At 68.1% G+C, this 57,671-nt stretch carries 41 protein-coding genes and 11 pseudogenes; 31 read left to right on the forward strand and 21 right to left on the reverse strand.

The window, feature by feature from the left end; all coding sequences use genetic code 11:
* Nucleotides 1-747 precede the first annotated feature (747 nt).
* Both AB0E02_RS13460 and AB0E02_RS13465 read right to left on the reverse strand, forming a co-directional pair.
* Nucleotides 748-1,023: a hypothetical protein gene (locus AB0E02_RS13460; RefSeq protein WP_362138473.1), complete on the reverse strand. Its 276-nt coding sequence runs from the start codon at nt 1,021-1,023 to the stop codon at nt 748-750.
* 828 nt (nt 1,024-1,851) lie between these two features.
* On the reverse strand, nt 1,852-3,762 hold the full coding sequence (locus tag AB0E02_RS13465) for a hypothetical protein (RefSeq protein ID WP_362138475.1): 1,911 nt from the start codon (nt 3,760-3,762) through the stop codon (nt 1,852-1,854).
* Nucleotides 3,763-3,996: 234 nt separating this feature from the next.
* On the opposite strand from AB0E02_RS13465, the gene AB0E02_RS13470 reads away from it, so the two are divergent.
* Together AB0E02_RS13470 and AB0E02_RS13475 are read left to right on the forward strand one after the other, a co-directional pair.
* Nucleotides 3,997-4,176 carry a hypothetical protein gene (locus AB0E02_RS13470; RefSeq protein WP_362138477.1) on the forward strand — a complete coding sequence of 60 codons (180 nt, stop codon included), beginning with the start codon at nt 3,997-3,999 and terminating at the stop codon, nt 4,174-4,176.
* Nucleotides 4,177-4,202: 26 nt separating this feature from the next.
* The gene (locus AB0E02_RS13475; protein ID WP_362138479.1) at nt 4,203-4,532 is read left to right on the forward strand and encodes a hypothetical protein; all 330 of its coding nucleotides are present in this window, start codon (nt 4,203-4,205) and stop codon (nt 4,530-4,532) included.
* An 83-nt stretch (nt 4,533-4,615) separates the two neighbouring features.
* On the opposite strand, the gene AB0E02_RS13480 is transcribed toward AB0E02_RS13475, so the two are convergent.
* On the reverse strand, nt 4,616-5,881 hold the full coding sequence (locus tag AB0E02_RS13480) for a PLP-dependent transferase (RefSeq protein ID WP_362138481.1): 1,266 nt from the start codon (nt 5,879-5,881) through the stop codon (nt 4,616-4,618).
* Between the two features lie 60 nt (nt 5,882-5,941).
* Between AB0E02_RS13480 and AB0E02_RS13485 the strand changes: the two genes are divergently transcribed.
* Both AB0E02_RS13485 and AB0E02_RS13490 read left to right on the forward strand, forming a co-directional pair.
* Nucleotides 5,942-6,454: an Lrp/AsnC family transcriptional regulator gene (locus tag AB0E02_RS13485; RefSeq protein ID WP_362138484.1), complete on the forward strand. Its 513-nt coding sequence runs from the start codon at nt 5,942-5,944 to the stop codon at nt 6,452-6,454.
* Nucleotides 6,455-6,800: 346 nt separating this feature from the next.
* A complete protein-coding gene (locus AB0E02_RS13490) occupies nt 6,801-7,274 on the forward strand; it encodes a VOC family protein (protein WP_362138486.1) in 474 nt (157 codons plus the stop codon).
* Here AB0E02_RS13490 and AB0E02_RS13495 read toward each other — a convergent pair.
* A pseudogene (locus AB0E02_RS13495) lies at nt 7,202-7,534 on the reverse strand (DUF5996 family protein); the annotation flags it as partial. The gene AB0E02_RS13490 and the pseudogene AB0E02_RS13495 overlap by 73 nt on opposite strands.
* A gap of 394 nt (nt 7,535-7,928) precedes the next feature.
* On the opposite strand from AB0E02_RS13495, the gene AB0E02_RS13500 reads away from it, so the two are divergent.
* From AB0E02_RS13500 to AB0E02_RS13525, 6 genes and pseudogenes are all read left to right on the forward strand, one after another.
* Nucleotides 7,929-8,498 (forward strand): RNA polymerase sigma factor, encoded by a 570-nt coding sequence (locus AB0E02_RS13500; RefSeq protein ID WP_362138488.1) that lies wholly within the window; start codon nt 7,929-7,931, stop codon nt 8,496-8,498.
* A gap of 71 nt (nt 8,499-8,569) precedes the next feature.
* Nucleotides 8,570-9,487 (forward strand): zf-HC2 domain-containing protein, encoded by a 918-nt coding sequence (locus AB0E02_RS13505; protein WP_362138490.1) that lies wholly within the window; start codon nt 8,570-8,572, stop codon nt 9,485-9,487.
* On the forward strand, nt 9,484-10,287 hold the full coding sequence (locus tag AB0E02_RS13510) for an ABC transporter ATP-binding protein (protein ID WP_362138492.1): 804 nt from the start codon (nt 9,484-9,486) through the stop codon (nt 10,285-10,287). Before AB0E02_RS13505 ends, AB0E02_RS13510 begins: the two co-directional genes overlap by 4 nt.
* Nucleotides 10,284-11,639, forward strand: a complete 1,356-nt coding sequence (locus AB0E02_RS13515) for a hypothetical protein (protein WP_362138494.1) — start codon at nt 10,284-10,286, stop codon at nt 11,637-11,639. Before AB0E02_RS13510 ends, AB0E02_RS13515 begins: the two co-directional genes overlap by 4 nt.
* Complete coding sequence (locus AB0E02_RS13520) at nt 11,636-12,268, forward strand: hypothetical protein (RefSeq protein WP_362138496.1); 633 nt, start codon at nt 11,636-11,638, stop codon at nt 12,266-12,268. Before AB0E02_RS13515 ends, AB0E02_RS13520 begins: the two co-directional genes overlap by 4 nt.
* Before the next feature lie 214 nt (nt 12,269-12,482).
* A pseudogene (locus tag AB0E02_RS13525) lies at nt 12,483-12,860 on the forward strand (transposase); the annotation flags it as partial.
* Between the two features lie 79 nt (nt 12,861-12,939).
* On the opposite strand, the gene AB0E02_RS13530 reads toward AB0E02_RS13525, so the two are convergent.
* The gene (locus tag AB0E02_RS13530; protein ID WP_362138498.1) at nt 12,940-13,290 is read right to left on the reverse strand and encodes a CrcB family protein; all 351 of its coding nucleotides are present in this window, start codon (nt 13,288-13,290) and stop codon (nt 12,940-12,942) included.
* 447 nt (nt 13,291-13,737) lie between these two features.
* On the opposite strand from AB0E02_RS13530, the gene AB0E02_RS13535 reads away from it, so the two are divergent.
* Nucleotides 13,738-14,589, forward strand: a complete 852-nt coding sequence (locus tag AB0E02_RS13535; protein ID WP_362138501.1) for an MIP/aquaporin family protein — start codon at nt 13,738-13,740, stop codon at nt 14,587-14,589.
* 76 nt (nt 14,590-14,665) lie between these two features.
* Here AB0E02_RS13535 and AB0E02_RS13540 read toward each other — a convergent pair whose 3' ends face one another.
* Nucleotides 14,666-15,106, reverse strand: coding sequence for a VOC family protein (locus AB0E02_RS13540; protein WP_362138503.1), 441 nt, complete (start codon nt 15,104-15,106; stop codon nt 14,666-14,668).
* A gap of 63 nt (nt 15,107-15,169) precedes the next feature.
* Between AB0E02_RS13540 and AB0E02_RS13545 the strand changes: the two genes are divergently transcribed.
* Nucleotides 15,170-15,532 (forward strand): hypothetical protein, encoded by a 363-nt coding sequence (locus tag AB0E02_RS13545; protein ID WP_362138506.1) that lies wholly within the window; start codon nt 15,170-15,172, stop codon nt 15,530-15,532.
* A 345-nt stretch (nt 15,533-15,877) separates the two neighbouring features.
* Here AB0E02_RS13545 and AB0E02_RS13550 read toward each other — a convergent pair whose 3' ends face one another.
* Both AB0E02_RS13550 and AB0E02_RS13555 read right to left on the reverse strand, forming a co-directional pair.
* Complete coding sequence (locus AB0E02_RS13550) at nt 15,878-16,303, reverse strand: MscL family protein (RefSeq protein ID WP_362138509.1); 426 nt, start codon at nt 16,301-16,303, stop codon at nt 15,878-15,880.
* Between the two features lie 529 nt (nt 16,304-16,832).
* Nucleotides 16,833-17,084 (reverse strand): annotated as a pseudogene (locus AB0E02_RS13555) (amidohydrolase); the annotation flags it as partial.
* A 470-nt stretch (nt 17,085-17,554) separates the two neighbouring features.
* On the opposite strand from AB0E02_RS13555, the gene AB0E02_RS13560 reads away from it, so the two are divergent.
* Together AB0E02_RS13560 and AB0E02_RS13565 are read left to right on the forward strand one after the other, a co-directional pair.
* Complete coding sequence (locus AB0E02_RS13560) at nt 17,555-18,817, forward strand: alpha/beta hydrolase (RefSeq protein ID WP_362138511.1); 1,263 nt, start codon at nt 17,555-17,557, stop codon at nt 18,815-18,817.
* Nucleotides 18,818-18,839: 22 nt separating this feature from the next.
* Nucleotides 18,840-19,673 carry a MerR family transcriptional regulator gene (locus AB0E02_RS13565; protein ID WP_362138513.1) on the forward strand — a complete coding sequence of 278 codons (834 nt, stop codon included), beginning with the start codon at nt 18,840-18,842 and terminating at the stop codon, nt 19,671-19,673.
* 372 nt (nt 19,674-20,045) lie between these two features.
* On the opposite strand, the gene AB0E02_RS13570 is transcribed toward AB0E02_RS13565, so the two are convergent.
* Nucleotides 20,046-20,255 (reverse strand): hypothetical protein, encoded by a 210-nt coding sequence (locus tag AB0E02_RS13570; RefSeq protein ID WP_362138516.1) that lies wholly within the window; start codon nt 20,253-20,255, stop codon nt 20,046-20,048.
* 145 nt (nt 20,256-20,400) lie between these two features.
* Between AB0E02_RS13570 and AB0E02_RS13575 the strand changes: the two genes are divergently transcribed.
* The 4 genes and pseudogenes from AB0E02_RS13575 (at nt 20,401) to AB0E02_RS13590 (ending at nt 25,925) form a co-directional block, all read left to right on the forward strand.
* Entirely contained in the window at nt 20,401-21,432 is a 1,032-nt protein-coding gene (locus AB0E02_RS13575) for a hypothetical protein (RefSeq protein ID WP_362138518.1), read from the forward strand.
* A gap of 347 nt (nt 21,433-21,779) precedes the next feature.
* Nucleotides 21,780-22,151, forward strand: a pseudogene (locus AB0E02_RS13580) (ATP-binding protein); the annotation flags it as partial.
* A gap of 2,480 nt (nt 22,152-24,631) precedes the next feature.
* Complete coding sequence (locus tag AB0E02_RS13585) at nt 24,632-24,946, forward strand: hypothetical protein (RefSeq protein WP_362138520.1); 315 nt, start codon at nt 24,632-24,634, stop codon at nt 24,944-24,946.
* Between the two features lie 103 nt (nt 24,947-25,049).
* Complete coding sequence (locus tag AB0E02_RS13590; RefSeq protein ID WP_362138522.1) at nt 25,050-25,925, forward strand: hypothetical protein; 876 nt, start codon at nt 25,050-25,052, stop codon at nt 25,923-25,925.
* A 13-nt stretch (nt 25,926-25,938) separates the two neighbouring features.
* Here AB0E02_RS13590 and AB0E02_RS13595 read toward each other — a convergent pair whose 3' ends face one another.
* Nucleotides 25,939-26,145 (reverse strand): DUF6338 family protein, encoded by a 207-nt coding sequence (locus AB0E02_RS13595; RefSeq protein ID WP_362138524.1) that lies wholly within the window; start codon nt 26,143-26,145, stop codon nt 25,939-25,941.
* 223 nt (nt 26,146-26,368) lie between these two features.
* Between AB0E02_RS13595 and AB0E02_RS13600 the strand changes: the two are divergent.
* From AB0E02_RS13600 to AB0E02_RS13615, 4 genes and pseudogenes are all read left to right on the forward strand, one after another.
* Nucleotides 26,369-27,186 (forward strand): annotated as a pseudogene (locus AB0E02_RS13600) (IS5 family transposase).
* 118 nt (nt 27,187-27,304) lie between these two features.
* On the forward strand, nt 27,305-28,048 hold the full coding sequence (locus AB0E02_RS13605) for a hypothetical protein (RefSeq protein WP_362138526.1): 744 nt from the start codon (nt 27,305-27,307) through the stop codon (nt 28,046-28,048).
* Nucleotides 28,049-28,393: 345 nt separating this feature from the next.
* Entirely contained in the window at nt 28,394-29,662 is a 1,269-nt protein-coding gene (locus tag AB0E02_RS13610; RefSeq protein ID WP_362138528.1) for a hypothetical protein, read from the forward strand.
* A gap of 502 nt (nt 29,663-30,164) precedes the next feature.
* Nucleotides 30,165-30,371: pseudogene (locus tag AB0E02_RS13615) on the forward strand (DUF3099 domain-containing protein); the annotation flags it as partial.
* A 38-nt stretch (nt 30,372-30,409) separates the two neighbouring features.
* Here the strand turns inward: AB0E02_RS13615 and AB0E02_RS13620 are convergent.
* Complete coding sequence (locus tag AB0E02_RS13620) at nt 30,410-31,006, reverse strand: hypothetical protein (protein WP_362138763.1); 597 nt, start codon at nt 31,004-31,006, stop codon at nt 30,410-30,412.
* A 113-nt stretch (nt 31,007-31,119) separates the two neighbouring features.
* On the opposite strand from AB0E02_RS13620, the gene AB0E02_RS13625 reads away from it, so the two are divergent.
* A complete protein-coding gene (locus AB0E02_RS13625) occupies nt 31,120-31,515 on the forward strand; it encodes a hypothetical protein (protein WP_362138530.1) in 396 nt (131 codons plus the stop codon).
* 178 nt (nt 31,516-31,693) lie between these two features.
* Here the strand turns inward: AB0E02_RS13625 and AB0E02_RS13630 are convergent, their stop codons facing one another.
* Nucleotides 31,694-41,830: an Ig-like domain repeat protein gene (locus tag AB0E02_RS13630; RefSeq protein WP_362138532.1), complete on the reverse strand. Its 10,137-nt coding sequence runs from the start codon at nt 41,828-41,830 to the stop codon at nt 31,694-31,696.
* A 652-nt stretch (nt 41,831-42,482) separates the two neighbouring features.
* Here AB0E02_RS13630 and AB0E02_RS13635 point away from each other — a divergent pair.
* Nucleotides 42,483-42,812, forward strand: coding sequence for a hypothetical protein (locus AB0E02_RS13635; RefSeq protein ID WP_362138534.1), 330 nt, complete (start codon nt 42,483-42,485; stop codon nt 42,810-42,812).
* Between the two features lie 142 nt (nt 42,813-42,954).
* Here the strand turns inward: AB0E02_RS13635 and AB0E02_RS13640 are convergent.
* Nucleotides 42,955-43,371, reverse strand: a pseudogene (locus AB0E02_RS13640) (NADP-dependent oxidoreductase); the annotation flags it as partial.
* Here AB0E02_RS13640 and AB0E02_RS13645 point away from each other — a divergent pair.
* Nucleotides 43,369-43,638, forward strand: a pseudogene (locus AB0E02_RS13645) (AraC family transcriptional regulator); the annotation flags it as partial. The pseudogenes AB0E02_RS13640 and AB0E02_RS13645 overlap by 3 nt on opposite strands.
* Before the next feature lie 60 nt (nt 43,639-43,698).
* On the opposite strand, the gene AB0E02_RS13650 reads toward AB0E02_RS13645, so the two are convergent.
* Entirely contained in the window at nt 43,699-44,235 is a 537-nt protein-coding gene (locus AB0E02_RS13650; RefSeq protein WP_362138536.1) for a hypothetical protein, read from the reverse strand.
* A 715-nt stretch (nt 44,236-44,950) separates the two neighbouring features.
* Between AB0E02_RS13650 and AB0E02_RS13655 the strand changes: the two genes are divergently transcribed.
* On the forward strand, nt 44,951-45,517 hold the full coding sequence (locus AB0E02_RS13655; RefSeq protein WP_362138538.1) for a hypothetical protein: 567 nt from the start codon (nt 44,951-44,953) through the stop codon (nt 45,515-45,517).
* A gap of 513 nt (nt 45,518-46,030) precedes the next feature.
* Here the strand turns inward: AB0E02_RS13655 and AB0E02_RS13660 are convergent.
* Together AB0E02_RS13660 and AB0E02_RS13665 are read right to left on the reverse strand one after the other, a co-directional pair.
* Nucleotides 46,031-46,813, reverse strand: a complete 783-nt coding sequence (locus AB0E02_RS13660; RefSeq protein WP_362138540.1) for a hypothetical protein — start codon at nt 46,811-46,813, stop codon at nt 46,031-46,033.
* Nucleotides 46,814-46,869: 56 nt separating this feature from the next.
* Nucleotides 46,870-47,859 carry a zinc metalloprotease gene (locus AB0E02_RS13665; RefSeq protein WP_362138542.1) on the reverse strand — a complete coding sequence of 330 codons (990 nt, stop codon included), beginning with the start codon at nt 47,857-47,859 and terminating at the stop codon, nt 46,870-46,872.
* A 209-nt stretch (nt 47,860-48,068) separates the two neighbouring features.
* Here AB0E02_RS13665 and AB0E02_RS13670 point away from each other — a divergent pair, with 209 nt between their 5' ends.
* A complete protein-coding gene (locus AB0E02_RS13670) occupies nt 48,069-48,392 on the forward strand; it encodes a hypothetical protein (protein WP_362138544.1) in 324 nt (107 codons plus the stop codon).
* 164 nt (nt 48,393-48,556) lie between these two features.
* Here AB0E02_RS13670 and AB0E02_RS13675 read toward each other — a convergent pair.
* Nucleotides 48,557-49,086: pseudogene (locus AB0E02_RS13675) on the reverse strand (transposase); the annotation flags it as partial.
* Nucleotides 49,087-49,124: 38 nt separating this feature from the next.
* The gene (locus AB0E02_RS13680; RefSeq protein ID WP_362138546.1) at nt 49,125-51,761 is read right to left on the reverse strand and encodes an NACHT domain-containing protein; all 2,637 of its coding nucleotides are present in this window, start codon (nt 51,759-51,761) and stop codon (nt 49,125-49,127) included.
* A 216-nt stretch (nt 51,762-51,977) separates the two neighbouring features.
* Between AB0E02_RS13680 and AB0E02_RS13685 the strand changes: the two are divergent.
* From AB0E02_RS13685 to AB0E02_RS13695, 3 genes and pseudogenes are all read left to right on the forward strand, one after another.
* Nucleotides 51,978-52,317: pseudogene (locus AB0E02_RS13685) on the forward strand (GNAT family N-acetyltransferase); the annotation flags it as partial.
* Between the two features lie 226 nt (nt 52,318-52,543).
* A complete protein-coding gene (locus tag AB0E02_RS13690) occupies nt 52,544-52,687 on the forward strand; it encodes a DUF6233 domain-containing protein (protein WP_362138743.1) in 144 nt (47 codons plus the stop codon).
* A gap of 279 nt (nt 52,688-52,966) precedes the next feature.
* The gene (locus tag AB0E02_RS13695) at nt 52,967-54,613 is read left to right on the forward strand and encodes a pentapeptide repeat-containing protein (RefSeq protein WP_362138549.1); all 1,647 of its coding nucleotides are present in this window, start codon (nt 52,967-52,969) and stop codon (nt 54,611-54,613) included.
* A gap of 79 nt (nt 54,614-54,692) precedes the next feature.
* Here AB0E02_RS13695 and AB0E02_RS13700 read toward each other — a convergent pair whose 3' ends face one another.
* The 3 genes from AB0E02_RS13700 to AB0E02_RS13710 all read right to left on the reverse strand — a co-directional run bounded on the left by AB0E02_RS13700 (nt 54,693) and on the right by AB0E02_RS13710 (nt 56,768).
* Nucleotides 54,693-54,980 (reverse strand): antibiotic biosynthesis monooxygenase, encoded by a 288-nt coding sequence (locus AB0E02_RS13700; RefSeq protein WP_362138551.1) that lies wholly within the window; start codon nt 54,978-54,980, stop codon nt 54,693-54,695.
* Nucleotides 54,981-55,010: 30 nt separating this feature from the next.
* Nucleotides 55,011-56,069: an aldo/keto reductase gene (locus tag AB0E02_RS13705; protein WP_362138553.1), complete on the reverse strand. Its 1,059-nt coding sequence runs from the start codon at nt 56,067-56,069 to the stop codon at nt 55,011-55,013.
* Nucleotides 56,070-56,447: 378 nt separating this feature from the next.
* Complete coding sequence (locus AB0E02_RS13710; protein WP_362138555.1) at nt 56,448-56,768, reverse strand: hypothetical protein; 321 nt, start codon at nt 56,766-56,768, stop codon at nt 56,448-56,450.
* 264 nt (nt 56,769-57,032) lie between these two features.
* On the opposite strand from AB0E02_RS13710, the pseudogene AB0E02_RS13715 reads away from it, so the two are divergent.
* A pseudogene (locus AB0E02_RS13715) lies at nt 57,033-57,462 on the forward strand (VOC family protein); the annotation flags it as partial.
* Nucleotides 57,463-57,671: the final 209 nt, after the last annotated feature.

A 57,671-nucleotide genomic window follows, 5' to 3' on the forward strand; every position in this document is an offset into this window, starting at 1 on the left:
CCACTCGCTACGACAAGACCACCGAGTCCTACCAGGCCGCCGTCACCCTCGCCTCGCTCCTGATGTGGGCGTGACATTTGAAGACATCTCCTAGGCCGGGCTGCCCGGGAGGTCACCTGCCTCACCTGCCACTCCGCCCAGTCACCGGGATATGCACCGCCCACAAAGGTGCATGTGGGAAATACCGCCAACGGGCGACTGAGGTAGGACGCCGTCGGCGGCCACGGAAGCCCAACTGGTGTCGTGAGAGAGGCTCATGTCGTTCCGCCTGAAGGCTCGGGCGTACCTTGTAGCAGCGGATGGCGGCGACGAGTCCCCATCGCTCGTTGTACTCACGCCTTGCGTGCGAGGCGGACACATGCTGGATGTAGCCGACGCGCAGCCGGCCCAACGGCTGAAGGGACAGGTGGGGAAGCTAGCTTGCCGGAATTGCGGCGGACACGTGACCGATCAACACTCTAACTGGCCGGCACTGTGGGTCGACGTCCGCAAGTACGCGGCCCAGCGCTGGGGTTGGTTCGATGCGCGTCGACGATGCAGGGAATGCAGGGAACGAAGTACGACCTGCTCGACTGGCTTTACCTGCACGTTCCTGTCGATTCCAATAGCCCAGCTGCTCAATTTGCTCTTGAGCCGGTCGGTGCGTGGGGTTGCGTCACCAGCGCGCGACTGTTGCGTTCTCGCGCCGCTGGTTGGGTGGTAGCGCGGTCCGCGTATGGCGCGCGGATCGTTGGGTGGTCTATTCAGTCAACAGCGAGGCATGACGGACAGATGGAAGAGCGCCAGCACCGCCGTCACCGCGATCAGCAGGTACTGCGGGCTGGGCACCGGCAGGTACGGCACCCTGTCGATCCGGTCGTTCAGCAGCCAGCCGACTTCTGCCAGCTGCAGTGCGGTCCAGCCGAGTCCGGCGCGGACCGCCCAGAACAGCGGGGCGCGGTGGCTGGCCGTTTCCCTGGGCATTCGCAGGCGTACTGCGGGGCGCCCGGCGGAGAGGTCCGTCCCGTCCCTGGATGTCTTCATCACCACTCCACACTGGCCGAACCGGCGCCCTCTCCCAGAGGTTCGTGTCCTGACTTCTCCGGGACAGGTGTCCCGGGGCGGCCGGGAAATGCCGTCACACGCAGGGCGTCAGGCCTTGGCGACGAACTCCCGCACCCCTACGCCCGCAGCCCGCTTTCCGGGCCGACCGGCAGGCTCGACCCACGGTGTCCCGGCTCGGGCCACGCCGTTGACAGCGAACCGAACCCGAACGACCGCCACGTCCTCCCCGGTCGTGCATCGCCCGTGCCGCTGACCACCCGGCCCGGCTCAGCCTCTGTTCCCCCGGACACGACTCGTCCCTGCCAGGAGAGTGACCATCGATCCTCAAGCGGTCAAGGAGTGTGTGGCGCCACTGAGGTGGCGGTAGCAGTCACCCCAATGTCTCGACGCCCAGCGAACAGCCTCGACACGCCACTCCGCCGCTTCCCACACTCCCGCGGCGAGCGCCACCCACCACGCAGCCGAGACCCATTGATTCACAGGCACGACTGCGCCCTGGCGTCTAAGAAACCAAGGACCAACGGGGTGACTTGCCGAAGACTGGCAGGCGAGAAGGCATCAGGACGGCGACTGCACACGAAGGGGATCAACAGGTGGGAGCGACAGACCTAGCAAGTCGGAACGCCCAACATGCCCTACGCGCCGTCCGGCTTCTGAGGCGAAAGCCCCTCGCCGGACCGCCCTGCCACAAAGCGGCTGCGCGGGCGAGGTCAAGGACTGGCCGCCATACGCCCGATCGGACCGCGTCCACGGCGTCCTCGTTGGCGGGTGGCCTGGTGGCCTGGTGGGCCGGAGCCCGTAGCCGACCTATCTCTTGGCCAACCTGGACTCGATGATGCCGATGGTGTTCCGGGCGCGTGCGCCCACTTCGTCATCAGACCTGGCGTGGTCGCGGAGTGCGGGCAGCGCGGGGTGGGCGGCTACGCCCATGAAGCCCAGATTGTTCAGCGCCCCTTGCGGATCGTGCGGGATCTGCTCGATCAATGCGGGCCAGGCGCTGTCCGCGTCGCCGGTGATTCGCCACAGCGCGTAGGCCGCGGCCACCCGCGCTTCGGCCGGCTCTGCCGCGCCGTCGCGCACACTGCGCAGGGCCGTGGCGGCGAGCTGCGCCCGCGGGCCCAGCTGACCCAGCTGATGACAGGCGTTGGCTTCGAAGCGCAGGCCGCGGCGGCTCTCGGTACGGATGGTGTGGCGTCGGCGCGCGAGGACGTCCAGCAGCAGATGCACCACTTCGTCATCCACTGACGCACCCAGTCCGCTCAGCGCCCCGATGGCGGACAGCCGGATCTCCGGGTCCGTTCCGGCGGCTGCCCTCCGCAGGGCCGACCGCGCCTGCTCGTTGGACAGCCCGTACCGGCGCAGGAACAGGCAGGCCTGATGCGCCGCTTCCAGGTCGTCGGAGTCGGGGCGGTCGGTGGCTGCAATGCGTCGCCTCAGCCGCTCCAGCGTGCCGATGACCTGGGGGACGGCCTGGCCGCCGCCGCACCATCCGTAGGTTTCGGTCAGCAACAAGCAGACCTCGGCGGACGGGATGTCCACGGCGAGCCGCTCCTGGAGGTGTGGCCACACCTGGTCCGTCAGGCCTTTGGCCGACCGCAACAGGCCTGGGGGGAGGGTGCCCTGACGGATCCGTTGCCGCATCAGGGGCAGGCATCGGGGGTCGCCTTGCCCCGTGAGAATCGCCAGAGCCTTCTCGAATACGGCGGGATCCGGGACTGGGGAACACAGAACCTTGGCCAAGGCGTCGCGATAGCCGTCGTGACAGCGCAGGCGGGGCGTATTGAGGGCAGCATCTCGCACTACGGGATCGGGATGGTCGAGCAGCTCCGCGACCGCCGATGCATGCGCCACACATCCCTCGCGGTCCTTGGAGAACAGCCGGTCAGCGGCCTCGACGAGTACGGGGGCCGTGGCGGCATCCAGACGGCCGTCCCACAGGCCGGGGAGCATGCGAGTCAGCCAGCGGGCACGTAGTGCGGGGGTGGGGTAGAGCCAGTGGTCGACCGTGGCCACGGGGCCGCGCGGCGCCGGGCCGCTCCATTCCGGGTCGCACCACGCCAGCTCCGCCAGCGCCGTCCCGGCCTCACCGCCGCACCGTGCGAGCGCTTTGACGGCTTCGTCGATCACCGCGTCCTCGGTCTCCGCGACAGGAGGAAGCAGCAGGCCCAGTGCCGCCCCCAACGCCTCGGCCGGTTCGTCTGCCATGCGATGGCACAGATAGTCGCGCACCTGTGGGACATCCGCGTACCGTCCCAGGGCCAGCAGCAGTCCGAGCCTGACCGGGGCATCGAGATCGCGCTCGCTGTGCACGCGCAGCTCGGGGACGATGTCGTCGGGGAGAGCATCCGTGTAGGCCAACACCACGGCAAGGATGCGACGCACCGCGGGGTCCGGGTGGGACAACTGCCCCAGGAGTGCGGGCAGCCCCGCGCTGACGGCCAGCGACAACTGCTCCGCCCATTCACCAGCAAGGAAGAAGCCCTCGGCGTCAGGCGCCGTTCCCAGCTCCGCGTTCAGCGCTTCCAGCGCCGCACCGCTGCGACTGCCCGGCTCGTCGAGTTCGACATCGAAGTCCCGGTGGATGACGGACTGCCAGTCGAACGCGACGGTGTCGGTACCCGATCCGTCACCGGTCCCAGGCCGGTCGGCGGTGTCAGGAGACCAGGGCCCGGTCGTGTCGGATGCCCCGGCGCCCGGCCCGTCGGCTGAAGAGTTCATGACTGGACCCTAACGAGGCCCCCCATGAACGCCGCCGAGTAATCCGGTAATTCGGTCGCTTCGAGCTGCGGGCTCGTCGCCTGCTCAGTCGACCTGCAGCTCGCGGTCCGGCCGGCACATGGAGCACGGCTCGCCCCCGACGGCCAGGGGCCCGGGGTTCATCCCATCCGACCGTCGCCCATCCGACCATGCGCGAGGCTGCGCAAGCCCCTGGGGATCAACCAGGCCGCGCTGGTGATCCAGATCAACCGCCTCGAACAGGACCTCGGCCACCCCATGCTTGAGCGCGCAGAACGTGGCAGAGCAATGAAACCGACTCCCTTCCGCACACGCGTGGCCGCCGCCATCCGGAAGTCGGTCCCCGTAGTCGAGTGTGAGCAAAATGCCCGGCAGTCGACATCCCCAGGGCGCTAACCTCCGACTGGAGCCGAGGAGGCGCAGTGGCACTGGGGAAGAAGGGGAGCCGGCGCATCGTCGTGGACGGGGTGACCTACCGGTGGCGACACCGTCGGCGGCCGACCTACAGCCAGGCACTGTGTTGGTCGCCTTGCACCTACGCCGCCGAGCGCGCTGAGCAACACGGGGCAATCCTGGTGGTCACCACTGATCGACCACACACCGGCAACTGGCTCAGCAGACAAGCCGCCCCGGTCCGACCTGCTGACGTGGCGAACCACATCCGCATCGCACTGGTCCGAGGATGGCGACCGACGCACCCCGGTTCACCCTTCGAGCTGGACCTCTCCGCCGGCTTCATATCCAGTCCTTGAGCCGTGGCAAGGCCGGTCCAGCGCGTCGTCGACCGCGACGACCGGCCTGGTCGTATCGGCCGGGCCGGTCGTCGTGTGCGCTTCTACCTGTTCGCGACCGCCGCCTCCCGGAGGGCCCTGCCCGGCTCCGGCTCCGTCCCCAACGCCCGGTCGAGGTCGGCCCACAGGTCCTCCACGTCCTCCAACCCCACCGAGAGCCGCAGCAGCCGGTCGCTGACCCCCGCGCCGCGGCGGTCGTTGGCGTCCACGATGCGGTGGCTGATGGACGCGGGGTGCTGGATGAGGGTGTCGACGCTGCCCAGGCTCACGGCCGGGGTGATCAGTCGGACGCCCGCGATGACGTCGTGGGGGTCGCCGGCTACCTCGAAGGCGACCATGGCGCCTCCGATGCGCGGGTAATGGACGCGGGTGACGCGCGGGTCTGCGGCGAGCCGATCGGCCAACTCCGCCGCGTTCGAGGACGCGGCTCGGACCCGTACTGGCAGGGTCGACAGGCCACGGAGCAGCAGATAGCCCGCGAGCGGATGCAGCACTCCGCCCGTGGCGAACCGCACCTGGCGCAGCCGCCCGGCGAAGTCCTCGTCGCAGGCCACCACACCGCCCATGACGTCGCCGTGGCCGCCCAGGTACTTGGTGGCACTGTGCAGGACGAGACGGGCTCCCTGCTCGACGGGCCGTTGCAGCACGGGGGTGGCGAAGGTGTTGTCGGCGAGCAGCGGGACGGAACCGCAGGCGTGCGCGACGGCGCTCAGATCGAGTTCGGCGAGGGTCGGGTTGGCCGGGCTTTCGACCATCACCAGGCCGGTGTCGGGGCGCAGCGCGTCCGCGATGCCCGCCGGGTCGACCCAGGTCACCTCGGAGCCCAGCAGCCCTGCGGTGAGCAGGTGATCACTGCATCCGTACAGCGGTCGTACGGCGACGACATGGCGCAGGCCCATCGCGTTGCGTACGAGCAGCACGGCGCTCAGCGCGGCCATCCCGGTGGCGAACGCGACCGCGCTCTCGGTGCCCTCAAGACGCGCGAGGGCGGTCTCGAAGCGGGCGACGGTCGGGTTGCCGAGGCGACCGTAGACGGGCGGGCCCTCCGGTTCGGCACCGTCGGCCGCGAAGGCGTCTATCCGGGCGGCCTCGCCCCGGCTGTCGTGCGAGGGGTAGGTGGTGGACAGGTCGATCGGCGGGGCGTGCACCCCCTGTCGCGCGAGGTCGTCCCGCCCGGCGTGCACCGCCTCGGTGGTGAGTGCCCGGGGTGCGGGCACGCCCGGGAAACGACGACCGGCGCCGTCTGGAGCATGGCCGGTTCCCTGCGGGTCGGCCGGTACGTCGTATGCGTCAAAGCTTCCGGAGTCCATGCTCGGGAGTCTGAACACAGAGCGGGGTCGGAGCGCTGGACCCCGTGTTACGTTCGGCATATGACGGACTCTGTCGTACTGGATCCGGTGGACCTCCATCTGCTACGGCTGCTGCAGAACGACGCACGGATGACGTACCGCGATCTCGCCGCGCAGGTCGGTGTCGCGCCTTCGACCTGCCTGGACCGGGTAGCCAGGCTGCGCCGCTCAGGAGTGATTCTCGGCCATCAGCTGCGGCTGGATCCGGCGAAGCTGGGCCGGGGCCTGGAGGCACTGCTGTCCGTGCAGGTCAGGCCACATCGGCGGGAGTTGGTGGGGCCGTTCGTGGAGCGGATCCGGGCACTGCCGGAGTCCATTTCGGTCTTCCATCTGACCGGGCCCGACGACTATCTTGTCCATGTCGCGGTCGCGGACATGGCGGATCTTCAGCGGCTGGTCCTTGACGGGTTCACCTCACGGCCCGAAGTGGCGCGTGTCGAGACCCGGTTGATCTTCCAGCAGTGGGACTGCGGCCCGCTGCTGCCGCCCCAGTCCGACGGCGCTCCCGCCCCCATGACAACATGTGTGGAGTAGAACCCGCTCACCTGCGAGGTTGTGGTCAGCTCGGCCCATGTGCGATCAGCCGGCATTGGCGGTGCGATGGGGTCATGATGCAGAGCATCGCGAAGCGGACCGTCACCTGGGGGCTGGGCCGTCACAGGGGGGCTGGTGAGCATCTGCGAGCGCGAGGGCATCGGCGGTGCGTTGACCACACTGGTTCTGTATCTGTGCAGGTCAGAGGTATTTGGCTAGCTTCCCGCCATGGTGGGAAGCAGTAGGTTGGCGACGCTCGGCGGCCGGCCGTGCCGGCGGGGGCTGGGCCCGGCGGGCTCTGCCGGATGGGAATGCCGGGCATAGGCTTCCGCCCTACGCTCGTCATATGTCCGACTTCCTCGCCGCCGGCGCCTCAGCCGACGACCTTCCCGCACCGGCCAAGGGTCTGCTGCTCACGCACTTTCTCACGGTCAGCGACGTCCCCCGCTCGCGGGCGTTCTATGCCGATGTGCTGGGCGGGCAGGTGGTGCTGGAGGAGAACCCCTGCATCATCAAGGTCGCCAACAGCTGGATCATCATGAACCCCGGCGGCGGGCCTACCGATGACAAACCCGACGTCGTCCTGCGCCCGCCGGAGGACCGCCACACCGTCTCCAGTTTCCTGAACGTACGGGTGGCGGACATCCACGGCTTCTACGCGGCAGCCCGCGCCAAGGGCGCCGAGTTCCTCACCCCGCCCATCGACCGGCTCGCCGAGCTGCGCTGCTACATGCGCGACCCGGATGGCTACCTCATCGAGGTCGGCCAGTCCACGGGCCTGCTCAAGGGCATCCTGGCGCGCACCGATACCGAAGCCTGACCACTGCACTGCTGACCGAATTCATCAGATGCGACGGACCGGGTTCGTGATTCCGCCGGGGCACCCCAGCGCCGCGATGTCCCATTCGGCGCGTCCGGCCCGGCCTGGTAGGCGCTTTCGTAGAAGGCGAGCACGGCGGCACGCGGATCGGCCTCGGCGTGGGCCGCGTCGTAGCGCAGCACGGTCAGGTGGCTGTCGGCGCCCGCGACCCACTGCGCGGACGCCGGGCTGAGCTGCGCTTCGGCAAGGCCGGCGGGCTCGGGGGCGGTGTACGAGTAGAACGCGGGCTCGGCGAAGGTGTCGTCGCCGAACCAGAAGCCCTTGGTCGGTCCGGGTACCGGTGGCGTTCAGCGCGTGGATGCCTGCCTCGCAGCACGCGGGCCGACCGGAGGTGCCCCCCTTCCACGAGCCCAGGATTTCCTCCGGCCGCACGGCCTCCCATATCGCCCACAGCCGGTCCAACTCGTCCGCGGTCACGCGTGAGCCGGCGGCTCGAATGGCGGCAATATGTGCGCGGGCCTGCTCGATGTCCATCCGGACTCCTCTCGAGAGACGCCGATACGCCCCGACAGTAACGCGCCGCTGCCGGTGCGCCCGGCGTGAACCAAGGGCGGCCCGTCGAGCGATAGAGAGGGCGTGAGACTGTTCCGCCCCATGGGGGCCGACCGAGATGACGACGATGAGGCACTGCTGCGTGCCGTGGCCCGGGGTGACCAGACCGCCTTGGCCACGCTCTACGACCGGCACGCCGGCTGGCTGCACGCGCGGCTGACGCGGCGCTGCGCGGATCCGGAGACGGTGCGCGAGGTCCTTCAGGACACATTCGTCACGGTGTGGCGCTCCTCCGGAACGTACCGGGGTGGTGAGCCCGGCGGCTGGCTGTGGGTGATCGCGGCGCGTCGGCTGGTGGACGCGCAGCGGGCGCACGCGCGGGCCGACCGCGTCGCGTACGAGCCGCCGGCGGCCGCACCGTCCACCGAGGACCGGGTGCTGACCGGGCTCGAATACGGGGATGTGGGCACCGCCCTCGACCGGATCTCGCCGGAGCTGCGTGCGGTGCTGCGCGCCACCGTTGTGGACGGCCTGACCACACGCGAAGCGGCGCTGCTGCTCGGGGTACCGGAGGGCACGGTCAAGACCCGGGCCATGCGGGCGCGCCGCGAACTGCGCCGCGTCCTGTCCCAGTTGTCCGATGGTGGCGCACCGTTGGGAGATCTCGCATGACGTGGAAAGAGGAACGAGCGGGAGACCGTGGGCGGGACCACGCCCGCCAGGCATGGCACGTGGACGCGGCGATGAGCGCACGCTACGCGGACGGTTCCCTCCCCGAGCCCGATGCGTGGTCCCTGGAGAAGCACGTGGAGGCATGCGTCCGGTGCGCGGCCGCGGTCTCGGAGGCGGTCTGTACGACGCAGGGCCCGGCGGCGGTACTGGCAGAGGTACGGGCCTCGGTGCTCCGAGCGATCGTGGAGACGGAACCGGCCGGCGCGGCCGGACAGCCCCAAGACCCGTCCGCCACGCTGCCCCGACGCCTCACCCGCGCCCTGTGGGCCGCCGGGCCGGCGCTGCGCGGACCGTGGGTGATCGCGCTGCTGCTGGTGTGCGCCGCGGCCGTGGGGCTGGCGTACGGAGCCGGATTCAACGGCGCCCGTCCTGTGCTGCTGCTGCTCGCCCCCGTGCTGCCGCTCACCGGCGTGGCGCTCTCCTACGGGCCGCATGCCGACCCGCTGTACGAGATCAGCGCCTCGACGCCGTCCGGCGGTCTCCGGCTACTGCTGACCCGGACCGCCGCCGTCCTCGGGGTGAGCCTGCCGCTGCTCACCACCGTCGGTGCCGTCCTGCCGGGCCCCGCGGGCGTGCCCGGTGCCGGGGCCTGGCTGCTGCCGGGCCTGGCCCACACGCTGGGCGCGCTCGCGCTCAGCTCGTACCTCGGGTGCCGGACCGCCACAGGGATCGTCGCCGCGGGCTGGACGTTCGCGGTCCTCCTGCCGGTACTCGCTTCGCGCGGCGCGGGCGGGGACGGCAGCGGGATCCTGCCCATGACCGCGCTCGCCGAGCAACTGGCGCAGTACCTGTCCGGCGCGCCCGCGCAAGGCGGTTGGGCCCTGGCCGGTGCGCTCTGCGCGGGCCTGCTCGCCCTGCGCCGCCATTCCTTCGACATCAGCCCGGGCACCGGCCGGGGCTCGCGTCTCGACCCTCGGGAGAACCTGTGATCAGCACGGACACCACCAGCGCCGTCAGAGTCGCCGGACTGACCGTCCGGCATCGCAGAACGGTCGCCCTGGACGGCGTCGATCTCGACTTCCGCCCCGGAGTGCACGGTCTACTCGGCCCGAATGGCGCCGGCAAGACCTCCCTGATCCGGGTCCTGGCCACGGTCGCCCGCGCCGATGGCGGACGCGTCGAGCTCCTGGGCCACGACCTGTCCGGCCACCGGGAGCTGGCGGCGGCCCGCCGCCGGCTCGGCTACCTGCCGCAGGACTTCGGGTACTACCCGGGTTTCACCGTGCGGGAGTTCGTCGCGTATGTGGCCTGGCTGAAGGAGATGCCGGGTGCGCGGGCCGGCGCGGCGGTTGAGCGGGCCGTCGCACGTGTCGGGCTCGCGGACCGTATCGACGCCAAGGTGAAGACGCTGTCCGGCGGCATGGTGCGACGGGTCGGTATCGCGCAAGCCATCGTCAATGATCCGGCCGTGCTGCTGCTCGACGAGCCGACTGCCGGTCTCGATCCCGAGCAGCGGGTCGAGTTCCGTTCGCTGCTGCGGGAGTTGGGCTCGCAAGCCACCGTGATCGTCTCCACCCACCTGGTGGAGGACGTGGCTGCCGCGTGCACCGAGGTGACCCTCATCGAGTCCGGACGGGTGGCCTACCGAGGTACACCGGCCTCGCTCGCCGAGATCGGTGCGCAGGCGGACGGCGCGGGAATCGGGGGCAACTCCATCGAACGCGGCTATACGATCGCGCTGCGCGCCCACCGCGCCGGCACCGCCTCCACCGCGGGGGTAGACCGATGACCGCGCCGCCCCTCGTCCGGCCGGCCACCGCGCGCACGCCGCGACGCCTCCGGCACGCTCCCCACCCGCTGTACGCCGAGCTGTGCAGCGGCCCGGCCCGCTGGGCCGCTCTCGCCACGTTCCTCACCCTCCTCCTGCCACTGGCGGCGAAATCTGCCCTGTGGCAAGGGAGTTGGGGCCACACACAACTACAGGTCCACACCATGACCACCCTGCTCGCCGGGCCCCTGGCCGCGGCCGCGGGGTGCTGGCAGGGCGGCCGGGAACACCGGTCGCGCACGGCGGAGCTGCGGTTCTCCGGCGCCAGGGGGCCGCTCGCACAGTTCCTGGTGTCGGCCTGGCCGGTGGTGCTCGGAGTCCTCGCCGGCTACACGGCCGCCGTGGCCGGAGCGCTGCTGGCCAGCTGGCCGTACGTCTCGGCAGGCCGGCCGCTGCTCCTGCCGCCGTTGGCGGACGCGGTGTTCCTGACCGCGATGACGACGGCCGGGATGGTCGTCGGACGACTGGTGCGGTGGCGGCTCGCCGCGCCTGCGCTCGCGGTCTGCGCGTATGTAGTGCTCGGCTTCCCTACCTACCGCAGTGCGGCCGTCCGCTTCCTCAGCCCGGCGGCGGCTCCCGCCCTCCCCGCCCTGCCGGTCTGGTGGCAGCCGTTCGCGATGGCCGCCTGGACGGGCGGCCTGGCCGCGGCCGCCGTCGTCGTCCACACCGCTCGCCGCCGCAGGTACGCCGCCCTGCTGCCGTTGGCCGTCGCGGTCGCCGCCGCCGTACCCGTCGTGCGGACCGGCGCGGGCATGTGGCACCCGGACCCGCTCCGGAAGGCGCAGGTGTGCGACGACTCGTCCCCGCGCGTGTGCGTCAACGCCCTGGACCGCGGCCTGTTGCCGGAGGTCTCCCGTGCCCTGTCGGGGGTCACCGGCCGGCTCGCGGGGGTCGCGAACGCCCCCGTTCGCTTCGAGGACCTGCACCGCGCTCCGCACCACGACGAGGCGCAGCTGCCCCAGCTCTACCTCGGCCAGAGCGTGGTACGCGGTGAACTGGCCGATCCCGAGCGGTTCGCCTGGGAGGCCGCGGCCGGGCTGGTGTCGCGTGAGTGCGACGCCACCCGTGCCGACCCCACCGATGCCGCCGTGCGGGACTGGCTGGTCTCCAACAGCCTCAGCCGGCGCCGACGGGAGGCCGAGGCGGCGCGTGCCCGGCAGTGGGGAGACCAGGCGGCGGTCGCCAGGGCCGAGGCCGACGCCCGGGCGCTGACCCGTCTCGCGGCCATGCCCGACGCCCGCCGGCGCGCCTGGCTCGGCCGCTACTTCGCGACCGCCGGCAGCTGCGACGCGAACGGGGGGCCCGTACTGTGAGCCGCCGCATTCCCGTATACGCACCCACCTACGGATACGCCCTCTTCGCCCGCTCACGCGCCCTGCCCCTGACCGTTGCCACCCTCCTCGGCACCGCGCTCCTGGCCGCCGTGTGCGCCCACCACCTGAACGCCTACCTCGACCCGGACCAGCGGGTGCCGTTCGTGGCCCTCGCGCCGATGCTCGCCGCCTCGGCCATCGGCACCAGCCTGCACCAGCACTCACCGGAGCTGGACCGGACCGCGGTGCGGCCCGCGTGGCCCCGGCGACTGGCCCACCTGCTGGCACTGACCCTGCTCGCGGCCGTCACTCTGGCGCTCGCCGTGCCGGGGCATGTGGAGACGTTCGGCGCCCTTGCGATGGTCCGCAACCTTCTGGGCGCGGTGGGGATCGCCGCGGCGTCCGCCGTCGTTATCGGCGCCCGGCTCAGCTGGCTGCCGACGGTCACCTATCTCAGCGCGGTCTACCTGGCAGGCGGCGCCGCTTCCGGCCGGGCCGCCATGGTATGGGCCTGGGCCGTGCAGCCGGGAACGGAAGCCGCCGCATGGGCACCGGCGGCCGGCGTCTTCGTCACGGGCGCGGTGCTCCATGCGGTCCATGGAGCACGGGCGGAGAACCAACGGGCCTGACGGTCTAACAGTTCTGACGGCCTGTCGTAGGCGGTGGCTTTGTATCTCAGTGCGGGAGTTCGAGGAGACTATGGGAGTCACCTTCTGACCGAGTTTGCGATGTCGATTCTTTTTTGGGTTCTGGCACAGATCTTGGGGAGCAATCACGGAGGGTGTCGGTGTCGTTCGATTGAAAGGGCGGTTGTGAACCCCGGCTGCCCGGCTCGAACGCTCGCTGGGCATCGGTGTATCCGCTGCCAACGTCCACGACAGCGAAGGACTGAAGCCGATGGGCGAGGGTCACCAAACGAGACACGACCCTCGCCCCGGCCGGCATTTCACACCCCAACGTCTCCATGCAGACAAGGCATACGACACCCCTCACCTGCGGAATATGGATCCGAGGGAAGCGCATGGGCGTCCGCATCGCACGCAAGGGCGTCGAGATCAGCCATCGATTGGGACGGCGCCGTTGGGTGATGGAACGCACCAACTGTCCGGCTATCGCAGACTCAGCCCTCGCGACGAACGCGACCCCCGCAACTATCTGGCCTTTCTCGGACTCGCCGCCGCCCTCTGCTGCTACCAACGTCTGATCAGCCTGACCACATAGGACACGTTCTTAGCCGGGCAGCCGGAGCCCATGGCCGACCCCGGCCCCAACAAGTCCGGTGGTACCGCCGGATGCGGCGTCAGCTGAGGCTGAGGAAGACACCCATGGCTGCGGCGGTCAGCCCGATGAACCAGCCGGTCAAGGAGTTGAGCAGCGCGACCCCGTGTCGACCACTTACCAGCAACTGACCGGCCTCATGGCCGCAGGCGCTGAATGCGGTGACAATGCCGCCCAGCAGAATCGTGCCGCTGGTCATCCGGTGCAGATAGGCCCATCCCGCCAGCGCGCCGAACAGGAAGCACCCGACGAAATTGAGGACGAACGGGACCCAGTGCGTAGGATTCCGGAAACGCGACCGAAGGTGCCGCTCCGTCCCGTAGCGCAGCGCCGCGCCGCTCAATCCACCCAGTAGCATCAGTAGTAGAGACACGGGAAAGCTCCCTCTTGCGAACGCGCGACAACGGAGTCATGATCGCGCTGCCGCCTCCTATCCGCGATACATATCGCGGATAGGAGGCGAATCACCGGCAGAAAACGGGGCCTGTCTCTTCCACCTGTAGTCGACCGTCCCCGAAGGGTACGGCAGGTGGATAACAGTGCCACTGCCCAGTCGGCACGTCGCGGTTTCGGCGAACCGTTCCGCCCTGACTCTGCACAATAACCCTTGGCTCCCGGCAGGAATCCCACCGCGCGCGGGCAGAATCACCGAATGCCACACGGCAACTCTGACGGAGCAACCGCATCGCCCCGTCAGAGTGATTACGCCTTGTCAGTCGGACTTCGGGTGGCGTGAGTGTCCGCAGTCCCATGATGATCAGGCCTATAGCCCCGACGCCGGCACACTGAGCTCTGACTCGCCGAGGAGACGCCGATAACCATGAGCGAACCGGTGCGAAAGCCACAGCTGTACCGTGAACTCTCTGCAGAATTCGTGGGCACGATGGTCCTTATCCTCTTCGGGTGCGGCGTTGTGGCTCAGGTGGTAGCTGGAGGCGCCCTCACCGATCCGAAGGGTGGACTGGGCAATCACGACAGCATCGCCTGGGCCTGGGGGCTGGGCGTCACTCTCGGCGTGTACGTCGCGGCCCGCCTCAGCGGCGCCCACCTCAACCCGGCCGTGACACTCTCCCTGGCCACCTTCAAAGGCTTCCCGTGGGCCAAGGTCGCGCCCTACGCTGTCGCCCAGACAGCTGGCGCCTTCGTGGCCGCACTGCTGGTGCGCTGGAACTACACCGAAGTATTGGCCAGGGCTGATCCGACGCACAGCATCAAGACGCAGTTCGTCTTTTCCACGCTCCCGGGGAACGGTTCGACCACCGCCGGAATTCACGAATGGGGCGCGTTCCGTGATCAAGTGATCGGCACCGCCCTGCTGGTACTCCTCATCTTCGCGATCACTGACCTTCTGAACACGCCGCCCGGTGCCAATCTGGCCCCATTGATTATCGGCTTGGTCGTGGTCGCGATCGGCATGGCCTTCGGCACCGACGCCGGCTACGCGATCAACCCGGCACGCGACCTCGGCCCCAGACTTGCCAGCTTCATCACGGGCTATGGAGGCGCCTGGCGAGACCAGTGGGGCAATTTGTATTTCTGGGTGCCCATCGTCGGACCGCTGATCGGCGGCGTCATCGGCGCCGGCTTCTACAAGTTCCTCATCGGCAACTTCCTGCCCACAGCCGAACCCGAGCCCACCGGCCGAGTCCCCGCCCCGGGCGGGCAGTCATGAACCATGGCCGGCCGCGGCGTCGCACAGGCCCGGCTCAAGATGCTCTCGTTCGGCTGCATGGTTCGGTTCCTCCTTCTCAGCGCAGTTGCTCGGCCAGCCCGACGATGATGCCCTCCGGGCCGCGGATGTAGCAGAGCAGATAGCTGTCCTCGAACCGGGCGATCTCGCCGACGAGTTCGGCACCGTAAGGGCGCAGGCGGGCAACGGTGTCCTCGATGTCGTCGACGGCGAACATGACGCGGTGCGTGCCCACAATGTTGTGCGGCCGGTTGCGCGGCCCGGCGCTGATCACCGCGGGGCTGTGGTATTTCGCCAGCTCGATCCGGCTGTGACCGTCCGGGGTCCGGACCATCGCGATGTCACAGCGGACGCCGTCGAGTCCGGTGCACTGGTCGGCGAAGAGGCCCTCGACCTCGGCCCTGCCCTCCAGTTCCATACCGAGTTCCACGAAGAACGCGATGGCAGCATCCATGTCCTCGACGACGATGCCGACGTTGTCCATACGCTGAATCGCCATGCTGGTTTCTCCTTCTTCTTCGTGCGGCCGGTGGTGGCCGCTGATGTCCCGGGGACGGAGCCGATGGCGCATTCTCGACATCCGCAGACCGCCGAACTCCAAAAAATCTGGATCGGGCCTCAGCACCGCTACAGCATTTCCTCGTGGGAGTGGTTTCGACCAGTCAACGGGCCGCTGCCGGTGATCTTCCGGTTGTCTCTTGGCCAGCAGGCATGGCACGCACCGGCAGACCATGCGCCGACACGCGCGGAGCAGAGGGGCCACTATGACCGACGGGACGGTTTGGTGGTCGCGGTAGTGGGTGATGAGGCCGTTCTTGACGGTACCCACGGCGATGCAGACATGTTGAAGGGGCCTTCCGCGTGCACCAGTCGGCCCACACCGGGCATCTCGATCACGCTGGTATGCGGGGCGGTGGTCTGGTGAACGAACCCATGAGCGCGAAGGGGGTGAGGGTTCCGCGACCAGGCGGGGCTTGCGTGGTCCTGGCGCCGGGTTGCACGTGCCGACCGGCCAGCTGGAGCGTTGCCCTCAGCTCTGCCTGGCTCCCGCCAAGGCGGTGAGGGCGCGTCGGGTCTTGTTTTCGGGTGCTCGGAGGACCTCACTCCGCGCTCCCGCAGCGCGTCTTCCAGCTCCCGCCGCTTGCCCTCGGCTCGCGCGGCGGACTCCTCGGCGTCGTCCTCGTCTGCCCCAGCCGATTCACCCGCGCTTGGTGAGGGTCAACGGCGTCCTGAGGCGCTCCGCGGCCTGGGGTGCACTCTGCTCCGGTGGCTACGCGGCGGGCTGCGTGGTTCCGCAGTAACGGCACTTGGTGGCCCGGACGGGGATGTCCTCCGAAAGGCAAGCCGGGCACGTCTTGGCCGGCGGCGGATCACCGAACACCGTGACCCCCCTCCGTGCCTGGAAGGTTTTGTAGGGAAGGACGAGGCAGAAGTACACGACCGCCATGAAAATGACGAAATAGATGACCGCGGAGATGAAGGAGCCGATGTCGAGGTATGTCCTGCTGTTCCCCGGAGTGCCGAGCTGCCAGCCCAGTCCGGCCGAGTGGCCGCCCTGCGCGCGGGCGATGATCGGGTTGATCACGCTGTCGGTAAAGGCCTTGATCAATGTGCTGAAGGCCAGAGCCACGACCAGCCCCACGGCCAGAACGATGACGTCACCGCGCATCAGGAAATTCTTGAAGCCCTTGAGCATGTCCGTTCCTCGCCGCTTAGTGATCACTCGGGACCCGCGATGCTGTCTGTCGTCCCATGCGAACCGAATCGACTACGTGCAGCAACCGATACTGCGCCGGACGAGTGAGCCGCCTTCCTCCGTCTCTGACGGATTCAGCAATCGACGCGTCAGTCGGCGTGCAGGAGCGAAATCGACGAAGTAGCTCACTAGCGGTAGGGCTTTCGGCATCGAAGGTCTGGTCCTGATGTCCGATGGGAATGTCTGAGCTCCAGCTGCGTGCAGGGATTCCCCGGTCGGGGAGGAGGCGGTACGTCTCGCTGCCTGGTGGATCGGAGGTCAGCGTCCGACGCCCCCGGCGGCGATCGCGGCGACACGGGCGTAGACGTTCTTCAACCGGATCAACCGCACCATCGAGGAACCGGCCGGCCAGACTTGTGGCTGAGCCCGGAGTGGCTCTTCCCCACTGGTCAGGCAGTGGGGACTGAGAGCTCGTCGGGAGACCGGGTGTCGGCCTCTTTCGGCGCGGCGAGCGGCCGTAGCCGCCTGGTCAGCGGCCGGCGGCTTCCTTGCGGCGCAGCTCCGTCCAGGCCCGGGGGCCGAGGTCGGGCCTCAGCAGCACATCGGCGGCGGTGCAGGCCAGGGCCGCGGCGGAGGCCAGCATCGCCTTGCGGCCCGCGGGAGCGCCGGCCGCTTCGGCGAACCGGGGGGTGTGGTCGGACTCGTCCGGACCCAGGATGGCGACGAACGGGTGGATCGAGGGGACTTTGACGCTCACGTTGCCGATGTCGGAGGAACCGAGGTTCTGACGTGGCTCAAGCTTGCTCGTGAGGGCTTCTCAGGCTGAAGCGACGGGACGTTAAACAACAAGCTCAGGGGGAGACGGGGCGCGTTGTCGGGCTTTTCGCACCGCCGGGGCGAGGCGGGGGACGAGCCGGAGGTGGGTGACCATGCCGAGGACTTCGACCAGGGGGCGTATCGGGGCCCTCCGAGGTGTTCCTTGGTCTGGTCTTCGGGCGCGTGGCGTCGGGGTCGGCTCGGTACCTCTCCGGTGCTGGGTGCGATACGGGGTGTCGGGGACCAGGGCGACGGCGATGAGGTCGGGGCCGTGGTCGTCGCCTGGCCGGGGGTGGACGCGTTCAACGAACGGGCCGACCCTGATGGCGACGTCCTGCTAGCGGCCTGGTGCCCAGGGCGCTGGGGTACGCAAGGTGGCGAGCATCGCGCGGAAAGTGTCGACGACGGCCTGGTCCTCGGGGGAGAGGGCGCCGGGTGCGTGGCCGCATCGGCGAAAGAGACGACGGTTCATCGGGCGGTGGTGTTGTCGGGCGTCTTGAGCACGCGCGGCAGGTGGACGTGGAGGTGCTCGACTTCGACCGGCGGCCGCGGTCGCGCAGTGCCCGGGCAAGGAGTTCGGTGAGGCCGCTTGCCCTTCTCCGGACCAAGGAATTGATCACGGGCGGTCGTCTTGAGCAACCCAAGGCCGCGTTCGCGGAGTACTTGAGGCGGTGGTGCTTCTTGACGACCTGTTATGAACAGGTGCTCGACGGGCACGCAGGTGAGGGCGGTACGGCGGTCATGTCACCGCAGCGGTTGACCCTGACGCAGGGGCAACCTCTCAGCATGGTTGGCATGACTACACAAACCGATGCGGCCAAGGTCGCCGGACTGCGGCACCGGACGATCACCGGCATACCAACCGACGGTGGGGAGCGGACCGAGGAAGGCGACAGGACGATGCGGCATTTCACGATCCACCACCAGGGCGTCAGGATCCCAGTATCCCGCGGTGGCCGGGGACGACCGCTGGTCCTGTGTCCCGGGCTGAACTCGACAGAGGCCGACCTGCACAAACTGACCGAGCTCCTTCGACGCGACTACGACGTGGTGACCTTCGACCTCAGGGGCCATGGCCTCGCCTCGGCCGCTGATCGGTACTCTTTTGACGCGTTTTTGGGCGATCTCGTCGCCGTGCTGGCGGAGCTCGACTTGCCCTCGGCACCTGTGTTGGTGGGCTACTCGCTGGGCGCGGACCTGGCAGTGCACTATGCCGCCGAGTTGCCTGACGCTGTCGCTGAGCTTGTTCTCATCGACGGGGCGAACCCGCTGCCCGAACCTTTCATCAGTGAGGCCGACCTAGCGGAGTTCCGCGGAATGACGGACGACCTGGCGACGCGCCAAGAGGCCGAGCTGGCCAAGGGCACCGCGCATCAGGTGTTGCTCACCGCGCAGAACATCCTCGACCTGAACCTCGAAATTGATGTGGTTCGCTCCGCAATCCTCGACCAGTACCGGAAGATCGACCACCCCATCCGCATGATCATGTCGACCTCCATCGCCGGCGACAGCACCGAAGGGCGTGCGCCGCGGCACAACCAACTCTGGCGTGCCGGCATCGAGCGACTCCTCCGTGAGCGTCCACACGTCTTGACGTACTGGCTCGACACCGACCACAGGTTGGTCTTCACCCACGCCCCGGAAATTGCGGAGATCATCCGGAGCGCACACCACCCGGCTGGCAAGCCCCATTGTTAAGCGCTTCTAGGAGACTGGTCCGATGCTGACCATCGGCGAGCTGGCGTCGTACGCCGGAGTAACGGTGCGCGCGGTGAGGCACTATCACGCCAAGGGACTGCTGCCGGAGCCGGAGCGGGACCACTCCGGCTACCGGAGGTACGACGCCAGCGCTGTCGTCGAGCTGATCAAGATCCGGACCCTTGCCGAAGCCGGAGTCCCGCTGGCGCGTGTGCGGGAGCTGCTGCAGGCCGACGAGGAGGAGTTCGCCGCGGCGGTCGCGGACATCGACAAGCGGCTGCGCGCGGAGATCAGGGAGCGGCAGCGGCACCGGGAGCGGATCGCCCGCCTTGCCTCCGGTGACCACCTGGCGCTGCCCCCGGAGGTGGTCGAGTATCTCGACCGGCTGAGGGCGCTCGGGGTCGACGAGCGGATCGTCCAGGTCGAACGCGACGGCTGGATCCCGCTGGTCGCGCTCTCACCCGAGCGAGTCCCGGAGTGGATGGCACGCAAGCAAGAGCAGATCGCCGACCCGCAGCTCATCGGCTTCTACCTCACGCTGAGCCAGGCACTCGACCGCACCGACGACGACCCCCGGCTGGTCGAGTTGGCCGACAAACTGGCCGCCTACATCACTCAAATGGCCGACGAGCAGGGCGAGGAATACATCGACGACATCGACATCGAGCCACCCCTCGTCAAACTGATGGACACCCTGGCGTTCAACATAGTGCCGCCAGCCCGTCGGCTGATCGAGCTGCTCAAAGAACGAGGCTGGACCGGCTGGACCAAGCTGGAGCGCGTGGACCCCACAGGCGGTGTGGCCGGAACTCGGCAAGAAGAAACTGCGGTACAGCGTTCCCGGCGTGAGCGGTGACGGCAGGCGGGGTCCTGACGGGCGAGCGCGAGGGCCACTGCGGCCCCGCCTGGGGCGGGGCCGGTGGTGTGTTGGTGTGGGAGGAGTCAGACCCGGGGCCCGGGTTGCCGGCACCTTCGCCTCGGGTGATGGGGCTGGGGGCGGCCCACCGGGCCCAGAACGGGTCTTCGTGCGCCCACTCCTGGATGTCGAGGTAGAAGCCGCGGATGCGCATCATGACGTCGATGCGTGAGCGTCGCTCGCGGACCTGGCCGCTCTTGTCGGTGTAGGTCACCAGCAGCTGCTTCCAGCCGTCGATGACGTCGTCGGGGATCCTGGAGGTCCAGGGAGGCAACCCAGCCGCGGCGCGTACGCGCTCCAGGCGGGTGCGGGTCATCGGCGGGCGCCGGGGCGGGTGGTGAGCCAGGTGGTGACGGCGGCGGCCGCGATGCCGATGGAGCGGTGCAGGGCCGCGTCCAGCTCCATCCATGCGCTGCCCGGCCCGGTGAGCTCCGAAGTGGGCTTGCCGTCGTCGTCGACGCGGGCGGCCTTGCAGTGCTCGATGTAGCCGGCCTTGCCGGTCTTCTTCGCCAGTATCGGCAAGGTCGGATATCTCGGCGTGCGGAATAGAGCCATCGCTGTGCCCCTCTCGGTGGTTGATGGGGATCTCTGAAATCGGCCGGGGCCGCTCGTCGCCTCATTCGGTCCGGAGCTCAACGGAGTGAGGGGTCTCAACGAGCACCCGCGCATGATTCCGGCCGAAGCCACCGGATCACGGAGTGTGGGGGCCGTGTCGAAAGGCAAGGGTGCCCTGGGGGGCCACCACAGCAGCATCTACGCTCTCGGCATGCAGCGCAGCGATGTCACGAAGGACGACGGCACGTGGGTGGGCCTGTCCCTGGACATGCAGGACCGCCTCCAGCCGGGGCTGTGCGTGTTCAGTGCCGGGCCGCGACTGCTGGTCTCCCAGCTGTCGCGGCCCGTGCTGCTCGCTGTTGTCGACGAGCAGCTCCAGGGCGTGGACTTCTGGCGCACCGACGAGTACCGCTCCTTCGTTCCGCCGTTGCGTGCCGATACGGGGCGAGCCCTGGCGGGCAGCCCGGAACGGTGGGCTCACCGCTTTGCGCACTACCTCATCGATTCGCCGGACAGCCCGTTGCACGAGGGCCGGTGGCTACTCTCGTGCGAGAGTCCGCTCCGGCGCTGGCGTCACGCTGACACCTCGCACGCCGAGTACTGGGGCTCGATGCTCGTCGACGGCCATCCGAACGGATACATCGACTGGTTCTTCCATTCTCATTCGTGGGAGGTCCTTCCGCTGCGGCCGATGCCCGATTCCGACGACAGCCGGGTCAAGGCGTACCGCAAGCAGGCCCGTGAAGGGACGCTCCCGCCCGTCTTGATGTGGTGGGTAAGTGGCCTGGACTGCCATCTGATCCTGGACGGTCACGCGCGGCTTGCCGCGGCGATCGCCGAATCCGTCGAGCCACCGCTGCTGCAGTTGCACCGCACGGTGCCGCGCGGTGACCTGGCAACACGCATCGATCAGGTCGTGGGTTTCTACGAGGACGAACTGGCACGCTTCGCCGAACTCCGCGCCGTCCACGGCCCCACAGTCCCGGACGGTGCCGCCACCGCCGGGCCCCAGCTCGTCCGCCTCTTTCACGAGCTGAACACCGCGGAACAACCGACCTGGGCTTGGCCCCTGCCCGGCGGAGTGGACCAGTGGCGTCACGTCGCACGCGAGGTGACAGCCGGCCAGGAGTGGTCCCATAGCTGAGCCCTGTCGAATTTCTCCCGCTGACCGTTACGTCCGGATGTACCGCTGTACCGCCAGGAGCACGCACACCGCGACGAAGGACTGTCTCCCAGGCACGACCTCCCACGCGTAGGCGGGCTCTGGCGCAAGCATCCCTCAGCGGGCGGCTCCTGGCAGAGTCGGCCACGCACCGCCCCTGGAAACGGGTGGCTGCGGACGACGTGGGGAGATCCGCCGAGCAGGTCCGGGTCACCACCGAGCAGGGGGTGGGGATTTTCAAGGCGCCCCATCATGGTGAGCGTTGTCTGACGTTTCGGGGCTAAACGGGTCGCGTGGTGTGCGACTGCTCGGGGATCAAGGCGGGCCGTATGGACCAGGCGGCGGAGGGTGATGACCAGCAACGGCTGGTCAGCGCGTCAATATCGGTGTCCGCGGCATTCGAGGGCAGCGAGGAGATCGCGGCGGCCCGCTACCTGGCTCGTTCGTTTCTGACCGATGTCCAAGGCGTTCACGGTCTTCCGGTGTCCGGTCGTGCGATGGGCATGGTGCAGCTCGTGGTCAGCGAGCTGGTCACCAACGCCCGCAAGTACGCGCCTGGGCCGTGCTTGCTGACGCTGGAGATCGACGGCGGTGCGGTGCAGATCAGCGTGTGGGACAGCAGCACGACGCTGCCGGCGGTCCTCGCTGCTGATCCTGACCGGGTTGGGCAGCATGGCTTGGAGATCGTGATGGCTGTCTGCCAGAGGCGGTGGCAGCCTGAGCGGCGTTTTGTTGATGCGGAGGGCGACGCCGTCCTCGTCGTGCAGGACGTGGGCGGTGGTCAGGCGGCAGGTCCTGGCGGGGGTCTGGCCGTAGAGCAGGACCATCAGACCGGCGACGCGGTCCTTGGTCTCGAAGGAGTCGTCGTTGAGGAGCCGACGGGCGATCTTCCATCGTTCGTCCGCGTCGAGCGGGCGGTGGCAGATCCGTCGTGCCCGGGTGGGGCTGCTGATCTGGGAGGCGAACTTGCTGCGGACGGCCCAGGCCACGAACGGGCCGGCGGCGTAGGGGCCCTGGTGGGGCTCGGAGGTGAGCCAGAGATCGATGTGCGTCTGCCGGCAGGTTGCCAGCGTTTCGCCCTGGTCTCTGAGCCAGGACAGGAACAGCACGGCCTTGGAGATCTGCGTCTGCGTGACGTCCGCTGTCGAGGCGGCGATCGGCTTTCCGCGGGCACGGCGCCGAATCCGAGCGACCCGGTCCCAGCGGGCGTAGGCGGTGATCAACTGTCGGTGGTCGGGATCGTCCAGGGCCGCGGTCTTGAACTCGATCCACCGTTCCAGGCGGGCGAGGTATTCGTCGCGGACGGGCAGAATGCCGGCGGCGACCAGGACGGAGCGGAACCAGTCGATGGCCAGGTCGCGGCGGTGGTCTGCCGTACGGGCGTCGAGAGCCTCATGGCTGAGGTCGCAGGCCCCGGAGGCCAGGTCGTTCAGGAGCCCTGCGGCCGCTTTCGACTCGCGCGTATAGAGCAGTGCCCTGCGCGGATTGTGGTCGAGCAGAGCGGCTGCGATCTGGTCGAGCTCGGGACGCGGCTTGCCGTCCGGCGGCGTCAGCCGCGTCCGCAGATGCCGCTCACCGGCGCAGAGACGGCACAAACCGAAGTGGAACGGCCGCTCGACGTTGCCGCAGTTCTCGCACGGCTTTCGAGCCTCGGGCGCGACTTCCCAGCAGTTTTCGCAGAACGGGCCGCGGTCGGTTCTGGCGACCACCCGTCTCGTCCGGCCGCAGTCCGTGCAGGGCTGTGGCGTCAGCAGGCAGGCCCGGCAGCGGGGGGAGTCGGTGGTGCTGTGGAAGCGGGGCCGCAGGTTGCCGCAGGAGGTGCACGTCATCGTGGGCGGCTTGCGGGCAGGCCGTGCAGAGCGGTCCTTGATCAGTGCGGGCGGAGACGGCCCGGGATTTGCCGCAGCCGATGCATGTTTCCTGGCAGGTCGCCTCCTTGTCGCGGCAGGTGTTGCAGAACGGGGCGCCGCTGGCGTCTCTGCCGGCGGGTGGGCGGGAGCGGTGGCACCGTTTGCAGGGCTCGGCGAGCGAGCGGTTGTAGCAGTTGCCGCAGACCCGAAGCCGTTTGATCGAGTGTCCGAGCCGGACGGTGCGCTGGCAGTGTGGGCACGTCGGGGCCGGGACACCTGCGGCGCCGGCGTGGTGGAGCCGGTCGACCAGGAGCACGGTCCGGGGCGAGTAGTGGTCCGCCTGGCCGGTGAGCAGGCCGGGTTCGTTCTGCAGGTCCCAGTGCAGGCGCCGCGTGATCGTGAGCTTGCCTTCTGTCACCTCGGCGATGACGACCCGCAGGACGTCCTTGCCGAGTCCCAGCGAGCGTCCGGCCAGGAACTGGAGCAGGTCACTGGCCGGGTCCTCGGTGCACTTGAGACACGCTCTACGCATCCGGGGGATCGGGCCCGTGCACGGCGTGCTCCTGCGACAGCGACGGGTCTTCATGCACCGTCCGCGGATAACTTGCGTGCGCCGTCTGTGCGCTCCCCTGCACCCTTGTTATCACGTGTGCTTGTCGGAAGGCTGCGTACAGCGCCCTTGTGGTCCCCTCCACACGAGCCGGGCGGATAGGACGCGGACGGGAGCGGTGATGCAAGCACCTGAAGATCGGATGCCCGCGAAGGAGCGGCGGGCGATTTTCATTTCTTATCGACGTTCGGACTCGGCTCCGTGGACCGGACGACTCGCTGCCGACCTGCGGAGGTATTTCGGGAAGGAACGTGTCTATCGTTACTCGCGTCTCGCGCGGTGATCGCGGTCTTAGGGCCTGACTGGCTGAGTAGCTCGAATGACCAGGGGCAGCGGCGGCTGGATGAGTCGGCCGACCTGGTACGCGTTGAGTTGGAGACCGCTTTCCGGCACGGCAAAGCTCTCATACCGGTGCTCGTCGGAGGGGCAGTGATGCCACCTGGGCATGAACTACCGCGCTCGAGACACTTTCACGCCTGCAAGCCGTCAGACTCGCTGATTCGGACTGGCCATACGACTTCGGCCGGCTCCTGGAGACGCTTGAGGGGCACGGGGTATTTCCCGCCTCTGAAGCAGACACAGCTTCTCCCGGCAAGCCGACGCTCCTGCAGGCGCTACGAGCGCCGGTTGCAGGCTTCCCGGCATCGGGCATTAGACGCGCTGACGGGAGCCGTCGAGTTGCTGCGTTACCCAATCAATTGAGGTGAGGCAGGAAGCTGCGATGGTGACCTTCAACGCTCGCCGCGGCGGCACGGTTTTCGCGGAGGTGGTCGACGCCGATCCGGGTCATTCCACCGTGGTGTTGAAGCTGCCATCTGTCAAGAACGGGGCGGTTGCCGGCGTTTCTGTCGGGCTGGCGATTCTTACCAACGGCATCTCTCTGGCAGCCGTACCTGCCCTGCTGACCTGGCAGCGGCGTTTCGCCGTCGGCTTTTTCGACAATGTCGAGGGCGTCTTGGAGGGGCGCGGGGTCGGCGAGGACTCTTCGCTCCTGCCGGGCGTCCATGCGTGGCGCAACAGGCGCCGAGTAGTCTGAGAGCCGCCGTCCCTACCGAGCGAATGGGCGGCGTCGAACATGAAGGCCGGTGTCCCCGTTGAGATGGCGCTTCCTCAGGTTCGTCCGGGAGGTCGGTCTGCTGTTGGTCGCTCTGCTGTTCGTCCCTCCTCTCGCGTACGTCCTTCTCGACCAGCAGGCTGGGAGTGAGAAGGTGCTCGAATCGGTCGCCGGGATCTGGGGTGTTACCGTCCTACCGGTTTCCGCCCTCGGCTTGGGTAGTGGCCTGCGGTGGTGGTTGCGGTACAAGCGGCTCCGCGAGAGCCTGGACTGCGCCCAGGTCATCGACTCTGTACTCGCGTCGGATGCCTCGTACTGTCTGATGCTGCGGACATTCGGCGGCGATGGCAAAGTGCTACTCCCCACCCATCCCCAAATCGGCTTGTGGTCACCTGCCTTGACCTTGGAGCAGGTGACGGCGCGGGCTCTGTTGCGTCATCACGACATGCCGGCCTACACGTTGGTGGATGCTGCTGTGCGGTATTCGCCGCCTGGTCCGGTCTACCTGCGTTCACCCGACGAGGACTGGCAGGATCATGTTGCCGCACTAGTAGGGAAAGCCGCGCATATCGTCCTGCTGCTCGCGCCGGGGCGCGAGATGCGTCCGTCCCTCGCGTGGGAGATCGAGTTGATCCGCAGATGCGGCCTCCAGCACCGCGTGACGATTGTTTTCCCACCCTGTGGCAGGAAGGGCACATACGACCCGTCGCATCTGACCGCACGCAACAACGCTGAGCAGATCCTAGCGATGCTGGAGCTGACCTCCGTCGATGTACGGTCCGTGGCGAAATTGATGCACCATGCGTTGGTCGTGCGAATTTTGGAGGAAAAGGATGACCAGCGGCGGACCGTGCACGCGGTCAAGGTGTGGTCGACCGTCCTGACTCCTCGGGGCATCATCGGAACGAAGCTGTACGACCGCACTCTCGCGCAGAGTCTGATCGCGTCCGCCGATCCCTAGGGACTGCTTGGTGTTACTGCCTTGCCGAGCCCGGTGGCCAGATGATGCGGACGTCCAGTGTCACCAGTTCGGTGAGAACGCTGCAGAACACCACGGTTCCGGTCTCCCGGAAGGGCGTAGGCCGACGTTCGCTGCCCTGACGCTCGCGGACGACGGCGAACGTCAGTCCTGGCAGTAGCAGGACGACCAGCAGCATGAGACCGGTGAACGTAGTGGGCACGGCGGGCCCTTCTTGCCGTAGACGAATACAACGACAGTCGGCCACCGTACAAGCTCACATGTGCGGTGAGGACTGTCACTGGGAGAGGCGACTGCCGTCAAATGGTGCCGTCAAAACGGCCCGGACCATGATCGGTCGGGGCCGTTTGTGCTGGTTGCCCCCGGCAGGATTCGAACCTGCGACACCCGCTTTAGAAGCCATCTCATTTGGCTGACTCGGTACGATGTCGGTTGTGGTGGGGATCGTTGAGCGGCTGGTGCCGGACGAGTTGTGGGAACTGTTCCAGCGAGTGGTGCCGGAGGCTCCCTCGCGGCCTCAGGGTGGTGGACGGCGCCGGCATGGTGACCGGGAGGTGCTGTCTGCGATCGTGTTCGTGGCCACGTCGGGCTGCACGTGACAGCAGTTGCCTTCAGCGTCGTTCGGGCCGTCGGGGGCAACGGCCCACCGGCGTTTCGCCGAGTGGACGAAGGTTAGGGTGTGGGCCAAGCTCCACCGCCTGGTCCTCGACGAACTCGGCTCCCGCGGCGAGTTGGACTGGTCGCGCTGTGCGATCGACTCGGTGAACATGCGGGCCCTCAAAAGGGGGATCTGACAGGTCCGAATCCTGTCGACCGGGGCAAGTACGGCTCGAAGATCCACTTGATCACCGAGCGGGCCGGTCTGCCGCTTTCTGTCGGAGTCTCGGGGGCGAACTTGCACGACAGCCAGGCCCTGATCCCACTGGTCAAGGGCGTATCGCCGATCCGCTCCCGCCGTGGACGCCGTCGACGCAAACCGGGAAAGCTCCACACCGACAAGGGCTACGACTACGACCACCTGCGGCGATGGTTACGCGAGCGTGGCATCACTCACCGCATCGCCCGCAAGGGGATCGAGACCTCCCAACGGCTGGGCCGTCATCGCTGGACCATCGAACGCACCATGGCCTGGCTCGCGGGATGCCGACGCCTGCACCGCCGCTACGAGCGCAAAGCCAGCCACTTCCTGGCCTTCACGAGCATCGCCTGCACCCTCATCTGCTACCGCCGGCTCACCAACTGAACCGAGAAAGCACCGCAGTACCGTCGCCGCTTCCCTCCTTGCCACAATCAAGGGCGCATCAGACGACGGGGAGGACGCAATGGTAGAAGCGTGGGATGTAGCTGAGACTGTGGGCACGGTGGCATCAGCCGCAGCGGCGGCTGTGGCCACAGGGCTGGTCGCCTGGCAAGCCCGGCTCGCGCGTCGCGCCAACGCCAGCGCCCACGCGGTTGTGATCGATTCAGCCAAGGCCCGACTGGACGCAGACGCACCGGACCTGGACGTCAGGGTCCTTGCCCCAGCGTGGCCCCCGCTCCATGACGCAGATGACAGCACATCCCATCTGGCAGACGACACAGTCTGGCTCCTTCCCCGCGACGAGCAGCAGACGCTCGTTTGCGCACTGCAGGTCGACCTCACCAACCGGGGAACGCGGGATATCGAGGTGACGATCAGCGGCGACGTCCGTCCGGATTCCGAATTGGCGGATCCCGCATGGCGCCCTGGCCAGCTGATCGAGGATTTCCTGATGCCTGGCAGAGAGCCGTACCGCTTCCACCTCCAGGGCACACTGACGTTGCGACAGTGCGTCGACAACCAGGCCGCGCGCGAACAAGGCCGGCCCCTACCGCATCGAATAGCCGGTGTCGTGATCGCCACCGACCGGCGCGATGAAGGCATCACCGACCGGTGGGAGTTGACGATGACCGGCTGCCCGATCGAACCGGTCCCGGAGACGGAGGACCAATGGCGTCTCACCGCCGATTCCGCGGTGCCTCAGTGGAAGATCCTCACCGTGGAACCGGTCGTCCGGGAGCGTACCTACTGGATCTCCCGCCGCCGAGGACTGACATATCCCTCGGTCGAGGACCTCCTCGACTGATCCCGCCCGCAACAATCCGCGGCGCTCTTCCGATGACGCCGATCAGCCCTCCTGCCAGCGCACCAAATGAGACGGCTTCTTAGGAGAGAGGCTGAGGGATCTGCGGGCTGAGCTGAGGCTTCGCCAGCCGAGGAAGCGGGCTGCTACTCGACCGCGGGCACCGGTGTTGACCGTGGCTGACCCCTGCATCTGGCACGGTTGTGGCACGAACCCCAGCCGACGACAGTCAGCTACGACGGCGGGTGCGCCGACCGATCAGGTGCACCTGTGGCCCGCTGCACCCCCACCATACGAGTGTGGATACGTTCATTTACCACCTCCGTGCGGTGTCGGTCTACTTGTCACATGTCGATGTCCGAGCAAGAGCCCCACTCCGGTGTGACGCGCTACGTGTTACGACGCTCAGGAGGCACCGGGGTGCGGTACGCCGTCGTGATCTTTGTCACTTTCTGCGCCCTTTTCAGGGGGTTCGCCGCCATCGGACGGGTGTTCGACGGAGGGTTTCACTGGAGGATGGTGCTCTGCTCTCTCGCCTGGTTCGCCATCGCCGCGTTCGGGCTGTTGGTGGCCGGGCCGATCGGGCGGACCTACGCGATGCGTATCCAACCCGTCCTGGGCTTGCCGGCGGACCTCCCGACCATGACGTTCGTCCTGTTCCTGCGCTCTTTCGGGATCGACCGGGAACTCGCCGACCCGAGGAGGGCGTTGGGCGCGAGATTCTGGCTGTCGAACGGGGAAGTCCTGGGCCATAACGTCGACAACGCCGCGGCCACCGAAGAAGAGAAGGTCGCTCGATTCTTCCGCCGCTTCGGCAAATTGGTTACGATCGGCCACCCCGGCGACAAATACCCGCGCCTCGGTATTGATCGGTCCTACCTCAAAACGGATGACAAAGCGGATGAATGGAAATCCGAGGTGAGCGAACTGATCCGACGTGCACGCCTGGTTCTCCTGGTGGCCGGAACCTCGCATGAAAAGGAATCCGCACAGGGCACGCTATGGGAGTTCATGGAGGCAGTTAAGACCCTGCCGCCCGCCCGTCTGCTCCTTCTGGTGTGCACGGGGCCGGACGAGTACCACCGATTCCGCGACGCCGCCGCGGAATATTTCGCCGAGCGGGGTGAGGAGTTGGGCCGGGAAGGGGCGGCGTCGTCACGTATGCCAGCCCTGCCGGACTATCCGCCCCTGCGGTCGCCGCGGCTGCGGAGAGGGCGACACCCGCTGCGCGGGGTGATCAGGTTCGCCGACGACTGGACCCCGGAGTTCGTGCTGTTCGACCCGACCGTCGAGCGCGGCCGGACCGCTCGGCGCAGATGGCGCGCCACGGTCAGGGCGCAGGTGGACCCACTCCTGGAGCGGCTGGAGGAACGACTGCCGGGCCAGGCCGTGCAGCCTGACACCTTTCGCCGCGGATTCGTACTGGCCTTGGCCGCGATGGCCGCTTCGGCGATCACGGTGCCGATCTACGTCATGAGACATGATCCGGTCACCGTGCGCGGCGCGGTCCTCGTCCTTGCGGTGCTGTTCGCTGTGGGATTCATCCGGACATTCGTGTCGCTGGAGCGAAACAGAGTCGCGCACGATGTCAGGGTTCTGGTGACTCCCGAAGAGTAGAGAACATACCATGCCGGGTACTCGGCCCAGTCGTGGCTGGAGAAATTGAGTGACGAATTCTCCTTCTTCGCCGCCGACATCTTTTTCTGCGTCTTCTGGGGCACGCTGTGCGGCACGCTCGCCCAGGTTGCCGTCTTGCATCGAATGCAGCACGTCGATGACCGCTATGCCGTGGTCGGCGCTACATTGGGCGTCCTGTTCGGATTCTTTCGGCAGTTGAGGAGGAGCTCCTATCGTGTCCATCGCGCGTTACGATCCAAGCCGGTGCAGCTCAGGTCCGCCATTGTCGCCGCCCTCCTCTGGCTCAGCGTCCTGGGCGCCGCGGGCGGCGGTCTGATCATTGCTCGCGTCAGCCATCATGCCTATATCGGTATTTATGCTGCGGTGCTGATCGGCGTGCCCTGCATCTCTCTGTGGACGAAGCTCCGCATGCCGCACGCCCCGGCGCCCTCACTCCCGGTAGCCGGTGCGCCCCGGGGAGCCGTGCCGCCTACCTGGACTTATGTACGCCCGTCGCCGTCACGTGTACTTCGCCATGATGGGGACTGCATCGGCCTCTTCGTCTTAGCCTAGGGAGTCGTGCGCATCTCGTCCGTCCCCGCCGCCGTGGGCATGTGTGTTGTGGCCATAATCATCCCCCCGGCTCGCCGCGATGGTCGCCAACCGCCGGGGTCCGGACGACCGCTGGTGGGACGACCCGCTCGGCGAACACCGGCTTCGGCCGCTTTCCCTCCCGCCTCTTCAACATCAACGCCACCTGGCTCGAACTCGCACTCGCCGCCACCGACCTGCTCGCTTGGGCCCGCACCCTGCTGCTGGAAGGTGAACCGGCCACCGCGGAGCAAGCACGAAGTGCTGATCGCTGCCGTACCTCTGGTCGGTGTCGCCTCGAAAGCGCGTGAGGCGAAGCGGCAGGCCAAAGACCGGGCCCAGGAGCGCCGCGACGATGTGATGCGGCCCTGGGCCCTGATCGCGGACATGCGAGGACCGTACGACTAGCCGCGTCAGGCCGGACGCGGACCCTCGGTATCCGTCGGCGAGGAATGTGTTGGCCACAGTGTGCAGGAGGGCTACTCGGCGCAGCAGTCCACTGCCCAGCCAGGCTCCGCGCTGCTGCACCTGGACGAAAGGATCGCTGCCGTCCTCCCACTGGGAGAAGTGCTCACGCTCAGCGGCGGTCCATGCTGTCCGTGAGATGCGCCAGCAGAGTTGCATGGCATCCGGGTCGATCCACTTGTTGAGCAGGGTCTGCTCCGCCTCGCGCCACAGCGAGTAGGGCAAGCCGCTCAGCCGTAGCCGCGCGGGCTGGCCCAGGATGCGCAGCTCGATCGCAGTGGTGAACACGCCTTCACGCTGGAACACGGTTGGTTCGAGGAGGCATGGAAGGAAGTGTCGGGGCTCGGGAGTGCGCTGCGCGGCGCCTGCTGATCTTCCGCTCCGGCGCCGACTAGCTGGACATGGCTGGCTTCACCAAGCACGTGAGCACCTACGGATTCCGGCTGACCTTGGCGGAAGCGCACTGGACGGACCACGACACGCTCATCGAGCATCTCACTCACCCCGTGTGCGGGCTCGCCCTCAAGGAGGACATGCGCACCTGCACCTGCGCGTTCGGGGAGCGGAGCTGCAGGATCTGGTTCGACGGCCCCGAACAGGCCGTCGGACTACTCGACTTGCAGCTGGTCACCGATCAAGTGGACTGCGAGATCGCGGAGTACAACCAGGCTCTCACCTACCAGGCAGCCCGCATGAGGAGATCATGCGGGTTACCGGGCGCCCCTCAGGGGCTGCGGTGGTGTGTGCCCCCGGATGCCATGGTCGACACGGCAAGGTCGCGTTCCTGCGGCGCATGAAGGAAGGACGTCGAAAGAAACCCGCGCAGCGAAGACAAAAGGCCAGCTGACCACGGAAGGGCACGCCCTCCTGTGGTGGGACCCCCGGGCCAGGCCCGGGGCAACTACGGAGCCCAACAGGACCGCTCCCTCAACCAGCACCACCGTAGGCGCGTTCGACGGGGCCAGGTACTGACTCCTACACGCCCGCGTGGGGGACAACTGTGTGCGTGTCCGTGCCAGTGGAGGGGTTGAAGTCGCCGCTGCCGCTGTAGGTGGCGGTGATGGTGTGGGTACCGACGCTCAGGGGGTGGGTGGTCAGCGTGGCCCTGCCGTTGATCAGGAGGACTGTCGCGGCCGGTTGACTGCTGAAGTCAAATGTGACGGTACCTGTCGGGGTACCCGCGCCGGGCGCGACGGGAGCGACGATCGCGGTGAGGGTCACCTCTTGGCCCGCCTCCGAGGGGTCGGGTGCGGAGGCGACCGTAGTGGTGGTCCACGCTCGGTTCACCGTCTGGGTGTCCGTGCCACTGGAGGAGGTGAAGTCGGTGTTCCCGCTGTAGGTGGCGGTGACCGTGTACGGGCTCCTGGACGTGGTGGTGAAGGTGTGGGTGACCGTGGCGGTGCCACCGGACAGTTGGGCGGTGGCTGCTGCGGTTCCGTCGCCGAAGGTGAAGGTCACCGTGCCCTTCGGAGTGCCCCCGTTCGGCGTTGCGGATGCCACTGTGGCGGTGAAGGTCACCGGCTGGCCGACCACCGACGGATCCGGGGACGAGGCCACGGTGGTGGTTGTCCCCGCAGCGTTCAGAATCTGGGTGTCCGCCCCGTTGGAAGGCGCGAAGTCGGTGTTGCCGCCGTACGTTGCGGTGACTGTGAACGGGCTGCCCGCCCTGGTGGTGAGGGCGTGGGTGACCGCGGCGATGCCACCCGACAGCGGGGCGGTGACCGGTGTGGTGCCGTCGCCGAAGTCGAAGGTCACCGTGCCTGCCGGGGTGCCAGCGCCCGGAGCGACGGGCGTCACCCGCGCGGTGAACGTCACGGACTGGCCCACCAACGACGGGTCCGGCGAGGAGGTGACCGCGGTGGAGGTCGGGGCCCGGTTGACGGTCTGGGTGTCTGTGCCACTGGAGGGCGCGAAGTCGGTGTTGCCGCCGTACGTTGCGGTGACCGTGAACGGGCTGCCCGCCCTGGTGGTGAAGGTGTGGGTGACTGCGGCGCTGCCGCTCGATAGCGGGACCGTGGCCGGTGTGGTGCCGTCGCCGAAGTCGAAGGTCACCGTGCCTGTTGGGGCACCGGCGCCCGGAGCGAGGAGCACCACGGTGGCGGTGAAGGTCACCGGTTGGCCCACTGCCGAGGGGTCCGGCGAGGAGGTGACGGTGGTGGCCGTGGCGGCCTGGCCGACGGTGTGGGTGTCTGTGCCGCTGGAGGGCGCGAAGTCGGTGCTCCCGCCGTAGGTGGCGGTCACGGTGTACGGGCTGCCGGAGGTGGTGGTGTAGGTGTGGGTGACTGTGGCGGTGCCGCCGGAGAGTGAGGTGGTGACTGGTGTGGTGGCGTCGCCGAAGGTGAAGGTGACGGTGCCTGTCGGTGTGCCGGCGCCGGGCGCGACCGATGCCACCGTGGCGGTGAAGGTCACCTGTTGGCCCACGACCGACGGGTCCGGGGACGAGGACACGGTGGTGGTTGTCCCTGCCATGTGCACGGTCTGGGTGTCTGTGCCGCTGGAGGGCGCGAAGTCGGTGCTCCCGCCGTAGGTGGCGGTCACGGTGTACGGGCTGCCGGAGGTGGTGGTGTAGGTGTGGGTGACTGTGGCGGTGCCGCCGGAGAGTGAGGCGGTGACTGGTGTGGTGGCGTCGCCGAAGGTGAAGGTGACGGCGCCTGTCGGGGCGCCGGCGCCGGGCGCGACCGATGCCACCGTTGCGGTGAAGGTCACCTGTTGGCCCACCGCTGAGGGGTCCGGCGAGGAGGTGAGCGTGGTGGCGGTGGCGGCCTGCGCCACGCGGTGGGTTTCTGTCCCGGTGGAGGGGGCGATGTTGGCGTCGCCGCTGTAGGCGGCGGTGACGGTGAGGGGACTGCCGTTCGTGGTGATGTAGGTGTGCACCACCGTGGCCCGGTTGTCCGTGACCGGGGCGGTGGCGGTCGTACCGTCGCCGAAGTCGAAGGTGACCGTGCCCGTGGGCGTAGCGGCTCCCGGCGCGACGGGGGTGACCGTGGCGGTGAAGTTCACCGGCTGGCCGACCACGGACGGGTCGGGCGAGGAGGTGACCGTGGTGGCCGACGCGGCCCGGGCCACGGTCTGGGTGTCGGTGGCGTCGGAGGAGTCGAAGGCGGCGTCGCCGCTGTAGGTGGCATGGACGGTGAGGGGGGTTCCGGGCACGCCGGAGAAGGTGTGCGTGGCCTGTGCGATGCCGTCGGAGACCGGTGCGACGACGGGTGCGGTGCCGTCGCCGAAGTCGAAGGTGACCGTCCCCGTGGGCGTACCGGATGCCGGTACGGAGGGGGTGACCGTGGCGGTGAAGGTCACCGGCTGGCCCACCACCGACGGGTCGGGGGAGGAGGTCACCGCGGCGGTGGTCGATGCCCGGTTGACGGTCTGGGTATCGGTTCCGTCGGAGGAGCTGAAGTCCGCGTTCCCGCTGTAGAAGACGGTGACCGGGTAGGGGCTGCCGGCCGCCCCGGTATAGGGGTGCAAGACCGTCGCCGTGCCGTTGGTGAGGGGGACGTCGGTGGGCGGTGTGCCGTCGCCGAAGTCGAAGGTGACCGTGCCTGTGGGCGTGCCCGCGGCGGGTGGTACGGGCGCGACCGTGGCGGTGAAGGCCACCGGCTGCCCGGCCACCGACGGGTCCGGTGAAGACGTGACCGTCGTGGTGGTCAGGGCGGCGTGGGCCTGCACGGTGTGGGTGTCGGTGGCCGCGGCAGGCTTGACGTTCCGGTCCCCGCTGTAGTTCGCGGTCACGGTGTACGGACTGCCGGCCACACCGGCGTATGCGTGCCGTACCGCCGCCAGGCCACGGGTGACACGCGCGGCGACCGGTGGCGTGCCGTCGCCGAAGCTGAAGGTCACCGTGCCGGTGGGGTCCGCGATCCCGGGTTGGGCCACGACGATGCGAGCGAGGACGCCCACCGACTGGCCGGCCACCGACGGATCGGGCGAGGTCACCACCCTCATCAGCGACGACGCCCTGGCCACCGCCTGGGTGTCCGTGGCAGCGGAGGAAGCGAAGTCCGCATCACCGCTGTAGGTGGCGGCTGCCGTGTACGGGCCCGCATTGGCGTAGGCGTGCCGCACCCTTGCCAGTCCGCTCCTGACTGGCACCCTGACGGGCGGTGTGCCGTCCCCGAAGTTGAACGTCACCGCACCGCCCGGTGAGCCCGCGCCTGGCGCCACCGGTGTCACGGTGGCGATGAAGGCCACCGGCTGGCCGGCCACCGAGGGATCCGGTGCTGTCGTCAGTGCGGTGGTCGTCTGCGCCGGGCCGACGACCTGGGTGTCCGCGCCCTCTGAGGCGGTGAAGTCGGCGTCCCCGTTGTAGGCGACCGTGACGGTGTACGGGCTGCTCACGGTGGTGGGATACGCATGCGTGAGGGTCGCCGTACCACCGGCCAGCGGCACCGTGACGGGGGTCGTCCCGTCGCCGAAGTCGAACGTCACGGTGCCTGTCGGGGCACCGGCGCCGGGCGCAACGGGCGCCACCGTGGCGGTGAACGTCACCGGCTCCCCGACCACCGACGGATCCGGGGAGGACGCCACGGTGGTGGTCGTCGCCGCCTGGGCAACGGTGTGGGTGGCGGTGCCGGCCGAGACACCGAAGTCGCCGCCCCCGCCGTACGTGGCGGTGGCCTGGTAGGAATTCCGGGCGGCGGAGGCGTATGCGTGCGTGACCGTGGCCACCCCGTTGGCGACCGGCGCGCTGACCTCTGGGGTTCCGTCGCCGAAGTCGACCGTCACCGTGCCGGAGGGGGCACCCGCTCCGGGGGCCACCGGCCGCACCCGGGCGGTGAAGGTGACCGCCTGGCCGACCACCGACGGGTCCGGTGTGGAGGACACCTCAGTGGTCGTCGCCGCCCGGGCGACGGTGTGGGTGGCGGTGCCGGAGGAGGCCGTGGTGTCGGGATCGCCGCTGTAGGCGGCGCTGACCTGATTCGACGTCAAATTCGCGTGCACATAGGCGTGTTCGGTCGTGGCCTGGCTGTCGGTGACCGGTGCCGTGACCGGTGGTGTGCCGTCACCGAAGTCGAACGTCACGGTGCCTGTCGGGATGCCGGCCCCGGGAGCGACGGTGGTCACGGTGGCGGTGAACGTCACCGGCTCGCCGACCACCGAAGGATCCGGCGAGGAGGTCACCGTGGTGCTCGACTCGGCCTGGGTGACGGTCTGGACGTCGGTGTCGACGGAGGCCTCGAAGTCGGCGTCTCCGGAGTACGCAGCGGTGACCGTGTAGGGGCTGGCGGCGGTGCTGGTGTAGGTGTGGGACGCCGTCGCCACTCCGCCGGCGACGGGCACCGTGACGCCCACGGAGCCGTCACCGAAGTCGAAGGTGACCGAGCCGGTGGGTATGCCCGCCCCGGGAGGTGCCGGTGTCACCTTCGCGGTAAACGTGACCGGTTGACCGACCGTCGAGGGGTCAGGAGCCGAGGTCACGGTGGTGGTGGTCCGTGCGGGGTTGACGGTGTGGGTTTCCGAGCCGGCCGAGCCCTCGAAATCGCCGTCCCCGCCGTACGTGACGGTGACCGTGTAGGGGCTGCCCGCCGTGCTGGTGTAGGAGTGGGTGGCCGTCGCCTTGCCGTCGGTGACGGGTGCCGCCACCGGTGGGGAGCCGTCCCCGAAGTCGAAGACCAGCGTTCCCGTGGGAGCGCCCGAGCCCGGTTCGAGGGGGGAGACGGACGCGGTGAAGGTCACCGGTTGGCCCACCACCGAAGGGTCCGGAGAAGAGGTCACCTCGGTGACGGTCGCGGCCGGGCCGACGCTTTGGACGGTGGTACTGGTCGACGTACCGAAGTCGGCGTCCGCGTCGTAGGTGGCGGTGACCAAATAGCCGTTGGCGGCCGCGTCGGTGTAGGTGTGCGTGGTGGCGGCCGCCCCGCCGTCGATCGGCACAGTGACCGGCTCCGTACCGTCACCGAAGGCGAAGGTCACCGTGCCGTCGGGAGCGCCCGACCCCGGGGCCACCGGTCGCACCTGGGCAACGAACGTCACGGGCTGGCCCACCACCGACGGATCCGGCGCCGAGGAGACCTCGGTGGTCGTCGCGGCCGGGCCGACGGTCTGCGTGTCGGTGCCCACGGAGGAAGTGAAGTCACCGTCGCCGCTGTAGGTGGCGGTGACCGGGTACGGGCTGCCCGATGCGCTGGTGTACGTGTGAGTGACCTGCAGTGCGCCGCTGAGCGAGGCCACGGCGATCGACAGGGTGACCGGTGGCGAACCGTCACCGAAGTCGACGGTGACCGTGCCTGTCGGCGTGCCGGACCCCGGCTGAACCGGCGTAACCCGCGCGGTGATCGTCACGGGCTGGCCCACCACCGACGGGTCCGGTGCGGAAGACACCTCGATGGTCGTTGCGGCCGGCTGAACGGTGTGGGTCCCGGCATCGGCGGAGGCCTCGAAGTCCGCGTCGCCGCTGTAGGTTGCGGTGACCTCGTACGGGCTGTCGGCCGCGCTCGGGTAGGCGTGTGTGAGGGTGGACACCCCGTCGTCGACCGGCGCCGTGACGGGCGGTGTGCCGTCACCGAAGTCGAAGGTCACCGAGCCTGTCGGAGTTCCGTCTCCGGGTACGACCGCCGCAACGGTCGCCGTGAAGGTCACCGGCTCTCCGACCACCGACGGGTCCGGCGTCGACGTGACAGTGGTGGTCGAGGCTGTGGGGGTGACCGTCTGGGTGTCGACACCCGTGGACGAGCTGAAGATCTCCGGGGCGGCAAGCGCCCGGATGGTGGGGGCGCTGGCGCTGTTGAAGGTGGCGGTGACCGGATAGGGGCTGCCGACGGCGGTGGCGTACGTGTGATCGGCGGTGGCTTCGCCGTCCACCAAGGGCACCTCGGCAGGCGGTGTGCCGTCACCGAAGTCGAAGGTGACGGTTCCGGTCGGCTCGGGCGACCCGGCGGGTACCGCGGTGACCGTCGCGGTGAATGCCACCGTATCGCCCACCGTCGAGGGGTCCGGTGACGAGCTGACCGCGGTCGTCGTGACCGCGATATCGATGTCCACGGTGTGGCTCTGGGTGTCGCCGGAGGGCGTGAAGTCGGCGTCGCCGCTGTAGGAGGCGGTTACCGTGAACGGGCTGCCGGTCTCGCTGGCGTAGGTGTGCTCGACCGTGGTGGGTCCGTCCCCGACCGGCACGGTGACCGTGGGAGTCCCGTCGCCGAAGTCGAACGTGACGGATCCCGACGGGTTGCCGGCCCCGGGGTTCAGCGGGGCGACCTGCGCGGTCACGGTCACCGGGTCCCCGGGCCGGGAAGGATCCGGTGACGTGGTCAGCGCAGTGGTGGTCGGGGCCCGGTCCACGGTGTGGTTGTCCGTGCCGGTCGACGGCAGGAAGTCCAGGTCTCCGCCGTAGGTGGCGGTGACCGTGTACGGGCTGCCGGCCGCGGTGATGAAGGTGTGGGTGACCGTCGCCGTCCCGTCCGCGACGGTTGCCGTGACCGGCGCCGTACCGTCCCCGAAGTCGAACGTCACCGCCCCGGACGGGGCCCCTGCGCCGGGGGCCAGCGGGGTGACCGTCGCGGTGAACTCCACTGGCTCGCCGACGACGCTCGGATCCGGCGACGACGCCACCGCGGTGGCCGTGGCGGCCTGTTGGACGGTGTGGAGGTCGCCGCCGGAGGAGGGGCGGAACAGGGCATCGCCGCCGTAGGTCGCGGTCACCGTGTACGGGCTGCCGGCGGTGGTGGTGAAGGTATGGGTGACCGTGGCCGTCCCGTCCGCGAGAGTTGCCGTGACCGGCGCCGTACCGTCCCCGAAGTCGAAGGTCACCGTGCCCGACGGGGTCCCCGCTCCCGGCGGGACCGCCGCGACGTCGGCCGTGAACTCCACCGGTTCCCCGACCATGGACGGCCCCGGCGGCGATGTCACGGTCGTGGCCGACTGTGCCTGGCCCACCGTCTGGGTGTCCGTCCCGGACGACGCGGTGAAGTCGCCGTCGCCGCTGTAGACGGCGGTGACCGTGTACGGGCTGCCCGACACGTCCGCGTACGCATGGGTGACCGTCGCCACGCCGCCCGTCACCGGGACCACCGCGGAGGCGGTGCCGTCCCCGAAGTCGAAGGTCACGGTGCCCGACGGCGTTCCCGCGCCCGGCGCCACCGCGGCCACCTCGGCAATGATCGTCACCGGCTGGCCCACCACCGACGGGTCCGGCGACGAGCTCACCGTGGTGGTCGACGAGGCCTGGCCCACCGTCTGAGTGTCCACCCCCACGGAGGCGGTGAAGTCGCCGTCGCCGTGGTAAGACGCCGTGACGTCATAGGGGCTGCCCGAGGTGCTCGCGTAGACGTGCGTCACGCTCGCCACACCCGCCTCGACGGGCGCCGACAGCGGTGACGACCCGTCACCGAAGTCAAAAGTCACCGTGCCCGACGGCGTGCCGGCGCCCGGCGCCACCGCAGCGACCTCGGCCGTGAACGTCACCGACTGGCCCACCACGGACGGGTCCGGCGAGGACGACACCACGGTGGTCGTCGACGCCGGCTCCACCGTCTGGCTGTCCGTACCGGCCGAGACGCCGAAATCGCCGTCACCGCTGTAGGTGGCCATGACGGTGTACGGGCTGGCCGACGTACTCGCATAGGCGTGCACCGCGCTCGCCGTCCCCGCCTCGACGGGCGCGGTCACCGCCGGCGTACCGTCCCCGAAGTCGAAGGTCACCGTGCCCGACGGCGTGCCGGCCCCCGGCGCCACCGCAGCGACCTCGGCGGTGAACGTCACCGGTTGCCCCACCGCCGACGGATCCGGCGACGAGGTGACGGTGGTCGTCGACGAGGCCTGACCGACGCTGTGGGGCACCGTACCCACAGAGCTCTCGAAATCGGTGTCCCCGCTGTAGGTGGCGGTGACCGGATACGGACTGCCGGCTGCGCTGGTGTAGGCGTGCACGGCCGTCGCCACGCCACCCGAAACCGCGGCCGTGACGGTCGGCGTCCCGTCTCCGAAGTCGAACGTCACCGTCCCCGAGGGTGCCCCCGCCCCCGGGGCCACCGGGCCCACCGTCGCGGTGAAGACCACTTCCTGACCCGTCACCGAGGGATCCGGCGACGACGACACCACAGTGGTCGTCGACGCCCTCTCCACCGTCTGCGTGTCCGTACCCGACGACGGCCGGAAGTCGCGGTCACCGCTATAGGTGGCGGTGATCGCGAACGGACTGCCCGCCGTGGCCATGTAGGTGTGGACCACCCGCGCCCAGCCGGCCCCCACGACCCGCGCAACCACCGGCGCCGTACCGTCGCCGAAGGTGAAGGTGACCGTGCCAGTGGGCCTGGCCTCCCCCAACGGAAGGGACATGACACGCGCGAGGACCACCACCTGCTGACCCACCACGGACGGGTCCGGCAACGCTCTCACGAGGGTCACCGATGGCGCCCGACGCACCGTCTGGGTGTCACTGCCGACGGAGGCCGTGAAGTCGTCGTCCCCGCTGTAGGTGGCGGTGACCGCAAAAGGACTGCCGGCTGTGGTCGGGAACCGGTGCGAGGTACTCGCCACACCCCCTGTGACGGGTGCGGTGACCGGCTCCGTCCCGTCACCGAAGTCGAACGTCACGCTCCCGGTGGGCGTGCCCCGGCCTGGCGGGACCGCCGCGACGTTGGCCGTGAACGTCACCAACTGCCCGACCACCGACGGATCCGGCGACGAGGAGACCACGGTGGTCGTCGACGCCCTCCCCACCGTCTGGGTGTCCTGGCCGGCGGACTCGGTGAAGTCGCCGTCACCGCTGTACGTGGCCGACACCGGATACGGGCTGCCGGCCACCCTGGTGTACACGTGCACGACCGTCGCCACACCGCCGGAGACCGGTGCCGTCACCGGCGCCGTACCGTCTCCGAAGTCGAACGTCACCGTCCCCGACGGCGCACCCGCCCCCGGCGGAACCGAGCCGACCGTCGCGGTGAAGACCACTTCCTGGCCCGTCACCGAGGGATCCGGCGACGAAGAGACCACAGTGGTCGTGGCCGCCCTGGCTACGGTCTGGGTGTCCGTACCCGACGACGGCCTGAAGTCGCGGTCACCGCTGTAGGTGGCGCTGACCGCGAACGGGCTGTCGGCCGCGCTGATGTAGGTGTGCGTAGCCCTCGCCACGCCACCCGAAACCGGTGCCATCACCGGCGCCGTCCCGTCCCCGAAGTCGAACGTCACCGTCCCGGTGGGTGTGCCCTGGCCGGGCGGGACCGCCGCGATGTTGGCCGTGAACGTCACCAACTGCCCCACCAGCGATGGATCCGGCGACGAGGAGACCACGGTGGTCGTCGACGCCCTCCCCACCGTCTGGGTGTCCTGGCCGACGGACGCGGTGAACTCGCCGTCGCCGCTGTAGCTGGCCGTGACTGGATACGGGCTGTCGGCTGCGTGGGCGTAGACGTGCGAGGCGGTGGCCACCCCCCGCGTCACAGGAGCGGTGACCGGTGGGGTGCTGTCGCCGAAGGTGAACGTGACCGTACCGGTCGGAGTGCCCGACCCCGGCGGAATCGGCGTGACGGTCGCGGTGAAGGCCACCGGCTGGCCCGCCGCGGACGGGTCCGGCGCCGAGGTGAGCACGGTGGAGGTCACAACCTTGCTGCGCACGGTGTGGACGTCGACACCGGTGGAGCGGAGATACATCGAACTGCCGCTGTACAGCGCGGTGATGGTGTGGCGGCCGACGGGCAGGGCGCTGGTCGTGACCGTGGCCCGCCCGCCGACCAGCGGTGCGGTCAGCGTGGGACCGTCCCTGATGCTGAAGGTGACACTGCCGGTCGGCACGCTGCTGGCCCCAGGGGCGCCCGGGGTGACGGTCGCGGTGAGGGTGACTGGCTGCCCGACGGTCGAGGGATCGGGCGAGGAGGTCACCGTGCTCACGGTCGAACTCTTCGAGACGATCTGCACGTTGGCCCCGGTGGACGGCTCGAAGTTCGCGTCGCCGCTGTAGGCCGCGGTGACCGTGTGGAAACCCGCCTCCAGGGCGTTGGTGGACACAGTGGCGCGACCGCCCACCACAGGCGCCGTCAAGGTGAGGCCGCCGACGCGGAAAGTGACCGTGCCGGTCGGAAGCCCTAACCACAGCGGGATGACCACTGCGGTGAAGGTGACCGTCTGCCCGCCCATCGCAGGGTTCGGGCTGGAGCTGACCAGGGTGAGGGTGGGAGCCATGTGCGGCACTCCGGATGCGTCGACTGTCTGGGCCGTCACCCCGCCTGACGCCAGGCGCCGGGGAGTTGGCGATGCCATCCCGAGAGGCACACGCCGTTCGACCGGGAGATGGGCGGCCCACCAATCGCTGTTGACTGGATAGCCCGCTCCGCGATCAGCGCGCCATACGCGGATCGCGTTACCACCCGATCGGAGCAGCGCTTACGAAGCACCTCCGCACGCACCGCGCACACCGCAGGCACAGCGGCGCGAGGACGCATCAGTCGCGCGCGGGTGACGCAACCCCACGCACCGACCGGCTCAAAAGCGACCTGAGCAGCTGGGGCTGGGCTATGGGAATCGGCAGGAACGTGCAGGTAAAGCCAGTCGAGCAGCTCGTACTTCCTTCCCTGCATTCCCTGCATCGTCGCCGCGCATCGAGCCCACCCCAGCGCAGATTGGGCCGCCGTACTTGCGGACGTCCACCCACAGTGTCGGCCAGTTGGAGGGTTGATCGGTCACGTGTGCGCCGCAATTCCGGCAAGCGAGCTTCCGCACCTGCCCGGTCTCTGCGGCACCATGCCGCAGCCTCGCGTGTTCGACCGGACCTGATCATGAGCAACGGGGACGAAAGGTATGCATTTACTGCGGCAGAGCCGGAAGGAGCTGATGGGTGGCAATCGAACGGACGGCCATGCCGGAGAAAGGGGGCGCGTTCCGGGTGTCACGTGCCCGGGTCATCCCACTGGTCGCCCCACCGCCGTCGTACGCCGCGGCGGTCGAGCGGTATCTCACCGGCGCGGCTATCACGAAGTCCTCCGCCCGGATCTACCGGATCTCGCTCATCACCGGAGAGTGGATGCCGCGCGAGGAACCGGCGCCGACTGGACGATCACGTCCCTGGCGAGTGAGTTGTACGGGTGCTCACCCCTCGGGTCCAGTCGCCCAGGTGCTCACCGCCCTCGGGGGCGGGGCCGTCACCGCCCCCGAGAACACCCGCTAGGACCGCGTTGCCCTCCCGCACTCGTCCCCAGCGGACTCGCCCCGCCCGGACCGGCACGCTGCGGTCGTACGGGTCGATCTGCGTGCCGGCCTCGTCCGCCTGGCGATCCGTGCCGAAGGGCGGGGTGAGGTAGCCCGGCCGCGATGCCGTCGAGGGCGACATCGATGTCGCGGACGGTGTCGGCGACGTCCTGGGTGCGGTAGTCGATGAGTTCGTCGGCGCCGAGGGTACGCAGCAGGTTGTGCTTGGCGGCGCCGGCGGTGGCGATGACATATGCGCCGCGGGCCTTGGCGATCTGCACGGCCAGGGGGCCGACACCGCCGGCCGCGGCGTGGATCAGCACGCGCTGCCCCGGCTGGAGGTGAGCGGTGTCGACCAGGGCCTGCCAGGCGGTGAGCGCGGCCAGCGGCATGGCGCCGGCCCGGATGGGGGCGAGGCCGCGTGGGCGCGGGGCGAAGTGGCGGGCCGGTGCTGTGACGTACTCGGCATACGCGCCCGCCGGGTGGGGGAAGCGAGGCATCCCGAACACCTCGTCGCCAGGCTGGAAGATCGTCACGCCGGCATCGACCTGTGACTGCACCTCATCCGCCGCGACCATGGCAGCCACATCGCCAACGAGGGCGTCCGTTCCTGCGTCGTACCGCCGTGACGCGGCGGCGGCCAGGACCAGTACCTCCAGCGCCCCCTTCCCGCGCCGTCCACCGGCAGCACAGGCACCACCCGGGCATGGGCCATGCAGCACCTGGCCGAACCGCTTACCCTGGCCGACCCCGCCGTCCACGCCACCATGAGCGTCCGCACCTTCAGCCGCCGCTTCCGCGACGAGGGCGCACTCCACCTCGCGTCCCTCCTCATCTGGGCCCGCAGATGAGGCACGAGAGATGCTCTAGGACTGATCGCCGATGTCGAGAGCGTGTTCTTTGAGGAATGCGCCCGCGTGGGCTGCCGCCTCTTCTGCGGTCGCGTAACGCGTCCCATCGGCGACCGTGCCGGATGCTCCATCAGCGCCCTTGCCTGTCCAGCTCCAATCACCAGAAGGCGACTGCACCAGCTCAGCAGTCCCGCCAAAGAGTGCAAGCGTGCTTTTGCCCGCTGCCGCGGACGGACGCCTGACGGCGTCGGGCCATTTCTTACGGGCACCCTGCCGGGTGATGCCCCAGACGGCTCCCAACTGCTCATAACTTGCGCCGTAGGAGCCAGCGGTTGCTGCCGCCTGTTCCGTCAGTCGCTTGACCTCGACGTCCAGCACCTTCCATGCGGACAGGACGGACAGCGCCACGTCGACGGGATTCGCTTCCCACATACGGCCTGCGGTCAGCCCGGTCTCTCGGGAGCGGATGGCCGAGGCCAGGGGATTCAGGGCGTCGTACAGGGCCTTGTCGAGCTCTGTCTGCTCTTCCGGGGTGATCTCAGAAGCTGCCATGCGACAACTATAGTTCCCGATGCCCCTCAATGTAAACTAAAGTGTCCGAACGTCGCATCGGCTTTACCTCTACCGCATCAGAGAGACCGGCTCTTGTGGATCCGACCTGGCAAAGCCCCGCCCGGTCCTAACCGGGAAGCGGAAAGGGGTCCACGCTCACACCGTGACAGCGTCCTTCCGCGGGAATACGGCCGGGCGCTGCCGGCAAATGATCGACCGCGCCCGCCTGGCGCACGCCGCATTCGCCGCCGACGACTTCCGCCACAGCCACAGCCACAGGCCCGTCGCGTCGACCTCGGGGGCCGGCCTTCCCCTCGGACGATCTCGGGGCGGGCTGACCGCGAAGCCCCAACTCGCCGTCGGACAAGGGCAGAGGTCTCTGGGCCGCTACGCCGACCGGCACGCCGTAGGTTGCCCCGATGCTGGGCAGGCTGACGAGGTAGCAGCCTCACAGTCGTGGCGAGCGGAACTGCTGCATGTCGTCGGCAGAGGTCTGAAGCAACTGGCCGCCGGGCTACATCCCGGCCGGAGCGACGAGGGTGGCGGGCTGCGTCGACGGCAACTACGCCTCCGCATACGACCCTTCTCGGCCAAATCCCTGCGCTTGCTCAGAATTACCTCAAGTGCGCCCAACCGGTTCGTTGCTTCCCCTAACGTCGGAGATACCACGGGCCAACCGTGGCCCGCTCAGCCAACGGGGGAAGCTGTGCTGTTCATGAGGGACAACGCGCCGGCCAAACTGAAGGGCCGCGCCGAGGAGTTCATCCGGGCCGTCGCGGTCCACAACACCACCATCGAAGCCGTCCTGGCAGACCCGCACATTCGGCTCATGGTGCTGGTCGACGTCACAGCGGAAGAGACCCGGCTTCAGAACACCCGCGTCGCCTGGGTTCATCCGGACACCCAGATCACGATCACCTTGGAGATCAACGACAACGGCACCGGCCTGTACGACGGGCTCCTGCACGAGCTCATCCTGCACGTGGTGCCCGCGGCGCTGAAGCACGCGGCTGCGGTCGCCGGGCATAACGCGCCCGTGTACCCCACCACCGGCCGCCAGATCGAGGCCGAGGAGAGGCAAGAGCACACGTCTCAGACGGCATGGCAGATGGCGGCCGACATCGCGGTGGCCCTGGGCATCGATGGCCTGGTGGACGCGGTGATCATGGACGCGTGCGGGCACAGCAAGCTCATCGCGAGGGCCGTGGTCGCTCAACTGCTGCGGCAGCAGAGCATCGATCAGGAAGACGCGGACGACCTGCTTGAGGTCATCAACGAGTAGTCGACAGCTGGCCTTTCAGCCGCCACGACGACGCCCCGTCCTGCTGTGGCAGGGCGGGGCCCACGAGGGAAGTCCGGGTGCGGTGACGGTCCTCCGGGGCCGGAAGAGGACCCCGTTGAGGAACGTCCGATGGCCGCTCCAACGTCCGCACCGGCCGCCGGGCTTCGGTACATCGAGGTCACCAAGGACGGCACCTTGCCGCCTCAATGAAGAGAAGAGAGGGGAGGCGGATCCGAACTGATGTGACACAGAGCCTCATCTTTCTCTTCATCTCGTTCACGAGGCTGCATAGGGCAGCAGTCCTGCGTGCCCATCCCGTAGCACGGGAGCACGGCGGGTCGCTGTAGGCACTGTTCGCTCCTTGTGCGGTATCACCACCCGGCGCTCAGCACAGCCGGCACCCGAAGGCGTCGAGGCCGGCGAGGTTCTGCGGTTCCTCGCCGAGCACGGCCAGGACGTTGCGACCGGACGGTACCTCTGACCTGCGCGTTCAGGTAGATCCAACGGGTCTCGTCAGAGTGTCAGGTCGTGAGCGAGGGCACTCATCACGGCCCGGGTCTTGGTCTCGCCGGATCTCGGGAGGTCGACGTGGCGCCTCTGCAGGGACTGTTGGAGTTGCCTCTCGGCCTCGGCCGCATCGCCGGCGCTGGTGCGCACCGAGACTTCAAGGAAGCGCAGGCCCCTGGTGGACCACTCCTCGATGGCCACGGGGCGGGGCAGGGTGTCCCATTCCTGTTTCCACTTGACGGCGTGCACCGGGCCGAGCGCTGTCAGAGCCATGAGATCGCCCTTCTTCAACCCGACCGCACCCTTGAGGAGGTGGCGGTGCGGCTTGGCGAGAAGGTGATCCAGCGCGCCGGGCTCGGGTTCGGGCCTGAGCGCCGCCTCGATGTGCTTCGCCTCGACCTTCCGCTCGGCCTGCAGTGAGGCGGACAGCACCGGAGTGAAGGCGGGACCGGTCCGGTCCTCCTCGATCGTGAACTCCCAGTCGTCGTCCTCGTCCTTGAGGTTGGTCTGCCAGTCGCCTGGCAGTGGGGGACACGGCCGCAGCTTGACCGTCATGTCTGTCTCGCGCTTGCGCCCCTGGACCTCGTCGTCCATACGCAGGCGGAAGATGACCCCGCGGTCGAGGAAGGGCAGCGAGATGCCTTCGCTGCCCTTCCTCGGGCTGTCCCAGAAGTGGATGGTGCGACTGCGGCTCTCGCTCCCCTGGAGTTCGAGCGCACGGGCCGCCTCCCGGGCGTCGTCTCCAGAAAAGCTGATCTTGATTTCCGCAGTCGCAGCCGTTGGAGTCACCGCACCGGCCTGCCGTGCGCCTGTGGTCCCGTGGGTGACTCGCCGGAGACCCCTGGTCACGCCATGACGAGCTGCCGGGTGGCGAACGACCTGCGGGCGTTTTCGAAGGTGGACTCCATGCGTGCCACTTGGCCCGTCGTGAACATGAACATCGCGACGTCGTCGGTGTAGTCCATGTAGTTCACGAACATGTCCCCGTTCGGCCCGTTGTTGCACGTCACATGCGGGGTGGGAGTCCCGAAATTGGGCCCTTCCTGGTTCGGGGTGTCCGCAACCAAATCGTCGCCGGCGCAGCCCCGCTTGTCGCCCCAGATGTGTCGCAGGTTGAGCCAGTGCCCGATTTCGTGCGTCGCCGTGCGGCCACCATTGAACGGCGCGGCGGCGGTCCCGGTGGTTCCAAAGCCTTTATAGGTGATGACGACACCGTCCGTGGCTGCCGGTCCACCGGGGAACTGCGCGTAGCCGAGCAGTCCTCTTGCCAGCTGACACACCCAGATGTTGAGGTAGGCGTCTGCCGGCCAGGCGTTCTGGCCCCCGGTCTGTGCGAACTTGACCTTGTTGTCGGTTCTCTTGTCGGGGTCAGGAGAATTGGGGTCCGGGGCGTCGAAGGAAGCGACCGTGGTCCTGGTGCGCGTGATGCCGTCCGTCGGGCGGCCGAGCGGATCGGTGGCAGCGAGGTGGAAGCTGATCCGGGCGTCGCCGACGATGTTGCGCCATACCTGCGGCACATTGCCGAGGTCCGGATTCTGTTTCCGGAAGTCGCGGTTGAGCACGTCGATCTGACTGCGGATCTGTGCATCACTGATGTTCTGCTCATCGGTGCTGTGGACGACGTGCACAACGACGGGGATGTCGATCACGCCCTCCCGCGCCGTTCTCCGCTCCCCGTTTTCGTGGGCGCGTTCGTAGGCGGATGCGGTCTCCTCGACCAGCGTGCGGTTCTCGGCGTAGTCGGCCGTCGTGTCGAGGAGCGCGTGATGGGCTCTCATCGTGGCACACCAGTCGGTGTACTCAGGCGATGCGCTGCGTTCGGTTTCGTCAGACATGGTGGTGTCACCTGCCGGTGTCTGGGCTCAGTCTCGGGAGATGCCGCTCGTGATGCGAGCGCCGAAAACGGATGTCCACGTTGGGACGGAAAGCGCGCGGGGCCGTACGACCTGCTGCGCGGATGCATCTGTCGCCACACCTACACTTGAGAGTAGGCATGACGGACAAATGGTGCAAATGGCATATGCGGCAGCGAGGTGGTTGAGCGATGAACGAGCTTCCCCGCACTCTGTTTCAGAGGTGGTGGCATGCCTTCGAGGAAGACCACGAAGGCATCACCGTCTACCGGCCTGACGACTACGACTTCCCGCTTGCACGTGGTCGTGGCGGGCTGGAATTCCAGGCGGACGGCACCTTCATCGACTACCCCGTGGGCCCGGCAGACGCTCCGGAATCGGCACTCGGCCGATGGCACTTCGCGGAGAACCGCCGTTTGGTCATTTCCTTCACCGGCAGCGCCGAGCCGGACCGTGAACTGGCAATCGTGCGCTGCGATGAGCACATTCTGCAGATCCGCTCGACGCCGGAGTGATACTTCAGTCAGTCGGAGACCCGATGCGATTTCGAAGGGGTCTGGCGACCAGCCCGCGACACCATCCACCACAACCCCACTACGATGAACGTTCCCTGGTCACGGCACTAAGGGCTGACCCGTAAATGATCTTTGACGTGCTGGATAACGTGCTCGTTTCTTCCTCATCCGGCGAGGGTGAGGTTGTGCAGGCGGGCGATGCCGAGCATGGCGTGGTGGACGCCGTCGCCTTTGAGGCGGCAATCGCGGAGGATTTTCCAGCTTTTCATGCGGGCGAAGGCGTGCTCGACGCGGGCGCGGACCTTGCGGTGGGAGGCGTTGCGTTCCTCTTTTCAGGCCGGGAGTTCGGCCTGGCCCTTCTCGCGGCGGTGCGGGATGACCAGGCCCATGCCGCGGTAGCCACCGTCCGCGGTCACCGTGGTCTTGCCGACGGCGGTCTTCGCGCCGGACAGCTCCCATGCCTTGCAGTCGTTGCGATTGCCGGGAAGCGGCCGGCCGACGGCCACGACGAGACGGTATTGGCATCGATGACCACTTGGTGGTTGGTGGAGTACCGATAGTTCTTCGACTGCTCGGCCACCATGTGGTCGCGGGTGGGGACCAGCGTGCCGTCCTTGCGGAACCACTTGCGGGGGTGGAGCGCGAGCGACGGGCCGAGCTGGTCGATGATGCGGTCAGCGGCCGACTTCGACACCTGCGATCGGTGGGCATCCGTGATGCGGACGGCACCCATCAGGTCGTGGTCAGGCACGCTCGGACAATTTCCGTGGACGGCGGAAGAGCCTCGGATCCCACGAACACGGATTCCTCGGCGAGCCGAATGGTGCGCAGGGACCTGACCTTCTTGAGACTGCTCACATCGATACTGACCAGAGCGCTTTCGAACGTGATGGTGTGCAGATTCGGGAAGTACGCCAGCCACTCCCAGGTGGCCTCCGAGTCGGCCTCCACCCACAAGTGAGTGAGGCGGGTCCGGTCGCAGGCGGATTGGAACTCCTCAGGTGTGATCGTGCCCGTTATCCGAATGCGAGAACGGCCACCGAACCGTCGGAGCGCATGCAGTTCCTGCGCATTCGAGACGCAGAAGTAGAGCTCTTCCTCTCCGAGGTGAGCAATGACTTCCTCAGCGAATCGATCGCACTCGAAACGACTCCAGACCCTGGCCAGTTCCGAACGGACACGGAGGTCCGAGAGGTCGCGATACTGCGCCAGTACGGAGATCGCGGCGTCGGTGGCAAGCCGGGTTGCGCAGAGTACCGTGAAGTAGACCTCGTCGTCGGAGAGCCCCTGCGGCCCGGGAAGCAGATCCAGGACGACCGGACCCACATCGGCCAGAGCGCGCGCCTGATCCGCCGATCGAGGCGGAATCAGCGCCGCGGCCCGCTTCTCCACCTCCATCCGCACATCCGGGTTCAGTTCTGTCGCATGTTCCAGGCAGGCCGCTGCCAGCAAATGGAGACGCCTGCCGTCCTTTTCGGATGTGTCACCTCGTTCTATGAGACCGGTCAGCAGCCGGGTTCGCTCCATGGTCCGAGCGTGGGCAACGGACATCCGGATGACGTCTTCCCATTGATCGAGATGTGCGTGTGCGATGAGGAAGTCGAAGTCAAGACCTTCCACGGCAGCCTTGGCACCCAGATAGTCCTGAAAAGTGCGGTGAATGAAATCCATCGAGCCTGCACTTGGTTCGCGCAGAAGACCACTTCGGATCAGCAGGTGGTGATAGATCTCCTCGGCCGTCCCCTGATCGGCGATCTTCGGCATCGCGGGTAGCGCGTGCTCCAGCAGCTCGATGGCATCCGTCCGATCCATCTCGGAACGACCGTTGCGGATCATCCAGTAGGCCAGTTTCTGGATCAACTGGATGTGATGTTCCTCGCCGATGCGAATGGTGCCCGGCTTGTAGATTCCTCGCTCCCGGTCACGCCGGGAAAGCAGCATGGAGAGGGCGGCGTCGTAGACCTCCTTCCGGCCGTCCGGGAGATAGCCACGACGGTCCTGGTGAAGGGCGCAGATCAGCGCGCACATCAGGGGGTTGGTGGCGAGGCGGCCAAGGTCTTGCTTGGCTCGTACAGCTTGCAGGAGATCTGTGGCATAACGATCACCAATGCCCGCGGCCTTGTGCCACCGCCTGATGAACTCGGCGACATTCTCCCGGCTCATCGGAGCAAGGTCGAGCTCTGCGAAGTCGTCACCGATCAACCAGTCCTGGCGTACGGCCGAAGGCCGAGAGGTCACCAGCCACCGGTTGTGCGGGTAGGAACTGACCAGCTCCTGTAGCCAACGGCGTGCCTCTTGGCGTTCGCTTTCCGGAATTTCGTCGATCCCGTCGATCAGGATCAACCCACGCTTTGACCTCAACACCCTGTCGAACCATCCTGTGGGCTGGAGGCTGGCGATGGGACAGTCAACCGCGGCCAGGAATCCATCGGGTGTGGGGAGTTTGGCGCCCCCTCGGGTCAGGGTGCGCAGCGGCAGTACAAAGGGCACGAGGCCGTAGAGATACAGGAGGCGTTCGTCGAGAGCCTTCCGCGCCGTGGATACTGCCAGCCACTGTACGAGCGTCGTTTTCCCTGATCCTGCGACGCCCCGGAGCAACACTCGGTCACGACCGGCCAAGATGTGATCGGCGGGGAGGAGTGTGGGGAGGTCGTGCGTTCTGCCGCCCGCTGCGTCCAAGCTCAGATAGGCGGCGTCGAGCGGCCAATTCTCCGGCGCCTCGGACAGATCGAGCCCGAAAATGGTTAATTTGCCGTGCTTGGCGGCAATGTACTCGGCGTAGCGCTCCTCGAAAGGACCGTCGGCCGGCGAGGGAGTGCGGGCGATCAGGGAGTCGATCTTCAGAGACAACTCTTCGATCCGACGGCTGTGTTCGATCAGCGTACGAGCCACAAAAGTGGATCTCTGGGTGAAGAAGTGCAGGATATGGAGGCACGCAGTGTCGAGCACGCTCGCATGAAGTGTCACTGCGTCGCTGGATAAACCCAGAGTGGCCGAGGGGCTCTGCGACCGTAAATACCGGGAGAGCGCAAGGTGTCCGAGCTGCACGGCTTGTACATCGTCCATGTCGATGTAGCCCAGCGACCTCAGCGAGTCCGCTACGGCATGTGCCACAGCGCGCTGTTCGTATGCCGGCAGACGTTCCTCGACGCCGGTGGACTGCGCTGCGCGGTTCACCAGTTCTTCGGCGATCTTGTGCAGATCTTCGTCCGACAGGACTCGTTTCTCGCCCTTGAACGAAACGAGCTTCGAGACGCGCAGCGGCTTGTCGACCAAACCGGCACCGGGGCCGTCTGCTACGAAGAGCCTCTTGATCAGCGGCGCTACAACGCTTGAGGCGAGACGAGCGCCAATGGCAGCGGCTTCCATTTACTCCCCAGTTGGTGTGAGGACGGCAGCCAACCGTCGGCCCGGCAGCAGCTTAGGAGATACAGCGATGGGTTGTCCGGGGAAACAGCCAAGTGCGGTGATCAGCTTGCCGAACCTGAGGAGCGATGGCCCCGGTGAGCCAGGAGCGGGGGCTGGGGAAACGGCTTTGCGCCCCGTGTGATCGGCGTGGAGGCCGGCTCGCCGGAGGTTCTGAAGATGACCAAGGTGGTGTTGAAGCCGTCAGCCCGTGACTTGATGCATGCGGACCTGGCGTCGTGCGGGTTGGCAGGGTCTGACCACCATCCGGCCGGCGTCGCCCGGAAGTTGGAACGTGCCCGGATCGGTGAGGTCGATTACCTCGCGGTCTGCCCTGCAACCAACATCCCGCAGGCGAAGAGCTGGCCGTGGAGGGAAACAACCCCCGGCGCATGCCCTGTACGAACAACTGGGATATGTCACGTACGACCGCCAACCGGACTCATGGGACGAGCAAGCCCCTGATGGAACGGTGCGCCGCTACGAAACGATGTGCACGCTCATGCGGAAGGAACTCGCGGAGGCTCAGTCACCCGCCCGGGAACTGCCAGCGGACGCGTCGTCCCTGGTCATGTGGTCATTGGTTCCGGGTGCCGTCCTCAAGACCGTCGGCCAGGTGTCGGTGACGTGGGGGCTCTCCGCGTGCCTCATGGGTATCCACGGGGTGTCACCTGTGAATACCGTGTTGGCGGAGGGATACGAGGCATCATGCCCACTGTGAAGCAGACGGGTGGGCCGACGTCTACCTGCACCGCCGCGACTGTGCCCAGGCGGGGTCGACCGGCGGGACGGTGAGCGACGAGGAGGCGCTGGCGGCGCTGGCCGGGCCGGATGTCACGGTGCCGTGCCCGGTTTGCCGGCCCGACACCGTCCTGAAGGACCGACGCTGATGGTCAGAGCCGGCCCATTCAGTCAGCGAGGATCGAAGTAGGGCCACCCTGCTTCCCCCTCCCGGGCGAGCCGGCCGCCGCGACGCTGGCGCACCACCTCCCAATGGCGCCGGGGAACGAAACTGATCGACCGTGCCGGAACGTCTTCGGGGCATGACACGTTCGAACCCCGAACCATCTCCCCATCCGCAGGGCTGGCCCCACTGTGGTCACGGCGCGGTCCCGGCGACCGACCCTGATGGCTGCCATGGCATCCAAGTCCCCACTTTTTCGGCCTGCTTGGCCCACCTGAACGAGTCGGATCGCGCCGCCTACCTGGCCACCCTGTCGCCCGGCGACGAAATCGACCACCGCGGCACCGTCTTCACCGGCGAACTGCTCAGCGAACTGCTTTCCCCTCTGACGGACCCAGGCTCAGGCTTGCCCCGGTTCGGCAACGCCCGGTTTGACCGAGCCGAGTTCGGGGGCGACGCAGCCTTCGACGGGGCACAGTTCGCCGGCACTGCGTCGTTTGAGCGCGCGGAGTTCGGCAACAGCGCCCAGTTCAACGGGGCCGAGTTCGACGGCGAAGCTCACTTCGAAAGCGTGCACTTCGCCGCCCACTCCTCCTTTGAGCTGGCGCAATTTCACGGCGGTGCATGGTTCGTCGAGGCGAGACTGGGCGGCACTGCCAACTTCGGTGGGGCGAAGTTCTACAGCGACGCCTCCTTCGTCGGAGCGAAGTTCCATGACATTGCCTGGTTCGGTGGGGCCGCGTTCCACGGTGACACCTGGTTCCGTCGCGCGGCGTTCCGCGGCGACGCCGTGTTCTTGAAGGCGGACTTCGAACACGTCTCAGGCATGGGACCGTTGGTGTGCACCGGGACGCTGGACCTGTCGGAGGCAGTTTTCGGAGCCCCCGTGACCATCGAGGTGGCAGCGAACGCCGTGCACTGCCGACGAACGCGGTGGGCGTCGACTGCCGCGCTGCGGCTGCGTTACGCCGCAGTGGATTTGAGCGACGCGGTCCTTGAGCACCCACTAAGTATCGCCGCACGCTCCCGCCCCTTCACCGTGGACGGCGAGGAATTGGTCGAGGTGGACCTGGCCCGCCCTGGCGTTTCGGTCCGATCGCTGCGAGGCGTGGACGCGGCGCACGTGGTGTTGAGCGACATCGACCTCCGCGACTGCCGGTTCGTAGGGACAATCCACCTTGACCAGCTCCGGCTGGAAGGGGTGTACACCCTGGCTGGCGCGCCCGGTGGGCTATACCGACGCGGGATGCGGCTCAAGCGTTGGACGCCGCGCCGGACGCTGGTCGAAGAGCACCATTGGCGTGCCGTGCGGTCCGAAGACCCAGACGGCTGGACCACTCCTCTCGAAGGGGACGAGGTGCTGGGGCCGACCGCCTTGGCGCCTGTGTACCGGCAACTACGCAAGAGCTTCGAAGACGGCAAGCATGAACCGGGAGCAGCCGACTTCTACTACGGCGAAATGGAGATGCGCCGTCACGCCGATGACATTCCCTGGGCCGAGCGGAGTCTGCTCACCGCGTACTGGGCTGTGTCCGGTTATGGGCTGCGGGCCTCCCGAGCCTTTACGTGGCTGGTGGCAGCCATGGCTGCCACCGTGTTGGCGATGATGCTGTGGGGTCTTCCGCAGCACGATCTGAAGCCGACCAGTACGGCTACGTCGACCGGCTCCGGCCGGTTCGTGATCACCGCTGTCCCGTCTGCCCCTATGAACCCTCATGGGGCGTATGGCGAGAGGCTGTCAGTCGAACGGTTCGAGAAGTCCCTGCGTGTGGTGATCAACTCGGTGGTGTTTCGTTCCTCGGGTCAAGATCTCACCACCTTCGGCACGTACGCCGAGATGGCCTCGCGGCTGAGCGAGCCCGTCCTGCTCGGTCTGGGCCTCCTCGCCATCCGTAACCGAGTCAAACGCTGAAGGCCATGCCCACCACAGTGATTCGTTCACGCGCATCGTTCGCCTCAAATGCCGCCGCGGCCAGCGGCGTTGATGCGAGTCAGGCGAGCCGATGCGCGAGGGGCCCTGGCTGCCGTACGTACTGATGACGGTTCCGAGGACACCCCATCAGAACTAGCCTCCCTGCGCCGAAGTCGGTGGTGAGCCGGATGGACCTGGGGCATCTGGCGGGCCTGCGCCTGGCCGGGCGGTTGGGATCGGCGTAGGGCTGGTAGGCGAGGCATCCGGGTTCTTCCAGGGAAGGTTCGATCATCGCCTCCAAGGCGGTGCGGAGGCGGTCCTCCTGGCCAGGAGCGGCCAGGCATTCGGCGATGACGGTGAGGGACATGCGCGATGGTCTCCTCGTGGCATCCGGCGGTTACGGGCGGGCGGGGCCGGTGCCCGCGTGGCTCGTGGTGATCGCGGTGGCGATCTCGTCGAGGTCGGCCCGGGGCAGCTCCACAGCGCCCGCGGTGATCCAGCCGTCCACCTGACGGGCGGTGCGCGCCCCGACGATGGCGCCGGTGATGCCGGGCCACGCGAGCGCCCAGGCAATGGCGACCTCGGCGACCGTGGCACCGTGCCGCTCGGCGACCGGGCGCAGCGCGTCGGCCAGTTGGAGGTTGGCCGCGAGCCCAGTGGTGAAATCGTGGTGGGCGGTGCGCCAGTCGTCGGTGGGCAGCCGGTCGACGCGCTCGGCGGAGAACGTACCGGTGAGCAGGCCGGACTGGAGCGGGGAGTAGACGATCACCCCGGTGCCGTGGGCGGCGGCCCAGGCGATCTCCGGTGCGGCCGAGCGGTTGATCGCCGAGAACGGCGGCTGGATGACGTCGACATGGGCGATCCGCTCGGCGGCCTCCAGCTGCTCCGCCGAGTGGTTCGACAGACCGATCGCGCGTACCTTGCCCTCGGCCTTCAGATCGGCCATGACCTGCCAGTACTCCTCCAGCGGCGTGGCGTTGGGGGAGACGGCGCCGAAGCCGCCGCCGGCGTACTCCAGCGACTCGCCGGTGTCCGGGTAGTGCACCTGGTACAGGTCGATGTGATCGACACCCAGGCGCCGCAGCGAGTCCTCGATCTCCCGGCGTACGCTCGCGGGCTTCATGATGCGGCGGGGCGCGGCCTGCGGGTTGTCCGGGTCCCAGACCAGCCCCACCTTGGTGAACAGGTACGGCCGCTCGCCCTCGGGCAGGTCGCTGACGGCCTTGCCGACCAGCTCCTCGGAGTGGCCCAGCCCGTAAACCGCTGCGGTGTCGATCCAGTTGACGCCGGAGGCGACGGCGTGCCGGATGGCCGCCACCGACTCGGCGTCATCGGTGGCGCCCCAGCCGAAGCGCCATCCGGAACCGGATACCGCCCAGGAGCCGAAGCCGAGGCGGGTGATGTCCATACCGGTGTTGCCGAGGGGAGGGGTCGGCAGGTGGTGCGTGGTGCTCATGTCGAGTACTCCCGTAACGCGCAAGAGGTCGCCAGGTGCCCGCAGTGGGGCCTTCTGGCCGACCGGAACCGTTCCGGCGATCACCACTGTGCTCCTCCGCGCCCGGCCCACCCAGTGGCAGCCGGTGCCTGGGCACGGCATGACCAGGCACAGCGGCCGCGCGCCCCCGTCGCAGCCGGAATACTGCTGGCATGACGCTTGAACGCACCAGGGCGTAGCGAAGGCCGAAGGACTCACGGGGCGTCCCGGCGCGCGCCATACAGCACGGAGATGCCGGCGCGGTGCCTCCACTTGTGTGCCCCAACGCCCAGCGATGCCGTGCCGGTCGGCGCCACGCGGAGGCAGCTTGTGATGTGAAGCTCTACGCAGAAGCTCTGCTCAGCTGTCGTTGTCGGGAAGCGTCTTCACCAGCAAGGCCCGTGGCTGCCAGGTCCAGGCATAGCGAACGTCCTTCGTCATGCCCTGGGCCAGAGTGCCACGCGGGTCCTTGTTGTGCGGTATGACGATGACGAAGTGGGCCGGACGCTTGGTGCACAGGTTGGTCAGGCGAACGTAGCGGTCGTGTCCCTCGTTGAAGTACTTCCTTACCTTCACACACTGTGGCGTACCGTCCACGGCACTGGCGGTCGTGGCGGTGGCCAGAGGGAGTAACGCACTGCACGCCACGACGCCCAATGCCATTGCCATGGTCTTTCGCATGTCGTCTCCTCGTGGCACATCGGAAGGATCTCGCTCGCACGTCTTGCCGAAGTTGCTGCATTCATCCCTCATTCGTCCCTCATTCGTCCCTGTCGTCCTGGCTGTCCTGCGAGGGCACCCCCGGGTGGCGAGAACCAACGACCGGATGCGGCTCGACCCAGCGCGTCACCAACTCATGTCACGTGCGCCCTCGATCTGCGCCGTGATGACATAGGGGATCACATATGGGGTGCTGGTGCACAGCACGCGTCACCTGGTGAGCCGATGGCGTCGATCAGGAAGTTCCAAGTCACCTACGACTGCGCAGAACCTGAGCGCGTCGCTCGATTCTGGTGCGAGGTGGTGGGGTACGTCGCTGCGCCGCCACCGAAGGGTTGCCACTTGGGAGGCGTTCGATCGTTCGCGGCCACCTGAGGATCAGGGTTCATGGTTCGCGTGCCGTGATCCCTCAAGTGCGGCCCCACGACTGTTATTTCAGCGCGTTCCCGAAGGCACGGTCGTGAAGAATCGGGTGCATCTTGACGTGCGCGTCGGCACCGGGCTGGTGAGTGAAGAGCGCTTGGCCACGCTTGAGGCCGCATGCGCACGGCTGGTGGCGCTCGGCGGCGCGGTACGCGTGCGGCTGCTGCCTGCCGATGACGACAACGAGTCGTGCATCGTGATGCAGGACATCGAGGGCAACGAGTTCCGTCTCCGCCGAGGAGCCGCGAAGGGTTCCTGCGCCCTGGCGGCATCTCGCTCCTCAACCCACCACTCCCACCAGTTCTCATCCCGAACCCACACTCCCACCGGTTCTCATCCCGAACCCACACTCCCACCGGTTCTCATCCCGAACCCACACTCCCACCGCTTCTCATCCCGAACCCACACTCCCACCGCTTCTCATCCCATCTGCCTGTCGGG

The organism is Streptomyces sp. NPDC048196 (assembly GCF_040652715.1).
Classification (GTDB): domain Bacteria; phylum Actinomycetota; class Actinomycetes; order Streptomycetales; family Streptomycetaceae; genus Streptomyces; species Streptomyces siderophoricus.

Coding starts and splice junctions, on each gene's coding strand:
- AB0E02_RS13550 (WP_362138509.1), bottom strand. CDS start 16,303: ATGCTCAAGGGCTTCAAGAATTTCCTGATGCGCGGTGACGTCATCGTT.
- AB0E02_RS13630 (WP_362138532.1), bottom strand. CDS start 41,830: ATGGCTCCCACCCTCACCCTGGTCAGCTCCAGCCCGAACCCTGCGATG.
- AB0E02_RS13500 (WP_362138488.1), top strand. CDS start 7,929: ATGGGGGCCGACCGAGATGACGACGATGAGGCACTGCTGCGTGCCGTG.
- AB0E02_RS13540 (WP_362138503.1), bottom strand. CDS start 15,106: ATGGCGATTCAGCGTATGGACAACGTCGGCATCGTCGTCGAGGACATG.
- AB0E02_RS13705 (WP_362138553.1), bottom strand. CDS start 56,069: ATGAGCACCACGCACCACCTGCCGACCCCTCCCCTCGGCAACACCGGT.
- AB0E02_RS13485 (WP_362138484.1), top strand. CDS start 5,942: ATGACGGACTCTGTCGTACTGGATCCGGTGGACCTCCATCTGCTACGG.
- AB0E02_RS13625 (WP_362138530.1), top strand. CDS start 31,120: ATGGCTGGCTTCACCAAGCACGTGAGCACCTACGGATTCCGGCTGACC.
- AB0E02_RS13710 (WP_362138555.1), bottom strand. CDS start 56,768: ATGCGAAAGACCATGGCAATGGCATTGGGCGTCGTGGCGTGCAGTGCG.
- AB0E02_RS13505 (WP_362138490.1), top strand. CDS start 8,570: ATGAGCGCACGCTACGCGGACGGTTCCCTCCCCGAGCCCGATGCGTGG.
- AB0E02_RS13700 (WP_362138551.1), bottom strand. CDS start 54,980: ATGTCCCTCACCGTCATCGCCGAATGCCTGGCCGCTCCTGGCCAGGAG.
- AB0E02_RS13515 (WP_362138494.1), top strand. CDS start 10,284: ATGACCGCGCCGCCCCTCGTCCGGCCGGCCACCGCGCGCACGCCGCGA.
- AB0E02_RS13575 (WP_362138518.1), top strand. CDS start 20,401: ATGATTCCGGCCGAAGCCACCGGATCACGGAGTGTGGGGGCCGTGTCG.
- AB0E02_RS13480 (WP_362138481.1), bottom strand. CDS start 5,881: ATGGACTCCGGAAGCTTTGACGCATACGACGTACCGGCCGACCCGCAG.
- AB0E02_RS13665 (WP_362138542.1), bottom strand. CDS start 47,859: ATGTCTGACGAAACCGAACGCAGCGCATCGCCTGAGTACACCGACTGG.
- AB0E02_RS13490 (WP_362138486.1), top strand. CDS start 6,801: ATGTCCGACTTCCTCGCCGCCGGCGCCTCAGCCGACGACCTTCCCGCA.
- AB0E02_RS13650 (WP_362138536.1), bottom strand. CDS start 44,235: ATGGCAGCTTCTGAGATCACCCCGGAAGAGCAGACAGAGCTCGACAAG.
- AB0E02_RS13565 (WP_362138513.1), top strand. CDS start 18,840: ATGCTGACCATCGGCGAGCTGGCGTCGTACGCCGGAGTAACGGTGCGC.
- AB0E02_RS13680 (WP_362138546.1), bottom strand. CDS start 51,761: ATGGAAGCCGCTGCCATTGGCGCTCGTCTCGCCTCAAGCGTTGTAGCG.
- AB0E02_RS13585 (WP_362138520.1), top strand. CDS start 24,632: ATGGTGACCTTCAACGCTCGCCGCGGCGGCACGGTTTTCGCGGAGGTG.
- AB0E02_RS13655 (WP_362138538.1), top strand. CDS start 44,951: ATGAGGGACAACGCGCCGGCCAAACTGAAGGGCCGCGCCGAGGAGTTC.
- AB0E02_RS13535 (WP_362138501.1), top strand. CDS start 13,738: ATGAGCGAACCGGTGCGAAAGCCACAGCTGTACCGTGAACTCTCTGCA.
- AB0E02_RS13460 (WP_362138473.1), bottom strand. CDS start 1,023: ATGAAGACATCCAGGGACGGGACGGACCTCTCCGCCGGGCGCCCCGCA.
- AB0E02_RS13670 (WP_362138544.1), top strand. CDS start 48,069: ATGAACGAGCTTCCCCGCACTCTGTTTCAGAGGTGGTGGCATGCCTTC.
- AB0E02_RS13610 (WP_362138528.1), top strand. CDS start 28,394: ATGTCGATGTCCGAGCAAGAGCCCCACTCCGGTGTGACGCGCTACGTG.
- AB0E02_RS13545 (WP_362138506.1), top strand. CDS start 15,170: ATGGCGCATTCTCGACATCCGCAGACCGCCGAACTCCAAAAAATCTGG.
- AB0E02_RS13465 (WP_362138475.1), bottom strand. CDS start 3,762: ATGAACTCTTCAGCCGACGGGCCGGGCGCCGGGGCATCCGACACGACC.